The organism is Pantoea sp. Taur, assembly GCF_009830025.1.
Taxonomy (GTDB): domain Bacteria; phylum Pseudomonadota; class Gammaproteobacteria; order Enterobacterales; family Enterobacteriaceae; genus Pantoea; species Pantoea communis.
Map to the genome: position 1 here is coordinate 57672 of NZ_SZZZ01000002.1, position 57671 is coordinate 115342.

The following is a 57671-nucleotide window of genomic DNA, read 5'->3' on the forward strand; positions in this document are numbered from 1 at the left end:
CGCCATCACACGCCAGGTACGACCAAACTTGTTGAAGTCGTTGACGTAAGAAGAACCCAGATACACCTGCAAGGTGCTAAACAGATCGGTCAGCGAAACGCCTTGCGCCTTAGCTTTATCACGATCCACCTGCACATCCAGCTGCGGTACGTTGGCCTGATACGAGGAGATCGGGAACATCATGCCCGGCGTCTGCATCACCGCACCGGAAAGGGTATTAATGGCGGTTTGCAACGCACCGTAACCTAAGCCCGCACGATCCTGCACATACAGCGAATAACCCGAACCTTGCCCCAGACCCAGAATCGGCGGTGGCATAATCGAGAAACCGAAGCCCTGCTGGATTTTGGAGATTTTCGCGTTGATTTCAGCGTTAATTTCCGCAGCCGTACGGGTACGTTCATTAAACGGCTTCAGGCCGAAGAATACGGTGCCGGTATTCGGCGTATTGGTGAACTGCAAGGCATTCAGGCCAGGGAAGGCGACCGAATAGGCCACGCCTTCGGTGTTCATGCCGATTTCGCTCATCTTGCGAATCACTTCATCGGTACGCGCCAGTGATGAACCTTCTGGCATTTTCACGCCGCCAATCAGATACAGCTTATCCTGCGTCGGAATAAAGCCGCCCGGCACGGTGTGGAACATAAAGCCCGCGCCCGCCAGCAGTATGACGTAAACGCCAAATACCGCACCGCGACGACGCAGGGTTTTGCCGACCATCGACTCGTAGCCATCGGAACTGCGCTGGAAGAAGCGGTTAAACGGACGGAAAATCCAGCCGAGTAAGCGATCAATCAGACGCGTCGGCATATCTTTCGGTGCATCATGGGCTTTCAACAACTTGGCCGCCAGCGCCGGAGAGAGCGTCAATGAGTTAATGGCGGAGATCACCGTGGAGATGGCAATCGTCACCGCAAACTGCTTGTAGAACTGACCGGTTACACCAGACAGGAACGCCATCGGCACGAATACCGCACACAGCACTAACGCAATCGCGATAATGGGCCCCGACACTTCGCGCATCGCCTGATGCGCCGCCGCCGTCGGTGAGAGTCCCATCGCAATATTACGCTCAACGTTCTCCACCACCACAATGGCGTCATCCACCACGATACCTATCGCCAACACCAGCCCGAACAAACTGAGGGTGTTGAGCGAGAAGCCCAGCAGGTAAAGCACGCTGAACGTTCCCACCACCGAAACCGGCACGGCCAGCAACGGAATGATCGATGCACGCCAGGTTTGCAGGAACAGGATCACCACCAGTACCACCAGCACAATCGCTTCAAACAGCGTTTGCACCACGGCACGGATCGAGTCACGCACGAACACGGTTGGATCGTACGGTGCGGCCCACTGCACATCGTCCGGGAAACGAGTGGCCAGTTCGGCCATCTTGTCACGCACGGCGTTAGACAGATCGATAGCGTTGGCGCCCGGTGCCTGGAAGATACCGATGCCGACCGCGTCCTTGTTGTTCAGCTGAGAGCGCAGGGCGTAGCTACCGGAACCCATCTCGATGCGCGCCACGTCCCGCAGGCGCACCAGCGAGCCGTCATCGGCGGTTTTCAGGATGATATTGCCGAACTGCTCTTCGCTCTCCAGACGGCCCTGGGTGTTGATCGACAGCAGGAAGTCGCTGGCCTTTTTGGTCGGCTCTGCACCTAACTGACCGGCAGACACCTGCACGTTCTGCTCCTGCATGGCGCTCACCACATCAGAAGCGGTCATGCCACGCGCCGCAACCTTGTTGGGATCGAGCCAGACGCGCATCGCATACTCGCCCGCCCCGAAGATCTGAATCTGACCAACGCCTGGCAGGCGCGCCAGCTCATCTTTCACCTTCAGGGTGGCGTAGTTACGCAGATAAAGTGAGTCATACTTGCCCTTCGGCGAGAACATGTGCACCACCAGCGTCAGCGTCGGTGACATCTTCTGCGTGGTCAAACCGAGTTGACGCACCTCTTCCGGCAGACGCGCTTCCGCCTGCGCCACACGGTTTTGCACCTGAACCTGCGCCTGGTCTGGGTCGGTACCCGGACGGAAGGTCACGGTGGTGACCAGCACGCCATCAGAACCGGCCACCGACTTCATGTACATCATGTTTTCGACCCCGTTGATCGCCTCTTCCAGCGGCGTCGCCACCGAATCTGCAATCACTTTGGGGTTGGCACCAGGGTATTCCGCACGCACCTGCACGCTGGGTGGCACCACGTTGGGGTATTCACTGATCGGCAGTAGCGGTATGGCGATCAGACCGGTGGTAAATATCAAGATCGACAGCACCGCCGCGAAAATCGGTCGGTCGATAAAAAAGCGGGAGAAATCCATAACAGGCAGTCTCGATTATTATTGAGCGGAGCGCATTGCCACCGGCTGAGCTTTTACCGGCATGCCAGGCATGAAGACTTTCTGCAGGCCATTGACGATCACTTTGTCACCCGGCTTCAAACCGGATTGCACAATGCGCAGGCCATCAGCCAGCTCGCCAGCCTGAATATCGCGACGCTCGGCTTTACCCTGCGCATCGACCACATACACGTATTTACGATCCTGGTCGGTCAGCACCGCTTTATCGTCGATCAACAGCGCGTTAAACGCGGCACTGCCGGGCAGACGCACGCGGGCAAACAGACCGGGCGTGAATTGACGTTCATGATTATCCAGCGTGGCACGCATGCGAATGGTGCCAGTGCTGGCGGTGAGTTGGTTGTCGAGGAAGTCAACGGTGCCACGATGCGGATAACCTTGCTCGCCGGTCAGCGCGATTTCCACCGGCAGCGAACCGCGATTTTGTCCCTGACGTGCCATCGCCTGATACTGCAGATAGGTGGCTTCATCGACGTCGAAATAGACGTACATACGATCCTGCGACACCAGCGTAGTCAGCACGCTGGCACTGTCACCGGCGGTCACCAGGTTACCGGTGGTGATCATCGCGCGGCTGGCACGGCCATCAATCGGGGCAGTGACGCGGGTAAAATCGAGATTCAGCTGCGCCATATCAACGGCGGCCTGCGCGGAGAGCACATTGGCCTGCGCCTGACTCGCTGCAGAACGACGCTGTTCCCACTCTTCACGGGATACCACATTGGTGCCAATCAGTTTATCGGTGCGTGCCGACTCACTGCGCGCCAGCGATGCCTGACTGCGCGCGGTCGCGAGTTCAGCTTGTGCCTGCTCTAACGTCGCGCGATAGGTGCGGTCATCAATGGTAAATAGCACCTGACCCTTTTTCACGTCATCGCCTTCGCGATAGTTAACCTGATCGATATAGCCGGAAACGCGAGGGCGCAGTTGCACACTTTGCACCGCTTCAAAGCGACCATTGAAGCTATCCCATTGGCTGACTTTTTGTTCGACCACCTGCGCGACACTCACTTCGGGCGGCGGTGGCGGGGCGTTTTGCGCCACACCCCGATCGCAAGCGGCCAGCAGGCTTCCCAGCAACATCACTCCTGACAGGCTTACTGCCCGACGAACCCCATATGTTTGCAGATGCATTGTTGTTATTCCGCGTTGGTGTGAAAAAAGAAAGGACATGTACGAAAAATCTGCAACTTTTAAGATTGCATTAAAACGCGATGAGTGTAGGCTGCTGCAAACTGCATCTGCAAGAATATCTGATACACTTTATGTGCTGTTTTGATCAATTCGTTTCAGCGGGGGAAAGCCCCTACGGCGAGTGCGGCATTTAATGCAATAATAAAACTTGCATTAAATGTCATAGTCAGTCACCCTTAAAGTGTAATTGCAACTGATACTGATACTGTTCGTTAAGGCGACGGGAGAAAATGGGATGATGAGCGACGCATTTATTCACGATCTGATCGACTGGATTGATAACAACATTGAAGCACGTCTGGATCTGGACACCGTAGCAGGGCGCGCCGGTTATTCGAAATGGCACCTGCAGCGTATGTTCAAAGAGCACACCGGCTACCCGCTGGGTGAGTACATTCGTAATAAGAAACTGAAAAAATCGGCGGACCGTTTAACGACCACCAACGAACCGATCCTTAATGTGGCGATTTCACTGGGGTTTGATTCGCAGCAGTCGTTTAATCGCAGCTTCAAACGTCAGTATGGCGTGGCGCCAGGCGCATGGCGTCGACATGCCGTGCCAGCCGCGAGTGCGATGCAGTAACACCTCCGCCAGGGCCAGCCATGCTGGCCCGCGTTCTTCTTCACGATAATCCTGCTATTATCGGCGTCCTGCACTTCGGGATGTCACTATGTCAAAGAAACTCTGGATTGGACTTATTCTCGCGCTGGCCGCTACCTGGGCCGGGCTTAAGCCGCATTTAACCGGTAAAACCGCTGCACAGGGCACAGATATTGCCAAACTCACCGATGCCCACACGGTGGCGCAGTGGTTACAGCAAAATCATCAGTTGCCGGATCTTTATCTCACCAAAAGTGAAGCACGCCGTCAGGGCTGGAACCCCAGCAAAGGCGACTTGTGCACGGTGTTGCCGGGCCGCGCCATTGGTGGCGATCGTTTTAGCAATCGTGAACAGCGCCTGCCAATGCAAGCGGGGCGGCAATGGTATGAGGCCGATGTGAATTACGATTGCGGCCACCGCGACGCCGATCGTCTGCTTTACTCTTCAGATGGGCTGATCTTTCTGACCACCGATCACTATCGCAGCTTCAAACAGGTGAACTAACCATGTTGACGCTCTCTTTTGATTTCCAGCAATTGGCCAGCCGGCAGGCGTTCTACCGTGAGTTTGTGGCGCAAAGCGGCTGCAGCGGGGAGTTTGGCTGCAATCTGGATGCACTGTGGGATTGGCTGACGGGCGGGATTGCGCTGCCGGCTGAACTGCATTTACATCATATTGCACAGGCGAGCGAGGCGGAGTTTGCACCGGTGTTGGCGCTGATGGAAGAGGCGGCGCAGCAGCTGCGAGGCGAGCTGCGCCTGATTCATGACTGATTACGCGTGCAGCGGCAACAGTAGTATCGCCAGCATCTGACGGGCATTGGCGGGCAGATCGCTGCCGCCGGTATAGCCGTTGTTTTCCACGATCACCGAATTTAATCCCACCAGCCAGTCATAGATATAATAGGCGGTATGATTGGCGGGTGCGGCTGACAAACGTGTTAAACGTTGACCTGGCGAGAAGCTCACGCTCGGCGCAGGCGGTCGGGCGAAGATGGTTTGTCCGCGATTAACGCGACTCTCAGGCCGCTCGCTCTCCGGACGCTGCAGGAAGCCGAGCCAGGCGACAAAATCACCCAACACCGTCATCGCGCGCGAGACCTGACGATCGGTCCGCGCTTCATGCGCGCTGGCCTGCGCATCCGGTTCGTTAAGCGCGCTTTGCAGCTTACTTAATACCTTCAGGCGGAAGCTGGCGGTAATCAGCTCTTCTACCAGCAATTCCATGGTCGGCTTATCCACGTTCAGCAGCGTCAGCAAACTCCGGCTTTCCGGCAACTGTCGCAGATGTTCAAGCCACAGCGCAAACACCTGCTGCGGGAATTGCTGATCGCGCTGGCCGCTGCTGTTACGCGGTTCCGCAGGGGCCACCGGTTCATCTTTAAACAGGTCAAACTCAAAGCCAATACCAAAATAGCTCTGCTCAGCCGCAGCGGTTTTCGCGCTGTGCTGCACGACAGTGCTGCTGCTCTGGCTCAGCCACAGCTGACGCACCGCTTCGCGCGAAGGCTGCAAGCGCTCCAGCAGTTCGCCGTGCAGGCCAGTGCGATGTTGCAAGCATTTCAGCAAGGTATCGGAAATCGCCTGCTTACGTGCTGCCTGTTCTGGCGTAGCGGTAGATTCAGTCCATGGCTGCAAACGTTCTACCAGCTTCTGCTGCAAGGTGCTTAACTGCTGGGCCAGACGATCACGACGTGCTTCTGGCTGCATTTCGTCCTGCAGCCAGCTGCCCATGCGATCGACACCGGCACGATCGAGTGCCAGCATGGAACCCCAGCTTTGCCCTGGTTGTCCAATCTGACGCTGCACGGCTTCATCAACATTAATCTGCTGCTGCTGATAGCGCGCATCGTGCGGGGTAATCGCCCAAATCAGGCGTGGCTTTTCACCGCTGGCCGCTACGGTTTGATGGATATGCCATTCGCGCAGTGCGTTAACCGCAATGTCGGTATCCTGACGCTGGCTGGCGGCGGTACAGATCAGCATAAGGTCGATGCCCTGACGCGCGGCATACAGTCCCGGCAGCATTGCGCGTTTCTGCTCCAGCAGCGCCGCCCGCAGAGGATCGCGTTTGCGCAGCTGGGCTAAATCTTCTTGCTGACCCACGTCGGCAGGCTGACCGGGCGCTGGCAGCTCCAGCATATCGGCTTCGTCATACAGCGCCTGACGTGGCGTTGAATTCAGCGGAACGGTGATTTCCAGCGTCAGCAACGCCAGCAGGCCCAGCGGCACCTGCTGCGGTTTAGCGACACGATTGGCGACAATCGGGCAGACTTCAATCATTTCCTGCCAGTCGGCATCGTTGCTGATCAGTTTTTCCGCAGGCAGCGAGGCGTCATCGGTTAACAGGCTCAGCGGTGCCAGCAGGCGCGGTGCCTGGCGCAGCTGATGACGCAGGTGCATCAGATTACGCAGCTGTTCGTTGAGTGCCACCTGATTAGGCCACAGCAGCGCAAACAGCTGAATGCGGTCATCGACGTTTAACCACGGAGCAAGTTCCACCGCCTGTGGCCAGAAGTGACGATCGAGTACCTCGGCGTGACGATGCTGGCGGCGGCTCCACGCCCACAATGTAATCAACGCATCGCTGTCGAGGCCCGGCTGCGGCTCGTCCTGACGATGGCGCTGTAAACGCTGCAGCGCAGCATCGATCACTGCACTGTCTGGCTGAGCTTCAGTTTTGGCACAGGCCAGCACCAGACGAATCAGCTCCACGTCATTGAGCAGCGTCATCTCCAGTGGCCAGGCGCTGGACTGGGTTTCACGCTGGTGGCTGAAGCGGGTGGCAATGGCAAAATCGAGATTGCCGGGATTGATGTTCTGGAAATGGTTCACAATTCTATCGCCCAGACGCGCCATCAGTTGGCCCTGCGCATCGCCCACCATTTCACTCAACAGCCAGGCTTTGCCCGCCTGTGACTGGCCAAACATCGCCAGCGTCACCGGACGTGCCAGTTGACGCGCCAGCGCATGACTTTCCACGCGCGCGCGGCGCAGTTGCAGCCGCAGCGTATCCGCTTCCAGTGCCAGACGCGGTGCCTGCGCCTGATGGGTTTCAATCCAGTTCAGTGCGCCGTCCAGCGTCTCCTGCATTAGGCTCAGACGTTTGGCGGGCGTAACAGAGGTGGCTCTCTTGGCAGTTCTCATCGTTTGCAGACGCTCCCGCTGTCAATCCAATACTGCGCGTTGGCATTGCCGGTCGCAGACAGCGTATTCAGTTTCAGACTCAGTTGTTCAAGCGGCACGCGAGTGCCGTCATCCATGCGGGCATCGCTCAGCACCAGACGCTCCGGACCAAAGTTGTCCGGCCCCGGCTGTACCGCCAGCTTGATACGCAGGATGCTTTCGCCGGCGACTTTACGTGCCAGATGCGGATCGGTGATGCTCAGACTGTACAGCGGTGAAGCTGGCCAGCGGTCATTATCCAGCTGACGGAAACCGAGGCAGACGTTGCCGCGAATGCGGAAGCTGCTTTTACGATCCAGTGCAAAATCCCCTTTGTCGAGGTCGATCTCGCTGTAACACAGGTTGTCATCGCTCAGCGTGGCCGTTTCATCCAGCACGCCGAGATAGCGAATGGTGGAGTAAGGCTCGAAATCACCCGCACGGAACCAGAAGCTGCTGAGACGCAGATCGAGCGCCAGCAGGCACAGCATCGCGCCGACGGCAGCAGTGGATTTCGGGTTATCAATGCGGCCTTGTTTGTTGAACGGATACCAGTCGCTGGTGTGATAGCCTTCCAGCGACAAAATACGGCTGCCCGGCAGCGGCTGCAGATGGCGTACCAGTGCCTGAATGCCGGGGAAGCGCGAAGGACGGCCGGTTAACAGCAGTACATCGCACTGATACAGCGACACCACTTCGCACATGGCACGCAGGGCCGGGATGATCGCCATACGATGCTGCAGGAACTCACCGTGCAGCTGCGCCATGCTGACCACCAAAGGCACATCCAGCAGATCGAAGCGGTTGTCGCCGCCCAGCGTGCGCTGAATCTCACCGTTAACAAACGCCAGCACGCTGCTGGCCGGTTTTTGTGGCACCAGCTCACCGAACAGCGCATTGATTTCGCTGTGGCTGTCGAGCGGATCCCAATTTTCGTAGCGTTCCAGCACGGCCTGCGCCAGCGGGATGAACAGCTGCAGGGTGACTTGCTGACGCAGCGTGGCTTGCCCATCCATACGGCTGTCGTGACCGAACAGCTTGTTCATCAGCGGTTCGGCCAGCGTCAGTCCAGCCTTCTGCAGACTTTGTTGCAGTGCAGGCAGAATCCAAAGCTGAATCACATCCAGCAGAATATCGTCGCCTGCGACTTTAAAGCCTTCACGGAACAGCAGGCGCGGGGTGATTTTGACGTTGTTGCCCTGGCCATCGTCCAGGCGATATTGGGTGATGGCCAGATCGGTGGTGCCGCCGCCAATATCGATAGAAGCGATGCGCAGGCTTTTGCCCGGTACTTCGTCGACTTCACGTGGACGATCCGGACGCGCCATGCTGCTGAAGAAATCTTCCGCACGCCCGGCAAAGTTCACCTGGGTTTCATTGAACAGCCACACCATTTGTCCGCAGGTGGCTTCATCCCATTCCATCTGCACATCCGGCACCGGGCGCAGGCTTTTCGCCTGACTCTGCACGCTGAAATCTTCCTCAGCCGGATGCCAGCCTTCGGCTTTCCACACCAGCGCGATGGCTTCCTGCATGCGACGACGGAAAATCTCGCGTTCCGGTTTCGGCATCGCGGAAGGCAGCGTGAGGATCACATGACGCAGCTGGCGCGGAGCCTGGCTCTGCGGCATGCGCTGACGCTGTGCCACGCTGTTCATCTGCATCATCGCCTGAGCCAGCAGCTCACACAGTATAAAGGTCATCAGCGAACTGCGGCTGTAGCTGGCCGAGAACACCGGCAGGCGATCGTCTTCCGCCAGCGCGTGCAGCGGCTGGCCTTCGTCATTCAGCAACAGGGTGAAAGGCAGCGCAGTTGCCTGTGGCTCATCACTGCTGCCATGGGCGTTAAAGCGCCAGCCTGGCTGATAACGTGCTTCATCCCACAGATAGCGGCGCGGGCTGGAGAGACCGGTGCTGCCTTCTGTGCCCGCGCGCAGCAGTGCAAGACGGCTGGCTTCACGGCCAACGCGCGTCAGCGATGGCCACATAAAGGCATTTTCGCGGCCGCTTTCCAGCGAGAAGTTTGCTTTACCAAAGCGGGTTTCTGCGAATTCGAGACGGCTGTCAAACAGCTCGTTGTAGACCTGATGTGGCTCAGAAAGGTCGCGCAGTTGAAGTTCGTAAGTCTGGCGCAGACCGTTGCTTTCTTCAGCGTGGTCTTCCACCAGAATGCCGCAGGTGTGCGAGTTGCCAACGTCGAGGATGATATCGACATTCACCGCCGGGGTTTGCAGCGAGGTGGCCTGAATGTAGATCTCGGCCAGATCCAACTGCTCACCCAGCAGCTCCAGCAGGTTGAGATAGTGTGCCTGATACTCAAACTCACGCAGCGCCTGATTCAGCTCCTGCTCGCGGCGAGATTCCAGCGCGTTGACCTGCTGAGTAAAGGTTTCACGCAGCCAGCCATCCACCCAGGTGTGGTCCAGAAACTCACCCAGTTCATAGTTGTGCCAGGCAAGGGCGAAACTCACGCCGTTTTGCGCATCGGCTTTGCTCAGACCGTGCTGTTCGCCGCCGTCCTGTTCCGGCACGATACGGGTGTCAAACGCCAGCGTAATGCGATGGGTGTTACCTGCGGCATCGGGCTGTGCCAGCGGTGCCAGGTGCAGGCGTGCCCAGTTATCCGGCCCGCCGATAAAACGGCGGCCGCTGGTGCAGCGCAGTACCGGCAGCGGCAGCCATTGATGCGCCAGCAGCGTTAACGAATCTGCCAGTGCAATGTCCGACTCGGGACGTACCACCTCTGCTGCACCGCCATCTTCGGGATAGAGCAAAAATTTGCCGCTGTTACCGTCCACGTTCAGTCGCAGCAGCGGACCGTTAGCGGTTTGACGAACGAACTGGCGGCGCGCCTGCAAGGCGGGCAGACGTAAGCCAAAATCGAGAAACTGCACACCGCTATCTTCAATCAGCGTGATTTTTTGTTTGTCATCGATGAGGGGAGCCAACATGTTTACTTACTCTCACGCTTAATCGTCAACGGGAAGACCTGATCTGCGCCGTACTGCGCAGTACAACTGGCAATGCCATCACCGGCTTTACACACCAGTTCCGGCATGCGGTAGCGCGATTTGTCGCTGCAGGTCGCAGTATAGCGGCTGCGTACCACCATGGTGCCGTCCACCGTCATCGCGGCAGTGACATCGGCTTTACAACGGATGTTGTCGCCTTGCGTAATGGTGGCGATGCCTTTGCCGTTGCGCAGCTGATAGCGCAGGCTCGGTGGCTTACCGGTTGGCAGGTTAGTCTGTCGTAATATCACGCGCCAGGTGCCGTTGATAAACTTCACGGAACCAATACGCGCATCTTCGGTGGTCATCACCAGATCGTCGGCCTTGGCCGGTTCGGTGTGTTCAGCAATCACCTCAGGCGGCGCAGGGGGCGCGGCAGGCACAGGCGCAGCGGTGACCGTGGCGGTTTTTTGCGGCAGCGTGGCGGCCAGTTTCTCAGCTTTCGCGACCACTGGCGGTGGCGTGAAAACGGGAGCCGGTGCATCGGCAACCTGAGCTGGCGGTGTGGCTTCAGGCGCTGAGCTGTGCAGCCAGAACGCTACGCCAGCCGCAACCACGGCGGCAACCGGCAGCAGCAATGCCAATGGACGCAATGCGGAAGGGCGGCGAACAGGCGGCTGTTCAACTTTAGGCTCAGGCTCAGGTGCGGGTTGTGGCGCTTCGGGTTCAGGCTGGGCGATCTCAACGGGCTCTTCCACCACGGGTGCAGCCAAAACGGCAGGCACTTCAATCAAAGGCGCAATAACCGGTGCCACGATAACCGCAGCCGGTGGTTCTGGCAGCAACGGCGGTAAATCCTCCTCCAGACTGTCGCGCAGGCAGGCCAGTGCGTCATCGCGTGAGCGCGCCTGCGGATCGACAAAGCCCCAGAAGGTGATGACGGGTTTGCCGTCGACCAGATAAACGTACTGCTGATCCGGGAACTGCAGCGTCTTGCTCAGTAGGGCACCAAATAGGCGCATCGCCGGATTCTCCGCGTCACGCGCGCGTAGACTTGCAGCCAGTAAATCCTGCTGATTGAGCGTCAGGAGTTCCAGCGCTTTTTGCCGCTCATGATCGCTGGCACCGCGCCAGGATTTTACTTTGCCGTTAAAGGGCGCATACCAGTCGAGGCGGTCCCCACGTTCGTTGGCCTGGGGAATGGCGAGGCAGTTTGCCAGCGCCGTCTGGCGGCGCAAACGCAGTGTTTCACGGATTTGCAGGGCAGAAGCCCAGACCGGCTGGCCGTTTTCACCCAGTGCCAGTACCGAATCCAGATTGCCGCTGCGCAGAAAAGTTTTTGCCACTCGTAGGGCCCTTATCGGTGGTTGCCTGAAGCAAAACAGTGTGTGTATTTGGCGATGCTGGTGATCTTAAGCCAAATGCAGGGGAATCAAACGGCTGATAAAGGGGGAAAAACAGGGTGTTTTTCCCGCGTGTAACAGTGGATTGCTGAAATTTTAAGCGCGCGAGCGGTGGCTAAGCACCAGATGGGTGATCATGCCGCCGATCAATCCCCAGAAGGCTGAACCAATGCCGAGCAGGGATATGCCACTGGCGGTGATCAGAAAAGCGATGATGGCGCTGTCACGGTGATCGGGTTCAACGAGTGCGCGTTGCAGACTGCCGGAGAGGGTAGCCAGTAGCGCCAGCCCGGCCAGCGTGGCGATCAGCACCTGCGGCAAGGCACTCAACAGAATGGCAATCAGCGCGCCGGTAAAGCCGGTCAGCAGATAGAAAATGCCGGCAATGGCTGAGGCCATCCAGCGTCGTTTCGGATCGGCATCCACATCCTCTCCCATGCAAATGGCAGCCGTAATGGCCGCTATGCACACCGAAAAGCCGCCAAACGGAGACAAGACCAGCGCAATAAAGCCGGTCCAGCCAGTAAGAGCGGAAACCGGCGGTTGGTAGCCATGTGCCTGTAGGGTCGCAATGCCCGGTGCATTTTGTGAAGCCATGGTGACGAGGAAATAGGGTAAACCCACCCCAATCAGTGATGCCAGCGTAAACTGAGGCATGATAAATTCCGGCACGCTCAGCGTCAGCGCATGCGGCGGGAAGTGAATCGTCTGCTGACCCACCGCCACCAGCACGCCAGCGATCAGCGCCAGAATGATGGCATAGCGCGGCAACCAGCGTCGGCTTAATAGCCACACCAGACACATACTGCCGCACAGCGCAAAGTTGCCTTGTAAACCGGTAAAGGTGCCGATCCCGAAGCGCAGCAAAATCCCCGCCAGCATTGCCGCGGCCAAAGATTGCGGAATGTGGTTCATTAAGCGGGCAAACAGTCCGGTCACGCCACTCAGTACGATCAGCGCATTGGTCGCCACAAAAACGCCGACCACTTCATTTAAGGTCAGGCCCTGCACGCTGGTGGCCAACAGTGCCGCCCCCGGCGTCGACCAGGCGGCCAGAATGGGCATGCGTGTCCACACCGAAAGACCGAAAGAGGCGAGACCCATGCCAATGCCGAGCATCGAAAGCCATCCGCCGATCTGTTCCGGCGAGGCGCCTGCAGCCTGAGCGGCCTGAAAAATCAATGCGGCAGTGCTGCTGTATCCCACCAGCACCGCAATAAAGCCGGAAACCAGCATAGGGAAAGAGAAAGCGTTGCGCGAAGTGGCGGTGATCATCGATTTGCATCCTGCTGTGCGTTATAACGCACACTATTGCACGAGTGTGTTATAACGCACAAGTGCTACACTGCGCGCGAATTTGCCAGGAGATAGCATGGAAAATCTGCATCAACATTTGAGCCAGGCGTTAAAACAATTGCGCCAGGCGAACGGCTGGAGCCTGACACTGGCAGCGGATCGCACCGGTGTCAGCAAAGCGATGTTGGGCCAAATCGAACGCGGTGAATCCAGCCCGACGGTGGCGACATTGTGGAAAATCGCTACCGGGTTCAATGTGCCTTTCTCGTTTTTTGTTCAGGGTAGCGATCAACCGCCGGGTATCGCCGCGACTTTTAGCCAACCCAATGCGCTAATGCAGGTGAAGCCGCTGCTGCCATATGATGCCGCGTTGCGTTTTGATCTGCTGGAAGTCACGCTTGCTGGCGGTGCACAAAGCGACTCTTCCGCACACGAAAGTGGCGTGATTGAGCAGGTGGTGGTGCTGGAAGGTGAGCTGCTGCTGTGCGTGGAGGGAACCTGGCGTCGTCTGCTAAGCGGCGAAGCGCACCAGTTTGCGGCGGATGTCGCGCACAGTTACCGCAATCCCCTTAGCACACCTCTGCGTTTTCACAGTTTGATTCATTACATCAAGCGGCCCTGAGTGCCAATTACAAATTGATACGAAGGTAAACTACACAGTTTGCCTTCGTATTTATATACTCGCGCTTCATCAGTAAGGAGAAGGTGCCATGAGCGACCTGAATAGCGCGGCTGCGACTCTACGCAGCGTGAATGGCAAACTGGCGCGACGTCTGCGCGAATCGGCCCCACCGGGCGATCTCACCTGGCCACAGGTTTCTGTGTTGGGTTATCTGGTGCGCGATGGCGCGATGACGGTAACCGAACTGGCCGGGTTAGAAGGCGTGCGCAGTCAGTCGATGGGTGCAACCGTTGCCAGTTTGCAAGAGCAAAGGTTAGTGAAAGGCGAAGCCGATCCGCTGGACGGCCGTAAAACCCGCTATCTGCCGACTGAAAGCTGCCTGAGGCTGATCGCCGCGAATCGTGCACAACGTGATGACTGGCTACTCCAGAGCATGGCAACCACGCTTAATAGTGCGGAGCAGAAAATTTTAATGGCCGCTATTCCCTTACTGCAACGTATTGCCGACCAATAATCCTGAGAGGAATTCCCATGGCTTTAACAACCTTAGACGCAAAAACCGCCCTGATTGTGATTGACCTGCAGCACGGTATTGTCCGCCTTCCTGTTGCGCCTTTGTCAGCCGATGTCGTGGTTGAGCGTTGTGCACAACTGGTTGAGGCGTTTCATGGCAAAAACCTGCCGGTGGTGAAAGTGAATGTCGCTGGTGGCGCACCAGGCCGTAACGAGCAGGCGCGCCACAGTGGCGAACTGCCAGCCGACTGGGCTGTGCTGGTGCCAGAAATGGCGCTGAAAGCCGATGAGATTGCCGTAACTAAGAAGACCTGGGGTGGTTTCCACAACACGGATTTGCATGAGCAGCTGCAGCAGCGTGGCATTACTCAGGTGGTAATCTGTGGTATCGCCACCAGCATTGGCGTGGAATCCACCGCGCGTCAGGCCTACGAATTAGGTTACAACGTCACGCTAGCAACGGATGCGATGACTTGCCTGAACGCCGATACTCATCAAAACAGCGTCGAGCGCATCTTCCCGCGTCTGGGCGAAACCGGCTCAACCACCGACGTGCTGGCTCTGCTGAAGTAAAACGACTGGTCAGGCATGCTCATGCACTGCATGCGCATTGTCGAAACGGCATAAAAAAAGCCCTGCAATCCGAATAAGGTTGCAGGGCTTTTTGTCAGACACGATGTCAGTTACTGAAACGCATAACTTACCGTCAGACCAACACTGTAGTTGCGCCCTGGCGCCGGTTCGTAATAGCGACCGTTGCTTTCATTGACGATCACTGAACCCACATAGGTGCGGTCAAACAGGTTATCCACGCGACCAAACAAGTCCAGCGTCCAGTTCTGTACCAGCCACTTGTAGCCCGAGTTCAGGCCAAACACGGTATAGGACGGTGCTTTGACATCATTTTCATCGTCAGCGGCAATGTCGCTCATGTAGCGCACATCACCGCCGGCATACCAGCCTTGATCCGGCGCATAGGCTAACCCGGCATAGGCCATATTGCGTGCGATGCCTGGGATACGGTTGCCGTCACAGCTTTCAGTGCCGCAGGCGTTAGAGCGATAGCGCGCATCCAGCAGAGTCCACGCCGCTTTCAGGTGCCAGTCATAGCCAAACTCCTGATCCAGACCCAACTCCAGTCCGCGACGACGGGTTTCACCGGCATTTTTATAACTGGTGCGGCCTTCATAGCTGCTGTCAGAGACGATTTCGTTTTTGGTATCGGTCTGGAACACGGCGGCGGTAATTAAACCGTTACCGATACGCTTTTTAGTGCCCAACTCAACCGTATCGCTGGTCGCCGGCTTCAGATTGAGGTTCAGGCCAGACTGATCGGCTGAGCGATAAGACAACTCATTTAGCGTAGGCGTTTCAAAGCCACGGCCCGCAGACACATAGGCATTCCAGCTATTATCAATCGCATATTTCAGTGAGGCGGCTGGCAGCCAGCGGTGATAACGGCGATTACCGCTGTCATCGGGATCGCTGGAAGTGACGTAATAATCGTTAGAGTCGAAATTCACCGTACTTAAACGCACACCAGCATCCAGTGACCACTTATCGGTAAATTGCCACGCCGTTTGCAGATAAGGATCGAGGTTCCACATCAGATTGCGTTCATTGCGGCGCATATCGCCCTGCACGCCGTAATCTGTCACGCCATTGCTGGTAGTGAAGTTCTGATAGCCTTTACGCTTCTCGGTCATGGTTTCATAGTCGAGACCAGCGGTTAGCGTCACGGGAAGGGTGAACACGGTATCGCGATGTGTCCAGCGCGTATCAATCCCCTGATAGTGGCGTGCCAGCGAGATCACGCCGCCGGGATAGCCTGCTTTCAGCTGGGTCGCCATTGGGATCGATTGAAACTGTGTGGTTTCACGCTCACCGGCGTACATCATCACGCTGAGATCGTCATTCTCGCTCATCTGGCGCTGATAGTGCAGCCCAGCCTGCGTTTGGTCGACGGTTTTGCGCGCGTTGTAAAGCGTCACGTTACTGGCAACCTGACGCGGATTATCTTTCCATTGCGCCTCGGTCAAACCGCCGGGATCCTGCGCATCCACGTGAACGCTGTTAAACAGTAGCGTCAGGGTGCTGACATCATCAATGCGCACACCGAGTTTGGCGTTACCGAGGTTTTTCTCTGCCGAGCTGTGATCGCGATAGCCATGGGTGGTAAAGCGCGAGGCCGACACGGTGTAATTCACGTCACCGGCGTGCGTGCCATCACCGGTCGCACCGCTGGCTTTGACGCTGTTGCGCCAACTGCCGTAGCTACCGTACCAGGTGCTGGCTTCCAGCGTGGTGGGTTGCTGACCGGTTTGGGTTTCGACATTAATGACACCGCCCGACGAGTTGCCGTACAGGGCTGAGAAGGGGCCGCGCAGTACTTCAACGTGATCAATCGAACCAATGTCGATATTTGAGGTTTGTCCCTGACCATCAGGCATCGTGGCGGGAATACCGTCGACATACAGGCGGATACCGCGCAGGCCAAAGGTTGATCGCGAGCCAAATCCGCGCACGGAAATTTGTAAATCCTGCGCATAATTTTGACGGTTCTGAATCTGCATGCCCGGCACGCTGGCGAGGTTTTCCGAGAGGTTGACGCGTGGTGCTGCATGACGCATATCCTCGCCAGACACCACACTCACCGCCGCGGGCGTATCCAGCTCTGACAAACCGGTGCCCGCGGGCGCGGCACTGACCACCATGATATTGCTGGCATTATCCGCCGCCATCAATTGCAAAGGGAATAATGCAGGCAGCATCAGCAACGGTGCCTGTCGCAGTAAAGCAATTTTCATTATGAAAGACCGTATAAAAGACGTGGAATGAACCAAATGGAACATTAATCGCGCATATGTTAATAGTTTTGCCGATAAATGGTATTACATTTTCACGCATTGTATTAAATAAATGCTGTTATTAGCGTTTTATACCTCAGGCAGGGAGAGGGCTGTGACGTTTGCTGCGTAAAGGCCGTTGACTCATGGCTATTTTGTTGGCAATGGGCTGAACAGGGACAACGCAAACGACTGAGCGGCTGCCGGATGGATTCATAAGCCATAACGATAGTGAAACTGCGCTCACGTTGTCCTTATGCGTCTATCCCGCCAGTGTCATGACGATGGCCTATCACCTTAATAAGACTGAGGTTGTCGGGCAGGAGGATGCTCAGTGAGCCATCGGCGAACAGCTTCGGTCTCTGATCCTACTTCTCGCACCGCCCGGGTAAGTCTTTCCTGAGTCGTATGCAGAGTGAGCGTCCAGTAAGTGATTTGCCACTGTTCAGATAATTCAATGCGCGACAAATTTGACGGGATGCGACGCTGTATAGGGTCTTTCATTTTTATTATCCTCATGACTTAAACACATAATTAATTCTTATCTGATGAGGAGGTGATTTTGTTTTATTTCTGTGCTGGGGAAAGCAGATTATTCCCTATTACTTTGTTTTAGCCATGATTGGGATGTTTCTTATACAGAAACGAGAAGAATAAGCGTAACGGCAAGCACTGGCTCATGATGTTATCGAATACAAAAAGGATGTCGGCGACACGAAACGATGATTGCTCAAAATAGAGATATTAAAAGCAATCAAACGGATGCGCTTTTTGTTTATAAGCTAACAAGACAATAATTTCTTGAAAATATTCGAATAGTGCCTTTTAACTGATGATTCTTCAGCTTCATCCAGCTTTTTGAGCAATTCAAAACACAGTGTTTTACGACTGAGCGTTTTTCCCGCGCTTAAAATTTCGCCCACAACGCGCCCCAGGGCTTCCTCTTCTGAAATATCTTTCGGAGGTGCCACATCCTGCTCCATAGCCATTCTGTGATTCTTCGCTGCATCATTGATGCACATATCAATTCCTCTTAGGGATCACAGGCGTTCAGGAGAGCGCTATGATTAAATTTAATTAGGAAATGATTATTTCCTAATGTGGCAAATGAATTATTCCAGAACCTTCATCACCATAGTAATGGTTTTTTTCCCATTAGTCACATCCTGAACTTTACCTACCACACGCATGCCGAATGCCACGCACAGCAATAAGCCTGCCGCAGTTTCAGCATCCAGTTGAGAGGAAATAGATCCGTCTTTCTGGCCTTCAATAATAAGCGAAACGAGAAAGTTTTGATTACGTAACACGGCCTGCCTGACTAACTCTGAAAGTTCTTCATCCAGCGTTTGCAGTTCAACCGTGCTCCCAACAACCAAACAACCTCTACGCCCTTCAATCTCAACCGCAGAGTCTAAATAAAATTGCAGTAATTCCTCAATCCGCGATCTGCCATCCGGGAAATGTTGCAACCGCTGACGTAAATCGGCATTACGGAGGGCAATGTAGCGTTCAAATACCCGCAAAAAAAGGGTGCGCTTATCAGTAAACGCCTTATATATACTTCCAGCCGTTAAACTCATGGCTTCGCCCAGGTCGGCTATTGATGAAGCGTGATAACCTTTCTTTCTGAATACTATCATTGCTTTATCTAATACGTCGTCCATATCGAAGACTCGGGGTCTTCCACGTTCTCGAGTGACTTTTAAGCTTTGGTTTTCTGATGACATCGGAAATTATTTATAGAGTGTTAGTTTCCCATTTATCATATGCGAACTTTTTCCAATAATCGAATAGCGATGAATACGAATTCTTGTGTCATTGCCGCAATGATAAAATTAACCCGGTAAATCGTTATCCCATCCTCCCCGCCAGGAAGCCCCCAGTGCTGTTTAAAAGCATGCTGATTAACCCTGTGTCTTGTCGGGGTTGAGATTAAAAAATGCCTTTCGGCGCACCTCTCGCCTGGCTGCGCGCAGAAATTTCTGTCAGTCTGACTGTTTTGTCTGAATGCATAAAAGGGAATCAAGATGAGTCAGCAACCGGTTGTCGCGGTATTAGGTTTAGGCGCAATGGGGCACGCTTTTGCCGCCAACTTACTGAAAAAAGGGTTCGTGGTGCGTGGCTGGAATCGCACGCGTGCCAAAGGTGAAGACCTGCTGGATGCTGGTTTGCAGCTTAGCGACAGCGCGGCACAGGCGGTGGAAGGCGCAGATGTGGTGATCGCCATGCTGTCTGACGGCGACACCACGCGTCAGACGCTGACCGAAGCAAGCAGTGCATTGAAGCAGGGCGCGACCGTCTGCCAGATGGGGACTATTGGCGTGGAAGCGACTGATGCGCTGATTGCCGACCTGCAACACGCACGTCCGGATGTGCTCTTTATCGATGCGCCGGTTTCCGGTACCAAAGCGCCTGCCGAAAATGCGCAGATTCTGGTGATGGCCAGCGGCGATCAAAGCAAAGCGCAGGCCGCTGAGCAGGTGTTTGCTGCAATTGGAAAAGGCACACAGTGGCTGGGTGAAGCGGGTGCCAGTTCACGTATGAAACTGGTGGTGAACAGCTGGCTGATTGGGCTGATGCAAAGTCTGGCGGAGAGTACACGCCTGGCGGAGCAGTTTGGTTTCAGCACCGACGATCTGTGGAAAGTGCTGGATGGCGGCCCGCTGGCAGCCCCGTACGCCAAAATGAAGCTGGGTATGATCGCCAGTGGTGATTTCACCCCGCAGATGCATCTGGTGTGGGCCTTGAAAGATGCCAGACTGGCACTGGATGCTGCGGGTGAGACCAAACTGCCCGCGCTGGAGAACATCGTAGATGTCTGGCAGCAGGCGGTCGATGCCGGTTACGGCGAGCAGGACCTGGCGGCGGTTTACCAATACCTGAAGCGCTAAATGAGCCAGCGCCTCAACTTCGATTTTAGCCAGCGTCCGCTGGTGCCTTATGCGTACGATTATGTGCACGGTGATGCTGAGTCATGGCATCACCACGATTGTGCACAGTTGATCCATACCTTAAGCGGCGTAGTGAAAGTCGAAACCCGGCAGGGCAGCTGGATTGTGCCGCCGAGTCGTGGCGTGTGGTTACCGGCGGGCACCGGGCATGCACTGCAGATTGTGGGTGCCGTGGCGGCACGCACGCTGTTTGTCGATCCGCTGGCGCGGGCGGATTTGCCTGCCAGCTGTCAGGTGGTGCAGATTTCCCCGCTGCTGCGTGAGCTGATCGTCAGTGCTCTGGCATTGCCGGATCAATACGCTTCTGGCAGTCGTGCAGAACGCATCTACGAATTGATCCTCGATGAAATCCGCGTAATGGATGTGCTGCCCTTCGGCCTGCCGTGGCCGGAGAGTGAGAGGATGCGTGCACTGTGCCAGCAAATTCATCAGCAACCGGGCGAGAGCTGGACACTCGCGAGAGCGGCCAGCGAACTCTGTGTCGCTGAACGCACGCTGGCGCGTCATTTTAACCGCGAAACCGGCTTGCAGTTCAGCGATTGGGTGCGCCGCGCACGCCTCAGCGTGGCGCTGGCGCGGCTGGCGCAGGGCGAAACGGTGTTAACGGTGGCGCTCGAACTCGGTTATGACAGCCCGAGCGCCTTCAGTGCGATGTTCCGCCGCGTGCTCGGCGTTACGCCGGCAAACTACTTTCCTGCGGCAGAAAAGCGTGGGCTGCGTTGAGCAAAGCCTGTAACGAGGCGCGTGCTACATCATTATCGATGCCGACACCCCAGGCTCGTTCACCGCGCGCATTGAGACAGCTGATGTAAGTGACGGAGCGGCTGTCACTGCGTTTACCCAGCGTATGCTCGTGGTAATCCTCAATGCTAATCGCCAAATCATAGCGCTGACGCAGTGCCGCGACCGCCGCCGACAGCAGTCCGTTGCCTTTACCTTCCAGCGACAGCGTTTGTCCGCCATCCTGCACCCGCGCTTTAAACCGCGTTTCCCCTTTCTCATCACTGTGGCTTTCCGCTTCCAGCAAACGCCGCGCAGGCAGGGTTAAGCCGTAATGCTGACAGAACAGCTGCCATAACGCGTGATGGGTCATCTCCTGGCCGTGAGCATCTGTCTGCTGCTGCACAATGCGGCTGAAGTCTTGCTGCAACCCGCGCGGTAACTGCAGTCCATGGTTTTGCTCCAGTAGCCAGGCCGCTCCGCCTTTACCCGACTGACTGTTGACGCGAATCACCGCTTCGTAGCTGCAACCGATATCGAGCGGATCAAGTGGCAGATACGGCATTTGCCAGATCGCCTCCTGACGCTCATTGCGTTCGGCAAAGCCTTTGCGAATCGCATCCTGATGCGAACCCGAAAACGCGGTAAACACCAACTCACCAGCGTACGGATGGCGTGGATGCACCGGCAATTGGTTACAACGGGTCACCACTTCCAGCACCTGCTGGATATCGCTGAAATCGAGTTCCGGCGCTACGCCCTGAGTATATAAATTTAGAGCCAGCGTCACGATATCGACATTGCCAGTGCGCTCACCATTACCGAACAAACAGCCTTCAACGCGATCGGCTCCGGCCAGTATCGCCAGTTCGGCGCAGGCCACGCCGGTGCCGCGATCGTTATGCGGATGCACGCAAATCGCCACCTGCGATCGCTGGCTAAAGTGGCGGCAGAAATACTCAATCTGATCCGCATACACGTTCGGAGTATTCACTTCCACCGTGGCGGGCAGGTTAATAATCATCGGGCGTTCAGGCCCCGGCTGCCAGATCGCTGCGACTGCTTCACAAATCTCCAGCGCGAATTCAGGTTCGGTAAAGCAGAACGTTTCAGGTGAATACTGGAAGGTCCAGGCGGTGTCGTTTTGTGCTTCACATTGGGCGCGAATTTGCCGTGCCCCAGCGCAGGCCAGCTCAATGATCTCTGCTTTGCTCTGGCGGAATACGCGTTCGCGGAACAACGGTGCCGTGGCGTTGTACATATGAATAATCGCCTGCGGTGCGCCGCGCAGGGCTTCAAAGGTGCGATCAATCAGATCGCTGCGTGCTTGCGTCAGTACCTGAATCGCAACGCCTTGCGGAATATGATGCTGCTCAATCAGCAGGCGTACAAAGTCGAAATCAGTTTGTGAGGCGGCAGGAAACGCCACTTCAATCTCTTTGAAGCCGCAGCGCAGTAACAGCTGCCAAAACTCCAGCTTGCGGGCGCTGTCCATGGGTGTCGCCAGCGCCTGGTTGCCGTCACGCAGATCGGTGGACAGCCAGCGCGGTGCCTGGGTGAGCTGGCGCGAGGGCCACTGACGGTCAGGCAACTCAATCACCGGAAAGGGGCGGTATTTTTCAGCAGGGTGGTTCAGCATGAGGTTCTCCTTATGGGTCTGTACTCAGTCTGGACCACATCGCCGCACGCTGCTCACGCATAACTGACAAGCCACATTGCGTAACTGACATTTCGTTGCGAAGTTGCTGCAGCAGCCGGGCCCACATTCTGTGAACCCTCGCTATCCCAACCGTTCACAACAAATGTGGGATGATGAGAATCGACGGCCAAAAGCGTTGTGCTGCTTATGCGCAGGATGATTTTCCTCAGACGAAATCGGCATCTGGGCTTTTAGCACAACAGGGTAGTCTGGGGTTTTGCGCTATAAGAGAAAATAGAATGAAAAGAAAAGCTTTAGCCCTGTTAGTGATGCTTGCCAGTGGAACCGCTGCGGCGGAAACCGTCACACTGCGCATTGCCGACCAGAAGGGCAATATGCATGCCGAGATGGAAGCGGCGCAGCAGCTCAATAATCTCAATTATAAAATCGAATGGGCGGAGTTCCCGGCAGCGGCACCGCTGGCGGAGGCACTGAATGCGGGCGCCGTCGATGCGGGTATTATTGGTGATGCGCCGCTGCTGTTCTCGCTGGCGGCGGGTTCGCAGGTGAAAGCGGTGGCGGTAAGTAAATCTGTGCCTGAAGGCTTAGCGGTATTGGTTAGCCCGGATTCAAAAATTAAAACCGTGGCCGATCTGAAAGGAAAAAATATTGCCACCGGGCGTGGCTCTATCGGCCATTTTGAAGCGCTGAAAGCACTGGAAAAGGCCGGTTTGACGGATAAGGACGCCAACTTTCGTTTCCTGACACCCGCCGATGCGCGCATCGCATTAGCCAATGGATCGGTAGATGCCTGGTCAACCTGGGATCCTTATACCGCGCTGGCGGAAGTCACGCATACTGGACGTGTGCTGATCAATGGCGTTGGCCTCTCCAGCGGCAACAGCTTCCTCGCGGCGACCGATGCGGCAATCAATGACGAGGCCAAACGTGCAGCGCTGCAGGATTACGTTAATCGCCTTGCGGCGGCGGATCGCTGGGCGAACAGCCATGTTGATGCGTACTCCACCACGCTGGCGAAAATCATCGGCTTCCCGAAAGAAGCCGCGGCGAAGTCCTTTGCACGCCGCCAGTCGCATTGGCAAGCCATTGATGACGCCACCATTGCGCAGCAGCAGGACACCGCCGATTTTTATCAAAAACAGGGTCTGATTAAGCAGCATCTCGACGTCAAACCCACCTTTTATCATGGCCTAAAGGTTGCACAAAACTAACGCTTTGTGCCCCTTTGTTTGGCGAATCAACCGGGCGCGAGTAGCATAGCGCCTATATTATCTCGCTGTGTGATCCCCTATGTTATTTAAAACCTTCGATGGTCATAACGACCTGCTGCTTAATCTGTGGCTGCATCATCGTGACGATCCCGCTGGCGCCTTTTTTTCTGGCATTGAGAAAGGGCATCTGGATTTTCCACGTATGCAGCAGGGTGGTTTTGCCGGTGGGCTCTTTGCACTGTTTGTCCCGCCGCAGCGTTACATCAATGAGGTCGCGCCGCAACGTGCAAACGAGCAGTGGCAGCCGCTCGATATTCTCTGGCAACAACTCGATATCCTCAAAACGCTGGCAGCGCAGTCCGGCGGGCGCGCCCGTTTATGCCTGACGGCGGCGGATATTGCCAGCTGTCGCCAGGATGGCGTGCTGGCGATGGTCGCGCATATTGAAGGGGCGGATGGATTCGATGCCGATGGTGAAGATTTGCATGCCTTTTATCAGGCAGGCGTGCGCAGCATCGGGCCTTTCTGGAACTTACCTAACCGATTTGGTGAGGGAGTAAACGGTGCTTTCCCGCATTCGCCGGACACCGGACCGGGCCTGACCACCGCCGGTGAGCAGTTGATCCTTGCCGCCAATCACCATCGCATGATGATTGATGTGTCGCATATGAATGAGAAGGCGTTCTGGGATACCGCGCGGCTCTCAACGGCACCGCTGGTGGCCAGCCACTCTAACGCTCACGTGCTTTGCGCGCAGCCGCGCAATCTTACCGACCAGCAACTGCGTGCCATTCGCGACAGCGGCGGAGTGGTAGGGATTAATTTTGGTAACGCTTTCTTACGGCCGGATGGCAAGCGCGATAGTGATACGCCATTGATCGAAATTGTTAAACATCTGGATCATTTAGTTGAAATAATGGGGCCAGAAAACGTAGCATTTGGTTCGGATTTCGACGGCATCAGCGTGCCCGATGCGTTGAAAGATGTTTCAGGGCTACCGCATCTCTATGCGCTGCTCACGTCGCTCGGCTATGATCAAGTCATGATTGAGCAGTTTGCCTGGGGGAACTGGCTGCGCGTCCTGCAACAGATTTGGCAGGATTAGCACAATTCCCTTACCGAATCAGGGTTGATCTGCCCGCTACATTGGCGCAACATCAGCCCGCGTCGTGCCTTGCTGCCAGAAAATTCGTTTACTGGTGCAAGCATTTCCAGCAGAGCCTGCTCTGCGTTATTTGTTTTGAGGAAGAAAGTTATGTGGAAAAAACCTGAATTTGTTGACCTGCGTCTGGGCCTGGAAGTGACTCTGTACATCTCCAATCGCTAAGACTTTCTGCCCGCCATTCGTGCGGGCATTTTATTTTTCATTCTGGTCATCTCTCATGTTTATTAAAGTGCTCGGTTCAGCGGCAGGCGGCGGCTTTCCGCAGTGGAACTGTAACTGCGCCAATTGCAGCGGCCTGCGCAACGGTACGATTCAGGCTCAGGCGCGGACGCAATCCTCGATCATTGTCAGTGACAACGGTGAAGATTGGGTGCTGTGTAACGCATCGCCAGATATCAGCCAGCAGATCGCCCACACACCCGAACTGAATAAAAAAGGGGTGCTGCGCGGCACGGCGATTGGCAGCATCATTCTCACCGACAGTCAGATCGATCACACCACCGGCTTGCTCAGTCTGCGCGAAGGCTGCCCGCATCAGGTGTGGTGTACGCCCGAGGTGCATGCCGATCTCACTAGCGGTTTCCCGATTTTCACCATGTTGCAGCACTGGAATGGCGGGCTGCAGCATCATGGTCTTACGCCACTCGAACCGTTCCGCGTCGATGTCTGCCATAACCTGCAGTTCACCGCCATCCCGATTCTCAGCAACGCGCCGCCATACTCACCGTATCGCGACCGCCCGTTACCGGGCCACAACGTCGCTCTATTTATGGAGAACACCGCCAATGGCCAGACACTGCTGTATGCGCCAGGTCTGGGCGAGCCCGATGCGGTGATCATGCCGTGGCTGGAGAAAGCCGATTGCCTGTTAATTGACGGCACCGTCTGGCAAGACGATGAGTTGCTCGCCACTGGCGTCGGTAAAAACACCGGCAAAGCGATGGGGCATCTGGCCCTCGCGGAAGAGCATGGCCTGATGGCGCTGCTGGCTGCATTGCCGGCAAAACGCAAAATCTTAATTCATATTAATAACACCAATCCGATCCTCAACGAGCAGTCGCCGCAGCGTCAGTATCTGACGCAGCAGGGCATTGAAGTGAGCTGGGACGGGATGGCGATTCATCTGCAGGAGAGCGCATCGTGATCATCACCGAAGCCTTATCGCCTCAAGAGTTTGAGCAAGCACTGCGTGCCAAAGGCGCGTTTTACCACATTCATCATCCATACCATATCGCGATGCATAATGGTGAAGCGACGCGTGAACAGATTCAGGGCTGGGTCGCGAACCGCTTCTATTACCAGACCAATATTCCCCTGAAAGACGCGGCGATTATGGCGAACTGTCCGGATCCCGCAACCCGCCGTAAGTGGGTGCAGCGCATCCTCGATCATGACGGTAGCAACGGTCAGGAAGGCGGTATTGAAGCCTGGCTGCAACTCGGTGAAGCGGTGGGATTGGATCGTGAAGTCCTGCTGTCCGAAAAACTGGTGCTGCCGGGCGTGCGTTTTGCTGTGGATGCCTACGTTAACTTCGCCCGTCGCGCCAACTGGCAGGAAGCGGCTTGTAGCTCATTAACTGAGCTGTTTGCACCGCAAATCCACCAGTCGCGCCTCGACAGCTGGCCGCAGCACTATCCGTGGATCAAAGAAGAGGGTTACTTCTATTTCCGCAGCCGCCTGAGCCAGGCAAACCGCGATGTGGAGCACGGGTTGGCGCTGGCGCTGGAAGTGTTCACCACTGCTGAGCAGCAGAATCGCATGCTGGAAATTCTGCAGTTCAAACTCGATATTCTCTGGACGCTGCTGGATGCCATGACCATGGCGTATTCTTTGCAACGCCCGCCTTATCACACGGTCACCGATCAGGTGTCCTGGCACAGCACAAGACTGGTATAACATGATGAAAGATAATCTGATTCCGGCCTTCCGTCGTGGCTATCGCATGCAGTGGGAAGCGGCGCAGGATAGCCATGTGGTGCTGTATCCCGAAGGCATGGCGAAGCTGAATGAAACCGCGACGGCGATCCTTGAACTGGTCACCGGCAAACAGGATGTGGCCGCCATCATCGCCATTCTCAACAACCGTTTCCCGGAAGCGGGCGGCGTGGATGATGACGTGAAGGAATTCCTGCAATCCGCCGTAGAACAGAAATGGATCCAGTGTCGTGAACCTGAATAAAACCGCCACGCCGCCGCTGTGGCTGCTGGCTGAGCTGACTTATCGCTGCCCGCTGCAGTGCCCATACTGCTCGAATCCGCTCGACTTCTCGCAACAGGAGAAAGAGCTGACCACCGAGCAGTGGATCGAGGTGTTCCGTCAGGCGCGCGCCATGGGCAGTGTGCAGATGGGCTTCTCGGGCGGCGAACCGCTGACGCGTAAAGACCTGCCCGAGTTGATCAAGGCAGCGCGCGATCTCGGTTTCTATACCAACCTGATTACTTCCGGTATCGGTCTGACGGCGAAAAAACTCGACGCTTTCGCGGATGCGGGTCTGGATCATATTCAGATTAGCTTCCAGGCGAGTGATGAAACCCTCAATGCCGCGCTGGCCGGTTCGAAAAAAGCTTTCCAGCAGAAGCTGGAGATGGCGAAAGCGGTTAAAGCGCACGGCTATCCGATGGTGCTGAACTTCGTGCTGCATCGCCATAATATCGACCAGATCGATAAAATCATCGACCTGTGCATTGAGCTGGAAGCGGACGACGTGGAACTGGCGACCTGCCAATTCTATGGTTGGGCGCATCTTAACCGCCAGGGCTTATTGCCGACGAGGGAACAGATTGCCCATGCCGAATCGGTAGTGGCGGAGTACCGTGAGCGTATGAGCGAAACCGGCAACCTCACGAATCTGCTGTTCGTCACGCCGGATTATTACGAAGAGCGACCAAAGCCTTGTATGGGCGGTTGGGGTTCGATTTTCCTCAGTGTGACACCGGAAGGTACGGCGTTACCTTGCCACAGCGCGCGTCAGCTGCCGGTTGAGTTCCCGTCAGTGCTGGAGCATAGTCTGGAAGACATCTGGTATAACTCGTTTGGTTTTAACCGTTATCGCGGCTATGACTGGATGCCGGAGCCGTGCCGCTCCTGCGATGAGAAAGAGAAGGACTTCGGTGGTTGCCGTTGCCAGGCTTATATGCTGACCGGGAATGCGGATAACACCGATCCGGTATGCAGTAAGTCACCGCATCACGGCAAGATCCTGGAAGCGCGCCGCGAAGCTACCTGCAGCGACATCAAAATCGCCCAGCTTCAGTTCCGCAATCGTTCCAACTCTGAACTGATCTTCAAGCAGCGAGTCACCTGATGACCTCTCGCCAGCTGGTGTTAGCCAATGGCCTGCGTTGCCACCTGCATCATCAGGCCGATGCGCGCGACGCTGCAGCCCTGATTCGCGTGCAGGCTGGCAGTCTGGATGAATCCGACCGCTGGCCGGGGCTGGCGCACTTGCTGGAGCACCTGTTGTTCTGCGGCAGCGAGCGTTTTAAAGACGTTGAGCGCCTGATGCCGTGGGTGCAACAACGCGGCGGGCAGGTCAACGCCACCACGCAACTTAGCCACAGCGCCTTTTTTTTCCAGCTTCCCGCGGCCAACCTGTCTGAGGGTGTGCAGCGGTTGAGCGATATGATCGCCGCACCACTGTTAAGCCAGCAGGCTATTGAGCAGGAAGTGGCGGTGATTGATGCGGAATGTCAACTTCTGCAACAGCATGCCGACACGCTTTGTGAAACGGCGCTGGTGGAGAGGTTGGGCGGGGCATTTCAACGTTTTCGCGTCGGCAATCAGCAGGTTTTTGGTGACAATGTCACTTCATTGCAGATCGCGTTGCGCGACTTCCATCAGCGCTTTTATCACGCGAATGCCATGGAGTTGTGGTTGCAGGGACCGCAATCGTTAGAAGAGCTGGCAGAACTGGCGCTGCATTTTTCTTCGATCAGCTCGGCAAAAATCTTACCTTCAAATCTCACACTCACACTCACACAGCCTCCAGGCGACGTGATGTTGCAGCTGGCAGGTGATGAAAGCTTCTGGCTGACGTTGATGTTATCCGGTGAAGAACGTACTTTACGTGACAATGTCACCTTGCTCAGCGTGTTCTGGCAAGATGAGGCACCGGGCAGCCTGCTGAGCGCGCTCAGAGAGGCTGAATTATGCGATACGCTGCAGGGACAATGGCTGTGGCAGGATGCGCAGCACGGTTGGCTAGCACTGCGCTTCAGCGGGCCTAAAATCAGTGCGGAGCAGGCTCATCACATTGAACACTGCTTCTGGCAGCATTTAGACGCCATCAAACTTTGCTCTTCGGAGCAACAGCAGCATTATGCGCAGCTGGCGCGGCACGATTTTGTCTGCTTATCGCCACTGGAGCAGTTGCGTGGCCGGGCGCTGGGATTTGCGCCTGCCGATTATGTGCCGCAGGGTTTCAGTGCTTTTATCGCCGCATTGGCGCAGGTGCCTTGCTCACGCTTGCTCACACAGCAGCAACTGGATTCGCCAGAATTCGTCCAGACGCAAGGTTTCACGCTCTTGCGCAAAAAAGGGCTGCCGCAAAGTCCGAGCACATTCTCAACGCCTGCACTCTTTTTCTATCCCACTGCGCAACCGGCCGTATTGCCACCGTTATCACCGATAGCGATGCCGCTGCCGCGTTTTGCGCCCCGGCAACAGGTTGAAACCTTGCTGTTGCGACCCGCTTTTTATCACACGATGAGTGATGCCGAAGCGCAGGCCCGGCAAACCCGGCTGCGTCCAGTGCTGGCGGCGTTGCGGCATGCTGGAGGAAGTGGCAGTTGGCAGCAGAAGCAGGGGGTCTGGCAGTTGGTGCTGAATCTGCCTGTCTGTGAGTCACACGCTTTGCTGGCTGTGCATCATGCACTTGAGGCACTGAACCTGACGCCCCAGCCAAAACCGCAGCCGCATGTCCAAACGATTGTGATTCGGCAGCTTCTTGCCGCCTTGCCCGCTCAATTGATTGCCCCGGCCGGTGACACTCGATGGCTGGCAGCATGGTGCGGTAAGCACACGTCATTGCATCAGCGAGTATCGCATCTGCTCAGCGACTTCACGCCTGATTTAGTAAGCGGTGCACAGCCGCCGCGCTTGCAGCGGGGCATTAAGCCGGTCCCTTGTACCGGAGGCGATCAGGCGCTGCTGCTGTTTATTCCGCTGCCGCTAGCTGATGACAGGCAATTAGCCGCATTACGCGCGCTGTCGTTGTTGCTGGAACCGCGCTTTTTCCAGCGATTACGGGTCGATCAGCAAATTGGCTATGTGGTGTCGGCACGCTACCAGCGCGTGGCGGATGTCGATGGGCTAATGCTGGCACTCCAGTCGCCACAGATTCCATGGCAAACGTTACTTGGACACTGCAAACGCTTTTTACGTGAGATCGTGACAGATCTAGACGCCATCTCGCCGCAAACTTTAGTGGCCTTGCAAGCCACACTGCGCGAGCAGTGCGATAGCAGCGATAACGCGGAAGCCGCACTGCAGGGGTTACGACAACAGCAAGGATTGCCGAACCTCACACGTGATGCGGTTGCATCCCTGACGTTGCCCCTTATTCAGCAACTTCATACTCGCTTAATGCGCGAACGCCGCCGCTGGCGAATACTCGTTAATCAGAGTTGAAAAGCGATGTGCTTACCGTTAGGCAAAGTCACATCAATACTTATCTCTCCGCCCAATGCAGCCACGTAACGCTTTAATGTTGATAGGCGCGGATCATTGCCGGGATTTTCAATCTTAGCGAGCGTTGGTTGAGAGATACCAATCGTGCGGGCAAGCTCTGTTTGTGACAGGTTCAGCTCTTCACGCAGTTGGCTTAAAGCAATTTCCTGACGCAGCTTTTCAACCTTTTTTGTGATGCGCAATTGGCTTTCTGCGGATTGTTTTTCCAGTAACTCTTTGTATGTAGACATATTATCCCTCCATCTGCACTAAATGCCGGCGGTATTCTGCCTCAGCCATGCTAATCATTTTCCGGTAAAATTGTTTTTGATTCACGCCGGATTTATCTCCGGCACATAACACGATCGCGCGGCGTACAGGGTCAAAGGCGAAAAATGCTCGAATCGGCTTTCCATCGTGCTGAATTCGTAACTCTTTAAGATGCGAAAATTTGCATCCCTTAAGGGTATCAACATAAGGCCGTCCAAGCTGTGGCCCCATTTCCGCTAAAATTCCCATGATGGCCAACACGTCCTCACGTAAGGTTTCATGTTGCGCGAAGAACCACTCGTCAAACACATCCGTTGTCAGTATTTCCTACATATCGCCATCCTATAGCTTTTTTGCTATAGAATATATTATAGCCAATAGGCTATGGATGCAACCAAACACTTTCAATGCAAAATACTTTCACCTGTGTAAACCATTACCCACTGATATTTTTGAATATATTTGAAGGTCACGGGCAAATCTCTTCACTATTCCTCAGCCTCCGATTTGGAGACACTCAATAGATTCTCCCGATCTAAAAGGAACGCTGAGTGAAAAACGTTACCCGTTTAATCCTGCCAATGTTGGCAGCCGCTGCTTTGTATGCACCTGTTTCTCAGGCTGCGGCGATGCATTATGACCTCGACCCCGCGCATACCTCGGTTATTGTGACCTGGACGCACTTCGGTTTTTCCCATCCAACGGCTGACATCCCCAACAGCAAAGGTACGCTGGTGTTTGATAAGGATCATCCAGAGCAGTCGCGCGTCGACGTTACGTTGCCGGTTTCACAGATTGATACGCATGTGCCCGCGCTGACCAAAGAGTTCCTCGGTACGGAATATTTCAATACGGCTAAATATCCTTCAGCTGTGTTCCACAGCACCAAAGTGGTGGCGAAGGGTGACAATAAGTTTGATGTGGAAGGTAATCTGACGTTGAAAGGCATCACTAAGCCGGTCACGCTGCACGCGACGTTGAATCAACAGGGCATGCACCCGATGGTGAAGAAGCAGGCGATTGGTTTTGATGCTACAGGCGTGATCAAACGTTCGGACTTCAAACTGGATAAATATGTGCCAGCGGTAAGCGATGATGTGACGCTAACCCTGTCTACCGAAGCGTACGCGAAGTAATTCACACTGCATATTAACGTCGCAAAATCACGCATCCTGTCCACCAAACAGCATCAGGATGCGTGATAACTCAAGCCGCTACAGCTAAAGTCTTTTTACCCTGTAACCTTAACCCCAATACTTCTTCTTACTGGTTTTACCCACGCCAGGGTTGCAGCTATTAGTCGGATCCAACTGCTTCCAGTGATCCACATGCTCGCACGATGCCTGATAGAGATGCCCCACATTATGCTCAGCCGGATACTTTGCACCACGCTCAGCCAGATAGACTTTCACCGCCTCCTTAAACGCCGTCGCATCGACCCCTTCTTTCAACACATAATCCTGATGATTCACATAACAGAAAAAGTGTCCGCAGCAGGAATCAACCTGCACCTGTGCTGCTAAGTGATCGGGTAAGGTTAAACGCCAGTCCTCATCATTACGGCGTAGCGCCACGTCGAAGGCCACCAGCCTTTCATTCGGGTTGTAACCCAGTGCATCACAATAAGAGATGGTGCAACCGCCCACACCAAAACGCACCAGGAAGGCATCTGCGCCTTCCCGGGCATCACATTGGAAAAAGCCGCCGCTGTGCCCGGCAAAGAACTGCTGCAATAACGTCTGCAATTCAGGGGTCTGCTGGGCATCGACTTTAATCATCAGATGATGTTGATATTCATCGCGATAAGCCATAATGCGCGGGGCAATAAAGCTCGGCGTGAGCTGGTTAAAGCATTGCAGCGCCCGATCAACAAAATTACGCGGCAGGAAAGGCAGATGGCTGACACGCACGTCCCACTTCGCTTTATTGCCCATCATTTTAGGAATAGCCTGCGGGCCGAGTTTGCGGATCGCCAGATACATATGCTTGGCGTACCGCACGGTTAAGTCGAAGGCGTTGCGATGAATGTATTCTGCCTGCAGCGGCAGTTCGCTCATCTCGGTGAGGAGAAAACGACGCAGTGCCACCAATTCGCGTTCATCGTTTGTGCCAATGTAGAAGGTATCGCTACCCGCGCTGGCTTCGAATGTAGGTAATCGCACGGCAAACACCACCACTTTACCCGCGCTGCCAGAACTGTCGTGCAGATAACGCAGGTCACCATTAAAACGCGCAGGGGAGTCAGCGTTGACATCACGCAGGCGATCGGCGTAATCATCGGCCCAGATTTTGCCGTCCCAGTCTGCCTGGTCGCCAGTCTGATACTGTTGCTCAGTCAGACTCTTCAGCATTGCTTCCGGCGTTTCACCCAAATCGATACCCAGATGATTGACCATTTCTAAGCGCCCATCATCATGAATACGGGCAAACAGTGATTTCTCCGTAAAGGCGGGGCCGCGGCGAATCAGTGAACCGCCCGAGTTGTTGCAGATACCGCCCACGACAGAAGCGCCAATGCAGCTGGAACCAATCACCGAGTGCGGTTCCCGTCCCAGCGGTTGCAGCGTGTGCTCCAGTTCGGTCAGGGTAGTACCGGGGAAGGCGATGACCTGTCGCGCCTGATCGATCACCTGTACGCCCTTGAGCTGGCGGGTGCTGATGATTACCACCTCGCGGTCATAATCATTGCCATCCGGCGTTGACCCGCCGGTCACGCCGGTATTCGAGGCTTGCATCAGGATAATAGCGTCCTGTGCCACGCATATCTGTAGACTTTGCCAAAGTTGTAGCAAGTTTTGCGGCAATATCACTGCCAGTGCCTCACCGCGACCGACACGAAATCCTTTGGTGTACCAGGCTTTATCATCAGCATGGATCAATACCTGTTTGTCGCCCACTATGCCAGCGAGCTGACGCAACATCTCCTGCGAGTTGGTCATGTTTTCTCTTCTTCGTCATTTATTTGCTGCGATATTGGACAGCCAGATAAACGTGACGTCAATCATTCATCGGCACTGATCAACAAATAACGCACTGAATCATTATCCCTTTATCTTTCGTGGGGAAAAGTCGGCGTACCGATAAAAATGCGCGGGCAATCACAATTCAGATAGAAAGAAACTCAGGCAAAAAGTCATGGCAGGCTAAATGCGTTTCACACCATGAAATAAATATAACCGGATGATTTTATTGGTTTTGTTAAATAATGGGTGAAAGTTGTAATGTGATAATCATCACAAAAAACAGTGACTATTAATACTTGTCAACGTCAGAGGGAATGAAATACATGGCAAAAATGTGATCTCTGTTGCAAATAGAAAAGTCGTTCACCGGAAGAATGAATGTCAGACGCGCAGCATACGGAGTGATGACAATGAGAATTGGCATAGTGATAAGCGGTGGCGATGTTACCGGAATAAATAACTTTGTGTTTCAGATATCACGTATGACGCAGGCGGATATGGTGTTATTTAATGGCGGCATTCCCGGTTTATTAGAAAATCGCCATCAGGAAATGTCACAGCGCGATCTGGTGGACTATGCCATCACTTCCATTCCCGTGATGCAATCAGGACGAACCACGCGAAAATTAATTCGCCCTGAGTATGAGATGATCTCCAAACAACTCAAATCGCTACGCATTGATGTATTAATTATGGCCGGGGGGGATGGCTCATTACAGTTTTTACATACATTAAGTGAATTCGGCGTGAATTGCTTTGGTGTAGGCATGACCATTGATAATGATGTTTTTGGCAGTGACTACACCATTGGTTTCTCTACCGCTTGTGAGCAAGTATTAAAAGAAGTTTCGAAGTTAAGAAATACCGGCCGTGCATTAACCGGTCGCGTATTCATGGTGGAGTTGCTCGGCGGTTATTGTGGTGAATTGACGCTGCAGTCAGCGATCAAATCCAATGCTGATTTTGCGCTGATTCCGGAGTGCCAAATCCCAACACAAGAGTTGGCAGAGCGCATCACGCAACGACTTGCTGCACAAAACAGTGTGGTAATCCTCTGCTCTGAAGGCTACACCCGCGAATACTCGCCGGGCTTTCAGGGCGCGATTGATACCTTAATTAAACAGATTGAGCCGCTAATAGGGGTACGAATTCGTAAAACTATTATTGGTTACGGCTTGCGTAGTGGTGACCCGACCTGTGAAGAGATTTATCAAGGCACCATTATGGCCAGTGAAGTTGCGCGCTGTATTCAGTCGGGGATGCGCAACAAAGCGGTGATTATTAATGGCAGTAATCGACCGATACCGATTGATCTTATAAGCATGAAAAAACGCCTGGTTGATACCGAAGGGCATCATTACAAACTCGCTAAACAACTGCATATTCTGTGAGGAAAACGCCATGCTGAAAATATTATGTGTCTGTGGATGTGGTCTGGGTTCCAGTTTCGCTATCGAAATGAGTGCCAAATCCGTATTAAAGAAACTCGAAATTGAAGCGGATATTGATCACACCACGATTTCAGAAGCCAATGCTTTTAAATCCGACATGATTCTAACCCAAAAAGCCTTTGCGGATGTCCTGAATGCCGATGCCAGCCCCGAGCAAATCAAACGGGTGATTATTCTCAATAAGCTGACCGACAAGGCAGAAATTGAAGAAAAAATCGTGGCGTTTATGAAAGAACGTAATCTGAAGGTTGCTAACCATGAATAGTGTGATCAACTTCCTGGTAAAAGACTTATTAGGGCAGGCATCGATTCTGATCGCCTTTATTGCCCTGATTGGTCTGCTACTGCAGAAAAAATCCGCAGGTAAGGTGGTGGAAGGCACCTTTAAAACGCTGCTGGGCTTCTTAATTATGATGGCGGGTATCAACATTATTGTCGGTACGCTGACCTTCCTGAATACCATCTTCACCCACGGTTTTGGCATGAAGGGCTATATCACCGATGTGGCCGCCATTGCCGGATTAGCCAGCCGCGAGTTGGGATCAGAAGTGGCGCTGACATTGTTGGTGATCTTTATCGTCAACATCATCATCGCGCGTCTGACGCCGTTCAAATACATCTTCCTCACCGGCCAGGCGCTGCTGTGGATGGCAACCATCGGCGCGGTGATTGGCTACAAAGCCGGGTTGACAGGTTTACCGCTGATCCTGACGGGCGGCATCTTCGGCGGCATTATGGCGGTCGTGATGCCAGCGCTGGCTCAGCCGGTGGTGCGCCGAATCACGGATTCCGATGATGTGGCACTTGGACACTTCTGCACCATTGGCTACTTGTTGACGGCGGCAGTGGCGAAGGTGGTCGGTAAAGGCTCGCGCTCAACGGAAGATCTCAAGCTGCCAGACAACTTCAAGTTCCTGCAGGACACCTATCTGTCGATGGCAGTGGTGATGGTACCGATGTACCTGATCCCGGCAGTGGCAGCAGGCCCAGAATTTATCGGTCAGTACAGCAATGGCATGAACTACCTGATGTATGCCTTCATGCAATCGATTCAGTTTGTTGCGGGTGTATTCGTATTGTACAGCGGTGTGCGTTTACTGCTGAACGAACTGGTGCCAGCCTTCCGTGGTATCGCTATGCGCCTGGTGCCGGATGCCAAACCGGCACTCGATTGCCCGGTGATGTTCCCTTACGCACCAAATGCCGTGATCGTCGGCTTCCTGGCAACAACGCTAGGTTCCGTGGTCGGTATGCTGGTGTTCCCTATGTTCGGTCTGGCGATGATTCTGCCTGGCCTGCTCACCAACTTCTTTGCCGGTGGCACCGCTGGCGTGTTTGGTAACGCGCTGGGTGGACGTCGCGGGGCGATGATTGGCGGCTTTGTACACGGTCTGTTTATCACCTTCCTGCCGGCCATTCTGGTACCGATGCTCGAAAGCTACGGCTTCACCGGTGTGACCTTCAGTGACTCTGACGTCATCAGTACCGGACTGGTATTGGGTCATGCGTTCCAGGGCAACTGGTTGTTCGTCGCACTCTTTATTGTCTTTATCACTCTGATCGCCTGGTTTGTTAACGGAAAATCCCCTAAATCCCACGAGGAAAAGCTTCATGAAACTTTATAACTTTACCGATCTGTTACAGGTGGCTAAACAACGTGAATTTAAAGCGCTCGGTTCCTTTAATTTGCACTGCCTGGAAATGTTACCGGCCTTTTTTAAAGCAGCAGAGAAAACCAATAGTCCATTAATGATTCAGATCTCAACCGGCACGGCGAAATATCTCGGACACAAATTATTAGTCGATGCGATTCGCTCATTATCTGAAAGCCGTAATGTACCGACGTGCCTGCATTTGGATCACTGTTCAGATCTCGATGCGATTCAAACGGCACTGGACGCCGGATTCAGCTCTATTATGTACGACGGCTCGCATTTGCCGATTGAAGAGAATATTGCCAATACCCGCCGCGTGATTGATATGGCGCGCCCATTACAGGTTTCGGTTGAAGCTGAGCTGGGTGCCATCGGGGGTTCGGAAGACGGTAAAGAAGTGGAAATGAACGATGCTTCCTTTACCACCGTAGATGATGCTAAGCGTTTCGTGGATGAAACAGGCGTTGATATGCTGGCCATCTCCATCGGTACTGTACATGGACTGTATACCGGTAAAGCGCATATTCAGCATCAGCGTCTGGCCGATATTACTGAAGCGACTAAAACCCCGTTGGTGTTGCACGGCGGTACGGGCGTGAGTGATGAAGACATGCGCCTCGCCGTGCGCAGCGGTATCGAAAAAGTGAACGTCGGCACGGAAATGAATGTGCAGTGGGTGGCAAACTGCAAGCAGACGTTTGAAAAAGGTAAAGTGAATGACAGCGTGCGTAACTTCCTGGTACCCGCTAATGATGCCGTCACCAATGTGCTGGTAGAAAAGATTTCACTGTTCCGTTAAGTACGACTCACTCATGACGTAATAAACCTGAGGTGCCCTGGCGCCATTCGGGGCAGGAGACGCTATGTTTGGATTCTTGAAAAAGGGCTCAGAAAATAAGAGCCAGGATTCACAAGAAATAGATCTTCAGGCAGAAACCATCAGTGGAAAAATTAGCGAGCTGGAACAACAGCTCGCTGTTAATCCACAGGCAGTTGATACGCAGAAACAATTAATGCTGGAATATAATCGTGCATTAAATATCTTTGCGAAAAGCCGTCGTTTTCGTCAGGAAATTGATCCGCTGTTCGTTAAAATTGATGAACTGCGTAATACCATCCGCAAATCAATTTAAGGAGGCAGTATGAGTATTAAGCGACTGCTGCAAGAAGCGAATGCGATTCAGGTGGGAATCAGCGCCACGGACTGGCGCGAAGTGATCGCGCTGGCCGCACAACCGTTGGTAAGCGGTGGATATGTGAAGGATTCCTATCCGGAGGCGGTGATAGCCAATACCCTGACGCACGGCGCTTATTATGTGTTTGAGGAAGGGATAGCCATTCCGCATGCGCGTCCAGAGACCGGCGTGCTGAAAGATTGCTTCAGCATGATTGTGCTGGATGAGCCGATCTCTTTTGAAGGGAGTGACAAAGCCGATATCGTGATCATGTTCGGCGCGCGCGACAGCAATGCGCACATCGAAGAGGGCATTCGCGCAATTGTCTCGTTACTGGAAGATGAAGAGACGCTGGTGCGGTTACGCCAGGCCAGCAGTGTGGCGGAGGTGATAGAAATCCTATGACTTCTCACACTGCAGAAAAGGTGGTGGTGCTGGTCAACGGCATCCCCGCGTCGGGGAAAAGCACCCTGACACGCGCCATGGCGGAGCAGTTTGGTTTTCCAGTGCTGACGCTGGACAGCCTGAAAGAACCGTTTATGGCCAGTTTCGCGCCGGTGGACCGACTGCGTAACCGGCAGTTGGGGTGCGCGGCCTATCAGGCGATCTGGAAGGTGGTCGGACAGGCTCCCAACTGCTGCGTTTACCTGATTGACGCCTGGTTTGGTTTCCAGCCCAAAGAAGTGCTGCAGCAAGGATTGCAGCAGGCAGGCATCACCCGGGTGCTGGAGCTGTGGCTTTCCATCACACCGGACGAAGCGGTCGCGCGCTATCAGTCACGATTGACCGATCGCATGCCAGGCCATCCAGGTGCCGAGTACCTGCCGGAACTGCGAAAGCTGGCGGAAACGGCGCAGCCGATGGCGCTCGGACCGGTGCTGCAACTTGATGCGGCCGACCCGGATGAAGCGGCCGCGTGTGCCTGGTTGCAGCGTCAGCTGCGGCTGCCGGTGAGTGCTCAGCCCGCTTTATCCGTATCCGGTTGAAAGAAGTCCGCCAGCAAAGTGCTGAACTAACGATCTTCAGCAAGCTGGCGGCATATTTCTCTTGGTGAGCAGTCATTGCCGTTTTGGTAGCAATGACTGTTAATTCTCTTTGTTATTGTTTACCTTTTTCAACATAGCGCATATCTCCTACCTTACTGACGCTGAATTTCCCGTTGAGATAGGTGATTTTAGTGACGCTTGCATTATCAAGTTGTTGACGGAGTTGCTCGTCAGGTGCCCATCCTTTCAACATTGTCAGGATTGCCATTCCGTGAGAAACCACTAACACGTTGCCACCTCCACTAGCACTGACTTTTTCGGCAATTGCGCTCAGTTCTGACTTCATTCGGGTGCGTACCTGAGCGGCGGTTTCTGTTTGACCACCGGAATCAGTGGCTGCCAGGGTGTCCATCATTTGGTCAAGATTGATCTCATTTTTAGCCAATCCCTGTAACATGGGTTTAAAGCCTTCGTATCCCAGACTTTTCGCTACTGGCCCCCACGTGACTGACTCAAGTGTGCCTTCATAAGGTCCAAAACAGGTTTCGCGCAGCAACGAGGTTTCGATGACCGGTTTTACTTGCCCTGCTGCAGCTAACACTAATTTGGCCGTTTCACGGGCGCGTCCAGAATCGCTGGAATAGACTGCAGCAAATGGCACATCTTTGATCCCTTTACCCAACTGAATGGCAACCTTCACGCCCTCGGCAGTGAGGGGTGTATCAGACCAACCCTGCATGCGATGTGCGGTGTTAAACATGGTCTTGCCATGACGCGTGACATAGAAGGTCACTTCTTTTGTCTGGCTGAGATTGGGGAGGGGACTACTCTTAGTTGCCTGTTCAGCCTTTAAGGGTGAAACAAATAACGCTGTTGTTAATGCCAGTAATACCATAGCCTGCTTTTTCATCATTAATTCCTTATCAGTGAGTGCGTCAGAAAATATTAAATTTATAATCAATGCGGAATTCATATGCCATGAGGCTACTTTTCTTTATAACGCCGTTACTATTTGTAATGGGTGTGGTGCCAGTATGTTGAAAGGTGCGGCCCGGCCCAACTAAAGTAGAAATGGACAGGTTTTTAAGTGCCGGTGAAGACGGTTTCCACAATGTGTAAATATTAAACTCACCCTCACTTACTTTTTCTCCCTTGTGGCTTAACCATCCATAATGGGTGTTTATCCCCACAAGGAAGTCTGGAGTTAATTGATATCCGAGGTCGAATGAGAAAACTTTCTCCTTATCGCGCATATAGTCCAATCCCGCATACGCCATTGAATTAAACGTACCTCTCGAGTTTTTGGTCATATGTCGAGGGAATTGTCCTATTCCATCAGTCTTATGTGCCTGTGTATACGCCAAAGCCGGCTTCACCGTCCAACTGCCGTGTTTCCATGTCATGTCGATGGCATAATGGTTGGCAGTAGAGTCAAAGTCTTTTTTATTGGTACTCATGCTCCTGTAACGGTTGAGCGCATTTGTGGTGTACATCTGCACGCCATAGGATAATTTCTCATCCTGTGTCAGAGTAAGCTCTAATCCATTACGCATTAGATAATTCTGACTTTCACCATAAAGATACAATAACGACAATTCATCTGATTTAAACTGCAGGTCACCGGTGTAAATCGACGTTATTTCTTTACCTTCATTGGTGGTGAAATGCACTTTGTCAGGTGAATCACGATTAGAGGATTTGTCGACATAAGCCACACGCATCCGGTAAGCGTTCCAGCTTAAGTCACCACTTACGCCTTGATAGGTATTGGGCGCAGCTCGCATTGATGTGGTCAGCACACCGAGTTTCATAAGCTTCCAGCCGGCGTAGAGATTGCTATCAATGTTGGAGTCGGAAAATTTTACTTTGCCATAAAACTGTCCAAACTTATTGAAACCACGCGCCTCACCTTTATCATTGTAGAGGATGCCTCTTGACGAAAAATTATCCGACGCAGCTAATTTAATGACCCCATAGTACGAACCATCAATCCCAATGAGGTCATTTAAGTAACCTGATTTATAGTCGAGTGAAAAACCTTGCCCCCATGCTTCATGTACAATTCGTTTACCCGTCTCACCCTCGCTGACATATTTTAGGTTGTTATGGATGCCTAATGTTAGAGAACTATCCTTGACTAAGGTCGATTCTTTAAAATTAATGGCGGCTTCCGATGTGGAAGTGAAAATTACAAAAATCAAAGATAAAAAGCAACACCCTGGTACTTTCATATTCATACCATTTCCTTTCCTTCATCTCTAGTAAATGCAAAATGATCTTATTGATTTTAAAAATAAAAAACCCGAAATGATATTGCGCTGATTTAACAGAGCGTTCTCATTTCGGGTTTTGCCCGCCTTAACGGTAACAATCCACATGAGTGAATATACTTATTCTGTCCATGAAGGGAACGATCTTTAAGTGATTTTGACAGGCATTTTTCAGTGGTGAGATGTGAATCTCATTTTAGGAAAACAAATAGAAATAAATCTGGTAAAAGACAGGTGGCTAGAAATATTAATTTTAATGAACGAATTGAATGTATTTATGACGCTAATTTAATGTTAGAGGAATTTTCTGGATAACATTTTCTTTGTTTTTGATGGTATGAATATACCGAGCTGAGCAAGTCGTTCTGTACCCTTTCAATAGGCGAGGGACGTTTACTGGCGGCCCATAGTTTTAATACATTTCGATGGCTGGCTTAATTACTCAAGACTTCTGCGGCTGCAAGTGAGTGCTCAGCCAGCTTTATCCGCATCCGGTTGAAAGAAGTCCGCCAGTATGGCGCTGAACTGTTGATCGTGTTGGCGATCGTCAGCCAGCTGGCGGCAGATTTCCCCTAAAGCCCGATAGAGTTGATCGGTGGCCAATTCGCCCTGATTGAGCGTGGCAATCTCATCCATCTCAGCCGCCCAGCGCCAGGCTTTTGGCAGCATATCCGGGGCGGCTTTTTCCATTCGTTTCAGCAGGGCCTGCTGGCTCTCCTGCATCTCTTCACGTAACGCTTCGGCGGCACCCACGCGGCTGGCATTAATCAGCATCGCCGAGGTCAGCAGGGTAATGCCTTTGTTGATACCGGCGTACGCCATCTTCAATGCTGAAGCGGCGCCGTTTTCAGCGTTCATCACCCGTATCCGCAATCCATAATCACTTAACTGCGCCAGTTTTCCGGCATGGGGTCCTGCAAACCATAAGCGTGGTCCGGTGGGATTTTGCTCGCCCGGCGGCAAGCCAATAATCGCTGCATCAGCAAAGGGTGTGCCGGTGCTTTCGATCAACTGAGCCACCTGCTTTAGCGTCTCCGGACTGATGGCGTTGCAATCTACATACAGCGGTTTATGTGCGGCAGCTTGCAGAAGCGGGGCCATCTGCTGCGCCCAGCTGAGTGCCGATTCGGGCGGCAGGATTGAAAGGATAATATCGGCCTCGCAAATCGCCTCTGCGCTGCAGTTGGCAATATTGGCTTGTTGTGCACGCTGTTGAGATTGGGCGGAGCGTTGGCTTAGCGGGGTAATCACCTGCGCCCCGTGCTGGGCAAGCACAGCCCCGATGGCCGCGCCCATAGCGCCCGGTGCGGCGATAGCAATAGTCGTCATCACGATAACTCCTTCAGGCATCAAGTTCTCAGTATGGAACGTGTTAAAAGGATCGTGTGCAGGGAAGTGCAAGCAAATACAACCGTTAACCCGGCGAAAAGACGCGCGTGCTGAGAAAATCAATTAACGCGCGGACTTTGGGTGAAGGATGTTTACTGGCGGGCCACAGCAGATGAAACACATTGCGGTGACAGGCGTAATCGCTAAGGATTTCGACCAGTGTGCCTTGCGCGAGGGCTTCCCGCACTGAGAAATCAGGCAGCATAGCAATCCCTAAACCTCGCTTCGCAAAACAGACGCGCGTCTCGATGTTGTTGCACACCATGCTGCAGGGCAAAGCCAGCTCATGTTCATCTTCATAACCGCGGAGTACCCAACGTTCCAGCTTGCCGGTGGTGTTGAAGCGATAATGCAGGCAGGCATGATGTTGCAAATCTTCCGGCATCTGCGGCGTGCCGTGACGCGCCAGGTAATCGGGTGACGCGACGGCAAGCGAGTAGGCATAACCCAACTTGCGCGCCGAAAGACGAGAATCCGTCGGCGGGCCGCCACGCATGACCGCGTCATAGCCTTCGGCAATCACATCCACCAGGCGATCGCTAAAATCGAGATCCAGCTGAATATCAGGATAGGCCGCCATAAAATCACCCAGCGCCGGCAAAATCAGTGAGCTAACAATTGGCAGACTGAGTTTTAATCGCCCGGTCGGACGCTGTGCGGCCTGCGATAATTCGCTTTCGGCTGCTTCTATCTCGGCAAGAATACGCCTGCTACGCTCCAAAAACAGCGTGCCTTCAGCGGTGAGGGTGATGCTACGCGTACTGCGATGAAACAGCCTTACACCCAACCGGTCCTCCAGACGGGCGATACTTTTCCCGACCGCCGACGCCGTAATCCCCAGATGTCGTCCCGCCGCCACAAAACTGCGTGTTTCCGCCACCTGAACGAACACCATAAATCCATTAAGGCTGTCCATCTTGACCCCTTATTCAGGACAAAAATGTCCGGTGAGTCTTGAAATGTACCCTACTTTTTCCGTAATCGGGAAGTGGCTACCTTAATCGGACTTATGACTCAGGAGCGAGAACGATGCAAAAGATCCTTAAGCAGGTGATGCAAACGGCACTGGATGAACAGCGTCTGGTGGGGATAGAAGTCATGGTGAAGCGCGATGGCGAAACCCTGTTCCATCAGGCAGCTGGCTATGCCGATCGCGAAAGCCAACGACTGATGAGCGTGGGCGAGCGTTTTCGCCTCGCCTCCGTCAGCAAGCCAATAGTCAGTACTGCGGCGATGATGCTGGTCGCAGCGGGAAGGCTGTCACTGGATAGCGATATCACGCGCTGGCTGCCAACGTTTAAACCGCTGCAGCCTGACGGCAGCCGGGCGCTGATCACGTTGCGTCAACTGCTAAGTCACAGCGCCGGTCTTAGCTATCGCTTCCTTGAAGCCACACCCGATGGACCCTATGCGCGGGCGGGTGTCTCGGATGGTATGGATGCGACCCCATTATCCCTGCAGGAGAACCTTCAGAGACTGAGTACGGTTCCCTTGTTGTTCACTCCGGGAACAGCGTGGTGCTATTCACTGGCGATGGATGTTGTGGGGGCGATCATTGAACAGGTCCAGCAGCAGCCATTGCCTGAAGCCATACGTTCTCTGGTCACCGGGCCACTGGGGATGAAACAGACGGGCTTCTCACTGTCAGCCGATCAATCTGTTGCAACCGCTTATGTCAGCGACACGCCGCGTCCACATATCCTGAGCGAAGGAGAGGTGGTTGCACCGTTTGAAGGGACGGTGGGTATCCCGTATAGCCCTGCTCGTGTATACGATCCACAGGCGTTTCCGTCCGGCGGCGCAGGCATGGTTGGAACGGTCAGTGATCTCATGACGCTGCTGGAATTGCTGCGCAGCGGAGGCGGTACTCTACTGGCGCCAGAGTGGATTGCAGAGATGGCCCGGGATCAAGTCAGCGAGCACGTCTTGCCGGATATGCCCGGGGTCGGGTTTGGACTGGGCTTCTCGGTATTGCGCGATCCGCTGCTGGCAGACTCACCTGAATCTATTGGTACCTGGCGCTGGGGTGGCGCTTACGGTCATGCGTGGTTTGTCGATCCACAACAGGCACTGAGTGTGGTGGCCTTTACCAACACGCTTTATGAAGGCATGTCCGGACAATTTGTTAATGACCTGCGCGATGCTGTTTACCAGGCATTACAGGGGGCCCAATGAGTGCACGTTTACCGTTAGTGCCTCTGTTCACGCTCAGTCTGGCGGCGTTTGTCACCATCGTTACCGAAGCCTTGCCCGCCGGATTACTGGTACCCATGGCTCAAGATTTACAGGTATCAGTGGCTGCTGCGGGCCAGAGTGTGTCGACTTTTGCGATAGGCTCCCTCCTGGCTGCCATACCGCTGATGGCCTTGTTGCGGGGCATACCACGACGTCGTCTGCTGCTCTTCGCGCTGGCAGGATTCACCGCCGCCAACGCGGCAACCGCGCTAGTGAGCCACTATTCATTGATGCTAGTGGCTCGGATTCTGGCCGGTATGGCAGCGGGTCTGCTATGGGCGCTATTGGCGGGTTACGCCACCGCCATGGTACCGCCTGAGCAGAAGGGCAAAGCCATCGCCATGGCGATGGCCGGCACGCCCCTGGCGCTGGCGTTTGGCGTGCCGCTGGGAACCCTGGTGGGCAACGTAATTGGCTGGCGCCTGAGTTTTGCCGCACTGAGTGGTTTATCGCTGCTGCTGATGCTGATATTGCGGCTGACTGCGCCACAGCAGCCAGCAGACCCGGCGCAGCAGCGTTTGCCTTTGCGCCAGGTGTTAATACTACCCGGTGTGGCCAGAGTGCTGATGCTGGTGCTCTGTGTGGTGCTGGCGCACAACATCCTCTACACCTTTATCGTGCCATTTTTACAACCTGCCGGGCTGGCCCCCTGCGCTGACGCGATATTGCTGATGTTTGGTATCAGTTCGCTGATCAGCATTGTTATCACAGGCTGGTGGGTGGACCGCTACTTACAGCCGATGTTGTTGATCAGCATTCTGTTGTTTATGGCTGCCGCGCTGCTGCTGCAACTGTTTTCCACCTCGGCAATGGCAATCGGGTTAGCGGTCATGTTGTGGGGATTGGCGTTTGGCGGAGCGGCCACACTGTTCCAAACCGCGATGGTGGAGCATGCCGGTAATGCGGTGGATGTTGCGCAATCGATGTTGGTCACGGTTTGGAATCTGGCGATTGCCGGCGGCGGAATCCTCGGGGGTACGTTATTGCATAGCGTCGGCGTCAGCGGTTTTGCCCCGGCACTTTTATTACTGCTGACGGTGGCGCTGTGGACGATTTGGCGGGGAAGAAAACGGGCCGCAAGCGCTTATGGTCATCCCGGATCGTGATAATAACCGCATGATTTGATAAGGCATATTTCATACGCTCAACCAGGCTTGATGGATGTTCTGCATGATATTGCGCATCCATAAAGGAGATCTGTATGAAAATTGATTTGCACGGTAAAACCGCATTAGTCACTGCCTCAACGGGCGGCATTGGCTTCGCCATCGCTCAGGGATTGGCTGAGAGTGGGGCCGAAGTGGTGCTTAACGGTCGCAGTGAAGCCTCGGTAAGCCGCGCGCGTGAGAAGCTGAATGGATTGGTGGCGGGGGCCAAAATTCATACTTTTATCGCCGATCTGGGTAGCGCGCAGGGCGTGAAGCAGTTGCTTAACGGGTTACCTCCCATCGATATTCTGGTCAACAATGCGGGGATTTATGGTCCGCAGGACTTTTACGCCACCGATGATGAAACCTGGGAAGCGTACTGGCAGACCAATGTGATGTCGGGCGTACGTCTGTCTCGCGCTTTGTTGCCGGAGATGGTGAAACGCGGTTGGGGGCGTGTGGTGTTTATCTCTTCTGAATCGGCGCGCAATATCCCCGCGGATATGGTGCATTACGGTGTGACCAAAACCGCGCAACTCTCCCTGGCGCGTGGGCTGGCGAAAGTGGCGGCAGGGAGCGGCGTGACGGTAAACAGTGTGCTGCCTGGCCCTACGATCTCCGATGGCTTTGCCGCGATGATGGAAGACGAGGTAAAACGTACCGGAAAATCGTTAGAGGTGCTGGCAAAAGAGTTTGTGATGGCACAGCGGCCGAGCTCGGTGATTCAGCGCGCGGCAACGGTCGATGAAGTTGCCAATATGGTGGTATACGTCTGTTCACAACAGGCATCAGCTACCTCCGGCGCGGCGTTGCGCGTTGATGGCGGTGTGGTGGATGATATTGTTTAACCATTTGATGGTAAGCACAAAACCGTAGCGGCGTGATTTATCGCGCCTTCTGACAGCTATCAAACTGCCAGAAAGCATAAATCATTGCGTTGCTACGCTATCGACATGCAAAACACCAAGACAAAAGTTTACACAGCAAAGCTTGGTGTTTCTGCGGCATGTGCATAAAATGCCCGCACTTTACTCTGGGGCGATGGCATGACCAAATCAGCACAACGCGCAAAATGGATTCTGGCACTGCTTTGTCTGGTGCTGGCGTTCTGTCTCGCCCAGCGTAGCTTTAATCTGCCGAGTGCCCCTCAGGCGCAGATCAGCGCCTCGTCGTTCAGCGATCATGAAACGTTCGGTGGCGAAAAACTCTGCTCCATCAGCGGAAAATCACTGCACGCGGCTGCCCCGATTATCGACAGCGTCATGCCGTTTTTATTGATGGTCGTGGCTCTGCTTACCACGCTATGCCTGTCCAATGCGGTTAGCGGCTATCGTCGCGAACCCCTCTTTCCGCCGATACAGCGGCGGCATCTGACCTTCTGTGTCTTCCGGGAATAACACCACGCTGTCCATCGCGTAAACCTTGTTATTCACCGGAGAAAAATGAATGAATCTCTTTATCAGGAGCCTGTTGCTCCTGTTGGTCAGCTGCACGAGTATTGTGCACGCTGCCGACACAGGCTGGCTGCGTAATGCACAAAACAGCCATGCAGAAGTGCGCTTACGCAGCGCAAACAATGGCGCCGATGCGCAAATATTGCTGGATATCCGCCTGGAAAAGGGTTGGAAAACCTACTGGCGGTCGCCGGGCGAAGGCGGCGTGGCCCCTGAAATTCGCTGGCAAACGCCTGATGTCAATGCCACGTGGTATTGGCCAGCACCTGCTCGTTTTGACGTGAGCGGACTTACCACCCAAGGCTATAAAGGCGATATCACGCTGCCGATAACGTTGGCGAAGGTGTCAGATAAACACCTCGCCGGCACGCTCACGCTGTCGACCTGTAGCGATGTCTGCATTCTGACCGATTTCCCTTTCACGCTGGATCTCGACCAGCAGGCTGACCCCGATTTTGCCCGCGATTACGCCCAGGCGATGGGGCAGATCCCCGCTGAAAGCGGTTTGACCGATCAACTGGACGTCAGCAACGTCAATGGCGAACTCCAAATACGCGTTCAGCGTCAGGGTGGATGGACTAAACCTGAGCTGTTCTTCGACTATCCACAAGGCAGCATGCTGGCTGCACCGCAGATCACGGTGAAGGGCGACATACTCAGCGCTCGGGTCGCGGTCACCGATGAGTGGGGCGAAGCTGCACCCGATTTGCGCGGTAAAACCTTGTCGCTGGTGGTCGTTGACGCGGGTATTGCCCAGCAAAGTTCGGTGATTATCGGCGCTCAGCCCCTTGTCTCCGACAGCACATCACAAACCCTATGGTCGGTGATATTGCTGGCGCTGTTGGGCGGATTGATCCTTAACCTGATGCCATGTGTGCTGCCGGTGCTGGCCATAAAACTCAGCGGTCTGGTGCAGCAACAAGGCCAATCGCGGCGTCAGACCAGGCAGCAGTTTCTTGCCTCCAGCGCTGGGATCCTGTTTTCGTTCCTGCTGCTCGCGGCGTTGATGACCGGCCTGCGGCTAAGCGGGCAGGCGCTGGGCTGGGGCATCCAGTTCCAGAGCAGTGGTTTCCTGCTATTGATGGTACTGGTGATGTTCCTGTTCACCGCCAGTCTGTTCGATTTGCTGCATTTCCGTTTACCTTCCGGCCTTAATACTCGACTGGCAACGCAGGGCGGTAGCGGGCTGCTGGGGCATTTTGGTCAGGGGGCTTTTGCTACGTTACTGGCGACGCCATGCAGCGCGCCGTTTCTCGGAACCGCAGTGGCCTATGCGCTTACCGCACCGCTGCCGCAGCTGTGGCTGCTGTTTGCGGCACTCGGTATCGGTATGAGCTTGCCATGGCTGTTGGTGGCGGCATTGCCAGGTTTGGCGCGCTGTCTGCCGCGTCCGGGGCGCTGGATGATTCATCTGCGTACTCTGCTTGGTCTGTTAATGCTGCTCGCCACCTTCTGGCTGGTCACGCTGTTGATCCCGCATTGGGGTAGCACCGTTGCCACGGTACTGGGTGGCGTATTGCTGCTGGTGCTCTGTGGCTGGTTAATTCAGCGTCGGGCGCTGCAACAAGCCGGTGTGGTATTTATCACTCTGACGTTGGTGGGGGCGGTATTCCTCATGACGCGCATTGAGCCAGAGGAGGAAACGCTCTACTGGCAGCCGCTGACCGAAGCGGCAATCAATCAGGCGCTGGAGCAAGATAAGCGCGTGTTTGTCGATGTCACCGCCGATTGGTGCATTACCTGCAAGGTGAATAAATCCCGCGTGCTGAATCAACCTGACGTGCGCGCCGCGCTGAAAGCCGACGATGTGGTGCTGCTGCGCGGTGACTGGACCCAGCCCGATCCGGCGATCGGTGAATTCCTGCGTAAACGCGACCGTGTCGCCATCCCTTTTAACCAAATTTATGGCCCGGCACTGCCGCATGGCCACATTTTGTCACCGTTGCTGAGTCGTGAAGCGGTGATTTCTACTCTCTATGAGGCCAAAAAATGATGAAAAAATCCCTGTTACTGTCCCTGATGTTTCTGACTCTGCCTGCGCTGGCGGCGGCACCCTTTACACCTGAACAAGAGGCACGCATCAAACAGCTGATTCGAGAAACGCTGGTGCAGAATCCGGCGATTCTGGCCGAAGCAGCGGATGCCTTTGATAAAGAAGCGGCGAAACAGCAGCAGAGCGTTGTCGCGCAGATGGTGAAGAAAAACCACGATGCCTTGTTCAACGATGCGGGTTCACCACGCATCGGCGCTGAAAAACCCGCGCTGACGCTGGTGTACTTCACTGACTACAACTGCGTGTTCTGTAAGAAATTCGATGCGGATATTGAGAAGCTGCTGAAAACCTATCCACAGGTGGCGGTGGTATTAAAACCGCTGCCGTATCGTGCCGAAACCTCTTTGACATCCGCGCGTCTGGCGTTAACGGTTTGGGAACAGCAACCTAAAAACTTCCTGAAACTCCACGAGCGGTTGATGGCGAAAAAGGGCAACCACGACGAAGCGAGCATTGCCGCGGCGCTGGATAAAACCGGTATCAAGCTGAAAGAACCTAGTAAAGCCAGCCTCGACACCATCAATGAGAATCTGACGCTGGCGCAGCAGTTAGGGGTTCAGGGCACACCTGCTACGCTGGTGGGCAATGAGCTGATCAGCGGCGCGGTGCCTTATGCGCAACTGGAAGCGGCAGTGAAGGGCGCGTTGCAGGCGAAGCCATGATGCGTCTCAAGCGCTGGCTGCGTGAAGCAGCAGTGCTGGTGCTGATCGCCGCGGCGATAATTTGGGGCATGGATTGGCTGCGCGCGCCGCAGCTGCCAGCCGATCTGGCACAAAAGCCGCTAACGACGCTGCAAGGCGAAGTCAATCTGGCCACATTAAGCCAGGACAAGCCGGTGCTGGTGTATGTGTGGGCCACCTGGTGTGGGGTGTGCAAACTTACCACGCCAACGGTGGCTGCACTGAGCCAGAACGGTACGCAGGTGGTGACTGTGGCGCTGCGATCGGGTGATGACCCGCGTGTCGCGACCTGGCTGGAGAAGAAAGGTCTGCGCGGTCCGGCGGTGAACGATGAGAACGGTGCAGTGAGTCAACGCTGGGACATCAGCGTGACACCGACCTTTATCGTATTGCAGCAGGGCAAAGTGGTGAGCACCACCACCGGCTGGAGCAGCAGTTGGGGACTGAAATTGCGGCTCTGGTGGGCGGAAAAATTTAGCTAGCGCGTAAGTGAATGTCAGATCGCGCTAAACAGCGTATTGACTGACAGATAGGGTTACTGCTTAGCCAGGCTGTCACTTCTCGAAGTGGCAGCTTTTTTCGTGCTAAGGCAAACGAATGTCGTGAAGGCACCGCGTTAGCGGCGCGAGGACCGCCAGCCCCAAAGCGGCCCAAGACTGCGTTCACGCTGATCGTTTAACAGACAAGCGTCAATCCAGCAGGAACGCATGCACTATCCAGAGATGCAACTGCATGTGTATCCGCTATCTACCGCGCTCCGAGGAAATCCTCACGCTGCGGTGTAAAGGTATCCAGCAGGGTACCCGCTTCCAGACAAACGCAGCCGTGCACCACATTGGGCGCTTTGTACAACGTGTCTCCGGCGCCGACCTCCTGCGTAACCCCATCAATCGTAAAAGCAAAACGGCCCGACAGCACATAGGTTAGTTGCTCATGCGGATGATGATGCAACGGTCCAACCGCATCCTTCTCAAAGGTCACTTCGACCGCCATCATCCGTCCCCCGTGGGCCATGACTCGCCTCTTCACGCCGTTACCGAGGTCTTCCTGAGTGGTTGCGCTTTTATAAATAAACATGGGTTCTCCTCACCAGTGACTTCATTAATGTGTGAAGTAACTCACACCAAAAGGGACATTTCAGGGCTGCATTTTAGCGCACCTTGATTAAAATGAAACAGTGTTTCAATTTAATTTGAGGATGGATCATGAAAATCGCTTTGATGATGGAAAATAGCCAGGCCGCTAAGAACGCAACCGTATGGAAAGAACTGCAAAACGTCGCGCAACCGCTCGGCCATCAGGTATTTAACGTCGGCATGAGCGACGAGCAGGATCACCATCTGACTTATATTCACCTCGGCATCATGGCCAGCGTCCTGCTGAACAGCAAAGCGGTGGACTTTGTGGTCGCCGGTTGTGGCACCGGACAGGGCGCCTTGGTATCGCTCAACCTGCATCCTGGCGTGGTGTGTGGCTACTGTATCGATCCTGCTGATGCCTATCTGTTTGCCCAAATTAATAATGGCAATGCGCTTTCGCTGCCGTTCGCCAAAGGTTTTGGCTGGGGTGCCGAGCTAAATCTGCGCTTTATCTTCGAGAAAGCCTTCACCGGCGAGAAAGGCCTGGGCTATCCGCCAGAGCGCAAAGAGCCGCAGGTGCGCAATGCGGGCATTCTCAATGAAGTCAAAGCCGCGCTGATGAAAGACAATTACCTCGATTCACTGCGCGCGCTGGACCCTGAGTTGGTAAAAACCGCAGTGAGCGGGGCGCGTTTGCAGGAGTGCCTGTTCGAACACGGACAGAATCAGGATATCGTGCGATACGTGCGTGAATTGCTGTAATGCGCTGCTGTTAAGCGGATCTTGCTACTCAAATCAGGTGCGCACCTTTGCGCACCTGACCAGAACTCACCTCAGCGCCATCCCCGTTAATGGCAACCCGTACCGTTTAAGCCCGACTCGACTCCACCAACATCTGTGTATACGCCACCTGCGCGCGATTCCCCACCAATGCATCGACATCCAGCGTCTCCAGCATTTTCCCGTGCTGCATGACGGCAACCCGATGGCACAGATGCGCCACCACACCGAGATCGTGTGTCACCATTAAATAAGTAAGATTCTCCTGCTGCTGTAAATCACTCAACAGGTTCAGGATCTCCGCCTGTACCGACACATCCAGCGCCGAGGTTGGCTCATCCAGTAACAGCACGCGCGGTTCGAGGATCAACGCACGTGCAATGGCCACACGCTGGCGCTGACCGCCAGACAGTTGATGCGGATAGCGAGTTTGCCAGGCTCGGTTGAGGCCCACTTTTTCCAGCATGGTCATCACGCGTTCGGAACGTTGTCCGATACCGTGAATATGCAGCGGCTCTTCCAGAATGTCGCCAATAGTATGGCGCGGATGCAACGAGCCATAAGGATCCTGGAACACCATCTGCACCTGGCGGCAGAGGGCACGATCAATGCGATGCTCCAGTTTTCGTCCTGCAATGGCGAGATCTCCATCCCAATGGGTAAACAGCCCGGCAAGACATTTCAGCACCGTGGTTTTCCCCGATCCAGACTCGCCGACCAGACCAAAAATTTCTCCTTCACGCACCGACAAATTGACGTCATATAGCACCTGATTGCGCTGCTCGTCCTCGCCAAAGCTGAGGTTAAGGTGACTCACACGGATCATCTCGTTCATGCTCACTCCTTAAGGTTGTAACCAGCTGGCCTGGCGCTGTAGCACTGGCAACCGAGAACGGCGCGCATCCATATCCGGCAGCGCGGCCAGTAATCCCTGGGTATAAGGATGCTGGGCGTGGTCGAGTTGATCGGCAGACAGCGATTCGACCACGCGACCGGCATACATCACCAATACGCGATCGCAAAAGCGCCGCACCAGATTGAGGTCGTGACTGATAAAGATCAGGCCCAGTCCGCGCTGTTGCACCAGTTCATCCAGCAGCGTCAATACCTGCAAGCGAACGGAAACATCCAGCGCCGAGGTCGGTTCATCGGCGATCAGCAGTTCCGGGTCGGTAATCAGCATCATGGCGATCATCACACGCTGACCTTGTCCGCCGGAGATCTCATGTGGGTAGCACTGATAGACGCGCTGAGGATCGCGGATCTGCACCACCTCCAGCATCTCCAGCGCCCGCTGGCGTGCCACCTCACGCTGCCCCGGATGGTGACTGCGCCAGGCTTCGGCAATTTGTTCACCCACGCGTACCACGGGATTCAGTGAGTATTTCGGGTCCTGCATGATCATCGCAATACGTTTGCCGCGCACGGCACGCATTTGTGCAGGAGAAGCCCGCAGCAGATCGACATCAGCAAACTGCATGCGCTGGGCGGTGACTTGCGCGCTGCGCGGATGCAGTTGCAACAGCGCGCGGCCCACCGTGGATTTACCTGAGCCTGATTCGCCAACGATGGCCAGTTTCTCTTTGCCTAACTGAAAAGAGATGCCGCGCACTGCTGGGGTAATCTGGCGTCCGTTAACGAAGTTAACCTGAAGATCCTGCACGTCGAGCAGGGGAGCAGCGCTATTCGCTGCGGGGATCGAGGATGTCACGTAAGCCATCTCCTAAAAAGTTAAACGCCAGACTGTTGATCAGAATCGCTAACCCAGGCACGGTGACCACCCACCAGCACTCCAGCATATACGTGCGGCCACTGGCGATCATCGCACCCCATTCCGGGTCGGGTGGCTGCGCGCCTAAACCGAGGAAACCCAGACCTGCCGCGGTCAAAATGATGCCCGCCATATTCATGGTGATGCGGATGATCACCGAAGGCAGACACAGCGGCACAATATGCTTCCACAAAATACGCAGAGACGAGGCACCTTGCAGGCGCACGGCAGAGACAAAGTCTGCCTGCCGCAGCGACAACGCTTCCGCGCGTGCCAGTCGAGCAATCGGCGGCCAGGCGGTGAGGGTAATCGCCATCACCACATGTTCCAGGCCGGGGCCAAGCGCCGCGACAAACGCCAGCGCCAGCACCAGGCTCGGGAATGAGATGAAGATATCGGTGACGCGCATTAATACGCTGTCCACTTTGCCGCCAAAGTAGCCGGCGGTGACGCCCAACAGCAGGCCTAATGGCCCGACGGTGATCGACACCAGCATGACGATATACAAGGTAATGCGCGCGCCCCACACTAAGCGGCTGAAGATGTCGCGTCCAAACTCATCGGTGCCAAACCAGTGCTGCGCGTTCGGCGGCGTGAGTGCGTTATTCAAATCCTGAATCAAGGGGTGGTAGGGGGCGATCCACGGCGCAAACAGCGCCACGATCAGCAACAGTAAAATGATGCCGCCGCCGATGGCCGTGAGAGGGTTACAAGCCATTTGCCACAGGAAATGGCCGATTCGCGAAAGCGTACGACGATAGCGCGCCACACGTTCGCGCGTGCTGCTGGCATGAAGCAGATCGAGAGAGGCAGTCATACTTTGGTCCTCGGATCGAATACCTGATAAAGCAGGTCAGAGAGCAGGTTAAGCAGCACGAAAATCAGGCCGACCACCAATACGCAGCCCATCACCGCATTCATATCGCCGAGCATCAAACTGCCGGTGAGGTAAGAGCCAAAGCCAGGCCAGGAGAACACGGTTTCAATCAGCACCGCGCCTTCGAGCAGGGATCCGTACGCCAGTGCTACCACCGTCAGCAACTGCACCAGAATGTTGCGGAATGCGTGTTGCCAGATCACCTGCCACTCGGTCAGGCCTTTCACTCGCGCAGTCAAAATGAACTCCTGCGACAGCTGCGCCAGCATAAAGCTGCGCGTCATGCGACTGATGTAGGCCAGTGAGTGGAAACCCAACAGCGAAGCGGGCAGGATCAGATGATTAAGTGCGTTGTTAAACACCGTGATATTGCCCGCCAGCAGCGCATCCACTAGCAGCAGGCCAGTGCGACGCGGCACAATGCCATCCAGACTGAAATCGACCCGACCGGCACCGCCGACCCAACCCAAATGCGCGTAGAACAGCAGTAAACCGATCATGCCGACCCAGAAGATTGGCGTGGAGTAACCGGCCAGACTGATAATGCGCACCAGATAATCCACCAGACTGTTGCGGCGTGCCGCAGCCCAGACGCCCAGCGGTACGCCGAGTCCGGTGCCAAGTACAATCGCCAGCGTGGCGAGTTCAAGGGTGGCCGGGAACACGCGCAGGATATCGTTAATCACCGGCTGTCCGGTGAGCAGCGCCAGCCCAAGATTGCCGTGCAGCAAGCCTTGCAGGTAAATCCAGAACTGCATCCACAGCGGTTTATCAAAGCCTAACTGGTGATAAACCTGCTGGTAAGTGGCGTGGTCGGCATCCGGTCCAACAATCGCCAGTACCGGATCGAGCGGCATCACGCGGCCAATAAAAAAGGTCAGCAGCAACAGGCCGAACAGCGTGATGGCGACCTGCAATGCGCGGCTACGCACTCGACGCCAGTGGCGTTTGGTTAAGGTCATTGGACACCTCCGGCCAGGCTGTCTGGCGTTTTCCACACATCACGCAGAAAGGTGGTGGCAGAAGGATGCGGCACATAATCCTGCACGCGATTATTCACCACCACTGAATCCGTCATCTGCGAAATCGGCATCAGCGCCGGGATCAACTGGTCGTAACGCTGCTGAATCGCAAAATAATCCTGCTGCTGTTTGGTGCTATCTCGTTCCAGCAGCGCCTGATCGATCATCTGATTAAGCTGAGCATCGTAGAAGCCGGTGCGCCAGCCCTGGAAGTTGGTAAGTCGGGCGCTGTCGGCGTTATTCGGGTTGTACACCAGCGATCGCAAACTGGAGTGCGGATGCGGTTCAACACCACTGCCGCCACGCCCCACCAGTAAATTGAACTGACGTTCGCGCATTGCGCCATAAATCTGGTTGCCAGTGCCGGTGATGATTTTGGCGCGAATGCCTGCCTGCATCAGCGTGGATTGAATGGCGATAGCGATGTTCAGGAACGGTTGATCGGCCAGCACACGCAAGGTGGTGTCGAAGCCATTGGGGTAGCCCGCTGCGGCCAGCAACGCTTTGGCTCGCGGCACATCAAGACGATAGCCGGGATCGGGCAGTGTTTCAGGCATACCAGACTGGATCGGACGCTGATGCAGGGTGCCATAACCGGCCATCAGCGTTTTATTGATGCCTTGATAATCGACTAAGTAGCGCACGGCTTCGCGCACCTGCGGATTGGCGAAGTGGCCATCCTTCATGCTCATCGCCAGGTAATAAAGGGTGCCTTTCTGCACCGCATCAATGGTGAGATCCGGATCGTGGCGCAGCGCCTGCACATCAGGAATGGCCATGTTACTGGCAATGTCGATATCGCCTTTCTCCATCATCAAGCGCAAGGTTTGTGACTCCTGCAAATGCCGAAACACCACGCGGGTTAACCTGGGAGCGCCACGCCAGTAATTTTCATCCCTGCTCATGCGCAATACATCTTTGGCCTGCCAGACATCAAGACGGAACGGGCCGGAACCGGCTTCGTGCGTGGTCAACCAGCGGTTGCCCCAGTCATCGTTCACCGCGTTGGCCTGTACAGTTTTACTGTCCAGCACCACCATGCTGCCGAGTGCTGCCAGGGAGTAGATCACCAGTTGCGGATCGTTAGGCTTAGGCAGCTGGATTACCACCGTGCGGGCATCGGGGGCAGTGATCATCTGATCCACGTTGTCTTTACTGAAGCCATAGGATTTCCACACTGACGCCTGGGCCAGATTGAGATGCAACACCCTGCGCATCGACCAAATCACGTCTTCGCTGGTGAGCGGGTTACCGGAATGGAAATGCACGCCTTCGCGCAGATGGAAAGTGAGTTGGCGATGATCGGCGCTGATCTCCCAACGTTCCGCCAGAGCAGGGCGCACGTGGGTGAGCTGGCGCGGATCCAACTCGACGAGCCCATCATAAAGATTGACCACAATTCCCACCACTTCATTGCCGGTCATGGCAGCGGGATCGAGCGTCAATAGGTTGTTCATGTTCATGCCCACGATCAGCTGGTCGTCTGGCGTGGCGGCCAGCAGCGACGGGCTACCCGTGAGCAGCAGCAGCGTGGCACACCACGCTCTGCAATAACGAGAAAAGTTCATAAGCAAAGTCCAGCAGGTCAGAGGTTTATAGTTGTTTGCCGTACTGCTTGTGTTCGAGGCTTACCAGCGATTAACCGTATGCGTTTCAATCCAGCTGAAATTGATGTCCTCCCCAAGTCCAGGCCGGGTAGGCAGGTGAACAAAGCCCTGATCGTCCATCGGATCGACCAGGCTATTGAGGTAGGCCGGCGGCTGTTCATAATCGAGGAAAGGGTGCAACAACCCCCGTTCGTACCAACGGCAGTTACGAATGGCACCCACCACCGCGATGCTGGCCGCGCCGTTGCCGTGCACTTCACAATCCATGCCGAAGGCTTCTGCCAGGCTGGCCACTTTCAGGGTGGCAGAGATGCCACCGACGCCGTTGGCTCCGGCACGCAGGATGTCACAGGCACCTGCACGTACCCAGTCGGCACGACTGTGGTGTTTGCCGCCGAGGCTTTCCGGCCCAAGCACGTCAATGCTGAGATTTTCCGCCAGCCAGGCGTAAGAGGCCATACTCTCCT

The 57671-nt window shown here is 54.7% G+C and carries 57 protein-coding genes (2 of these 57 cut by a window edge); 32 read left to right on the plus strand and 25 right to left on the minus strand.

Annotation, left to right across the window (positions count from 1 at the left end):
• Positions 1–2331, minus strand: partial view of a multidrug efflux RND transporter permease subunit OqxB gene (oqxB, locus tag FD744_RS02690; RefSeq protein ID WP_160867225.1) — the 5' portion only. 822 nt of this gene lie to the left of the window's left edge; only the first 2331 of its 3153 coding nucleotides appear in the window; it begins with the start codon at positions 2329–2331; its stop codon lies beyond the left edge, outside the window.
• 18 nt (positions 2332–2349) lie between these two features.
• Positions 2350–3504 carry an efflux RND transporter periplasmic adaptor subunit gene (locus FD744_RS02695; RefSeq protein ID WP_058960001.1) on the minus strand — a complete coding sequence of 385 codons (1155 nt, stop codon included), beginning with the start codon at positions 3502–3504 and terminating at the stop codon, positions 2350–2352.
• A gap of 295 nt (positions 3505–3799) precedes the next feature.
• Here FD744_RS02695 and FD744_RS02700 point away from each other — a divergent pair, with 295 nt between their 5' ends.
• The 3 genes from FD744_RS02700 to FD744_RS02710 all read left to right on the plus strand — a co-directional run bounded on the left by FD744_RS02700 (position 3800) and on the right by FD744_RS02710 (position 4939).
• Positions 3800–4147, plus strand: a complete 348-nt coding sequence (locus FD744_RS02700) for a helix-turn-helix domain-containing protein (protein WP_034827340.1) — start codon at positions 3800–3802, stop codon at positions 4145–4147.
• A gap of 88 nt (positions 4148–4235) precedes the next feature.
• Entirely contained in the window at positions 4236–4670 is a 435-nt protein-coding gene (locus FD744_RS02705) for a ribonuclease domain-containing protein (RefSeq protein ID WP_160867226.1), read from the plus strand.
• Between the two features lie 2 nt (positions 4671–4672).
• Positions 4673–4939, plus strand: a complete 267-nt coding sequence (locus tag FD744_RS02710; protein ID WP_038647177.1) for a barstar family protein — start codon at positions 4673–4675, stop codon at positions 4937–4939.
• Here FD744_RS02710 and FD744_RS02715 read toward each other — a convergent pair whose 3' ends face one another.
• From FD744_RS02715 to FD744_RS02730, 4 genes are all read right to left on the minus strand, one after another.
• Complete coding sequence (locus FD744_RS02715) at positions 4940–7312, minus strand: virulence factor SrfC family protein (protein ID WP_160867227.1); 2373 nt, start codon at positions 7310–7312, stop codon at positions 4940–4942.
• Positions 7309–10281 carry a virulence factor SrfB gene (locus FD744_RS02720; RefSeq protein ID WP_160867228.1) on the minus strand — a complete coding sequence of 991 codons (2973 nt, stop codon included), beginning with the start codon at positions 10279–10281 and terminating at the stop codon, positions 7309–7311. The genes FD744_RS02715 and FD744_RS02720 overlap by 4 nt, the downstream gene beginning before the upstream one ends.
• A gap of 2 nt (positions 10282–10283) precedes the next feature.
• On the minus strand, positions 10284–11627 hold the full coding sequence (locus FD744_RS02725) for an SrfA family protein (RefSeq protein ID WP_160867229.1): 1344 nt from the start codon (positions 11625–11627) through the stop codon (positions 10284–10286).
• 153 nt (positions 11628–11780) lie between these two features.
• Positions 11781–12959 carry a benzoate/H(+) symporter BenE family transporter gene (locus FD744_RS02730; RefSeq protein ID WP_160867230.1) on the minus strand — a complete coding sequence of 393 codons (1179 nt, stop codon included), beginning with the start codon at positions 12957–12959 and terminating at the stop codon, positions 11781–11783.
• A 97-nt stretch (positions 12960–13056) separates the two neighbouring features.
• On the opposite strand from FD744_RS02730, the gene FD744_RS02735 reads away from it, so the two are divergent.
• From FD744_RS02735 to FD744_RS02745, 3 genes are all read left to right on the plus strand, one after another.
• Positions 13057–13602 (plus strand): helix-turn-helix domain-containing protein, encoded by a 546-nt coding sequence (locus FD744_RS02735; RefSeq protein ID WP_160867231.1) that lies wholly within the window; start codon positions 13057–13059, stop codon positions 13600–13602.
• Positions 13603–13690: 88 nt separating this feature from the next.
• On the plus strand, positions 13691–14116 hold the full coding sequence (locus FD744_RS02740; protein ID WP_160867232.1) for a MarR family winged helix-turn-helix transcriptional regulator: 426 nt from the start codon (positions 13691–13693) through the stop codon (positions 14114–14116).
• A gap of 17 nt (positions 14117–14133) precedes the next feature.
• Complete coding sequence (locus FD744_RS02745) at positions 14134–14688, plus strand: isochorismatase family protein (protein ID WP_160867233.1); 555 nt, start codon at positions 14134–14136, stop codon at positions 14686–14688.
• Positions 14689–14798: 110 nt separating this feature from the next.
• On the opposite strand, the gene pqqU is transcribed toward FD744_RS02745, so the two are convergent.
• The 4 genes from pqqU to FD744_RS02765 form a co-directional block, all read right to left on the minus strand.
• Positions 14799–16922, minus strand: coding sequence for a TonB-dependent receptor PqqU (pqqU, locus tag FD744_RS02750; RefSeq protein ID WP_202403381.1), 2124 nt, complete (start codon positions 16920–16922; stop codon positions 14799–14801).
• 336 nt (positions 16923–17258) lie between these two features.
• Positions 17259–17480, minus strand: a complete 222-nt coding sequence (locus FD744_RS02755; RefSeq protein WP_306439518.1) for a DUF3606 domain-containing protein — start codon at positions 17478–17480, stop codon at positions 17259–17261.
• Positions 17481–17743: 263 nt separating this feature from the next.
• Entirely contained in the window at positions 17744–17983 is a 240-nt protein-coding gene (locus FD744_RS02760) for a hypothetical protein (protein WP_052127499.1), read from the minus strand.
• 90 nt (positions 17984–18073) lie between these two features.
• Complete coding sequence (locus tag FD744_RS02765; protein WP_034827323.1) at positions 18074–18691, minus strand: TetR/AcrR family transcriptional regulator; 618 nt, start codon at positions 18689–18691, stop codon at positions 18074–18076.
• 300 nt (positions 18692–18991) lie between these two features.
• On the opposite strand from FD744_RS02765, the gene FD744_RS02770 reads away from it, so the two are divergent.
• Positions 18992–19855 (plus strand): NAD(P)-dependent oxidoreductase, encoded by an 864-nt coding sequence (locus FD744_RS02770; protein WP_160867234.1) that lies wholly within the window; start codon positions 18992–18994, stop codon positions 19853–19855.
• A complete protein-coding gene (locus FD744_RS02775) occupies positions 19856–20638 on the plus strand; it encodes a helix-turn-helix transcriptional regulator (RefSeq protein WP_160867235.1) in 783 nt (260 codons plus the stop codon).
• Here FD744_RS02775 and leuA read toward each other — a convergent pair.
• Positions 20589–22274 (minus strand): 2-isopropylmalate synthase, encoded by a 1686-nt coding sequence (leuA, locus tag FD744_RS02780; RefSeq protein WP_160867236.1) that lies wholly within the window; start codon positions 22272–22274, stop codon positions 20589–20591. The genes FD744_RS02775 and leuA overlap by 50 nt on opposite strands.
• Before the next feature lie 299 nt (positions 22275–22573).
• Between leuA and FD744_RS02785 the strand changes: the two genes are divergently transcribed.
• From FD744_RS02785 to pqqF, 8 genes are all read left to right on the plus strand, one after another.
• Positions 22574–23506, plus strand: a complete 933-nt coding sequence (locus tag FD744_RS02785; RefSeq protein ID WP_160832872.1) for an ABC transporter substrate-binding protein — start codon at positions 22574–22576, stop codon at positions 23504–23506.
• 79 nt (positions 23507–23585) lie between these two features.
• Positions 23586–24611: a dipeptidase gene (locus tag FD744_RS02790; protein ID WP_160867237.1), complete on the plus strand. Its 1026-nt coding sequence runs from the start codon at positions 23586–23588 to the stop codon at positions 24609–24611.
• 150 nt (positions 24612–24761) lie between these two features.
• Entirely contained in the window at positions 24762–24833 is a 72-nt protein-coding gene (pqqA, locus tag FD744_RS02795; RefSeq protein ID WP_010617686.1) for a pyrroloquinoline quinone precursor peptide PqqA, read from the plus strand.
• A 55-nt stretch (positions 24834–24888) separates the two neighbouring features.
• Positions 24889–25815: a pyrroloquinoline quinone biosynthesis protein PqqB gene (gene pqqB, locus FD744_RS02800; protein ID WP_160867238.1), complete on the plus strand. Its 927-nt coding sequence runs from the start codon at positions 24889–24891 to the stop codon at positions 25813–25815.
• Positions 25812–26567, plus strand: coding sequence for a pyrroloquinoline-quinone synthase PqqC (gene pqqC, locus FD744_RS02805; protein ID WP_038647148.1), 756 nt, complete (start codon positions 25812–25814; stop codon positions 26565–26567). The genes pqqB and pqqC overlap by 4 nt, the downstream gene beginning before the upstream one ends.
• A gap of 4 nt (positions 26568–26571) precedes the next feature.
• Positions 26572–26850, plus strand: coding sequence for a pyrroloquinoline quinone biosynthesis peptide chaperone PqqD (gene pqqD, locus FD744_RS02810; protein ID WP_160867450.1), 279 nt, complete (start codon positions 26572–26574; stop codon positions 26848–26850).
• Complete coding sequence (pqqE, locus tag FD744_RS02815; protein WP_160867239.1) at positions 26837–27976, plus strand: pyrroloquinoline quinone biosynthesis protein PqqE; 1140 nt, start codon at positions 26837–26839, stop codon at positions 27974–27976. The genes pqqD and pqqE overlap by 14 nt, the downstream gene beginning before the upstream one ends.
• A complete protein-coding gene (gene pqqF / locus FD744_RS02820; RefSeq protein WP_160867240.1) occupies positions 27976–30300 on the plus strand; it encodes a pyrroloquinoline quinone biosynthesis protein PqqF in 2325 nt (774 codons plus the stop codon). The genes pqqE and pqqF overlap by 1 nt, the downstream gene beginning before the upstream one ends.
• On the opposite strand, the gene FD744_RS02825 is transcribed toward pqqF, so the two are convergent.
• Together FD744_RS02825 and FD744_RS02830 are read right to left on the minus strand one after the other, a co-directional pair.
• Positions 30291–30590: a helix-turn-helix domain-containing protein gene (locus FD744_RS02825; RefSeq protein ID WP_160867241.1), complete on the minus strand. Its 300-nt coding sequence runs from the start codon at positions 30588–30590 to the stop codon at positions 30291–30293. The two genes, pqqF and FD744_RS02825, sit on opposite strands and share 10 nt — an antisense overlap.
• Before the next feature lies 1 nt (position 30591).
• Positions 30592–30918: a type II toxin-antitoxin system RelE/ParE family toxin gene (locus FD744_RS02830; protein WP_373424351.1), complete on the minus strand. Its 327-nt coding sequence runs from the start codon at positions 30916–30918 to the stop codon at positions 30592–30594.
• A gap of 272 nt (positions 30919–31190) precedes the next feature.
• Between FD744_RS02830 and FD744_RS02835 the strand changes: the two genes are divergently transcribed.
• Complete coding sequence (locus tag FD744_RS02835) at positions 31191–31745, plus strand: YceI family protein (protein WP_202403396.1); 555 nt, start codon at positions 31191–31193, stop codon at positions 31743–31745.
• A gap of 108 nt (positions 31746–31853) precedes the next feature.
• Here FD744_RS02835 and dld read toward each other — a convergent pair whose 3' ends face one another.
• On the minus strand, positions 31854–33548 hold the full coding sequence (dld, locus tag FD744_RS02840) for a D-lactate dehydrogenase (RefSeq protein ID WP_160867242.1): 1695 nt from the start codon (positions 33546–33548) through the stop codon (positions 31854–31856).
• Positions 33549–33982: 434 nt separating this feature from the next.
• Here dld and FD744_RS02845 point away from each other — a divergent pair, with 434 nt between their 5' ends.
• The 7 genes from FD744_RS02845 (at position 33983) to FD744_RS02875 (ending at position 38839) form a co-directional block, all read left to right on the plus strand.
• Positions 33983–34963 (plus strand): 6-phosphofructokinase, encoded by a 981-nt coding sequence (locus FD744_RS02845; protein ID WP_160867243.1) that lies wholly within the window; start codon positions 33983–33985, stop codon positions 34961–34963.
• A 10-nt stretch (positions 34964–34973) separates the two neighbouring features.
• A complete protein-coding gene (locus FD744_RS02850) occupies positions 34974–35288 on the plus strand; it encodes a PTS sugar transporter subunit IIB (RefSeq protein WP_034827292.1) in 315 nt (104 codons plus the stop codon).
• The gene (locus FD744_RS02855) at positions 35281–36648 is read left to right on the plus strand and encodes a PTS sugar transporter subunit IIC (protein WP_034827290.1); all 1368 of its coding nucleotides are present in this window, start codon (positions 35281–35283) and stop codon (positions 36646–36648) included. Before FD744_RS02850 ends, FD744_RS02855 begins: the two co-directional genes overlap by 8 nt.
• Entirely contained in the window at positions 36635–37477 is an 843-nt protein-coding gene (locus FD744_RS02860; RefSeq protein WP_034827288.1) for a class II fructose-bisphosphate aldolase, read from the plus strand. The genes FD744_RS02855 and FD744_RS02860 overlap by 14 nt, the downstream gene beginning before the upstream one ends.
• A gap of 64 nt (positions 37478–37541) precedes the next feature.
• Positions 37542–37811: a hypothetical protein gene (locus FD744_RS02865; protein ID WP_034827286.1), complete on the plus strand. Its 270-nt coding sequence runs from the start codon at positions 37542–37544 to the stop codon at positions 37809–37811.
• 9 nt (positions 37812–37820) lie between these two features.
• Positions 37821–38258 (plus strand): PTS sugar transporter subunit IIA, encoded by a 438-nt coding sequence (locus FD744_RS02870; protein WP_038647128.1) that lies wholly within the window; start codon positions 37821–37823, stop codon positions 38256–38258.
• Positions 38255–38839 carry an ATP-binding protein gene (locus tag FD744_RS02875; protein WP_160867244.1) on the plus strand — a complete coding sequence of 195 codons (585 nt, stop codon included), beginning with the start codon at positions 38255–38257 and terminating at the stop codon, positions 38837–38839. The genes FD744_RS02870 and FD744_RS02875 overlap by 4 nt, the downstream gene beginning before the upstream one ends.
• A 112-nt stretch (positions 38840–38951) precedes the next feature.
• Here FD744_RS02875 and FD744_RS02880 read toward each other — a convergent pair whose 3' ends face one another.
• The 4 genes from FD744_RS02880 to FD744_RS02895 all read right to left on the minus strand — a co-directional run bounded on the left by FD744_RS02880 (position 38952) and on the right by FD744_RS02895 (position 43414).
• On the minus strand, positions 38952–39749 hold the full coding sequence (locus FD744_RS02880) for a histidine phosphatase family protein (RefSeq protein ID WP_052127498.1): 798 nt from the start codon (positions 39747–39749) through the stop codon (positions 38952–38954).
• 25 nt (positions 39750–39774) lie between these two features.
• Positions 39775–41076, minus strand: a complete 1302-nt coding sequence (locus FD744_RS02885) for an OprD family outer membrane porin (protein WP_052127497.1) — start codon at positions 41074–41076, stop codon at positions 39775–39777.
• Positions 41077–41580: 504 nt separating this feature from the next.
• Entirely contained in the window at positions 41581–42438 is an 858-nt protein-coding gene (locus FD744_RS02890) for an NAD(P)-dependent oxidoreductase (protein ID WP_160867451.1), read from the minus strand.
• 85 nt (positions 42439–42523) lie between these two features.
• Positions 42524–43414 (minus strand): LysR family transcriptional regulator, encoded by an 891-nt coding sequence (locus tag FD744_RS02895; protein WP_160867245.1) that lies wholly within the window; start codon positions 43412–43414, stop codon positions 42524–42526.
• Between the two features lie 113 nt (positions 43415–43527).
• Here FD744_RS02895 and FD744_RS02900 point away from each other — a divergent pair, with 113 nt between their 5' ends.
• The 7 genes from FD744_RS02900 to FD744_RS02930 all read left to right on the plus strand — a co-directional run bounded on the left by FD744_RS02900 (position 43528) and on the right by FD744_RS02930 (position 50550).
• Positions 43528–44673 (plus strand): serine hydrolase, encoded by a 1146-nt coding sequence (locus FD744_RS02900; protein ID WP_160867246.1) that lies wholly within the window; start codon positions 43528–43530, stop codon positions 44671–44673.
• Positions 44670–45839, plus strand: coding sequence for an MFS transporter (locus tag FD744_RS02905; protein ID WP_160867247.1), 1170 nt, complete (start codon positions 44670–44672; stop codon positions 45837–45839). Before FD744_RS02900 ends, FD744_RS02905 begins: the two co-directional genes overlap by 4 nt.
• A 95-nt stretch (positions 45840–45934) precedes the next feature.
• Positions 45935–46729: an SDR family NAD(P)-dependent oxidoreductase gene (locus tag FD744_RS02910; RefSeq protein WP_034827267.1), complete on the plus strand. Its 795-nt coding sequence runs from the start codon at positions 45935–45937 to the stop codon at positions 46727–46729.
• Positions 46730–46927: 198 nt separating this feature from the next.
• Entirely contained in the window at positions 46928–47278 is a 351-nt protein-coding gene (locus FD744_RS02915; protein WP_160867248.1) for a hypothetical protein, read from the plus strand.
• Positions 47279–47327: 49 nt separating this feature from the next.
• On the plus strand, positions 47328–49328 hold the full coding sequence (locus FD744_RS02920) for a protein-disulfide reductase DsbD (protein WP_160867249.1): 2001 nt from the start codon (positions 47328–47330) through the stop codon (positions 49326–49328).
• Complete coding sequence (locus tag FD744_RS02925) at positions 49328–50050, plus strand: DsbA family protein (RefSeq protein ID WP_045814387.1); 723 nt, start codon at positions 49328–49330, stop codon at positions 50048–50050. The genes FD744_RS02920 and FD744_RS02925 overlap by 1 nt, the downstream gene beginning before the upstream one ends.
• Positions 50047–50550 carry a protein disulfide oxidoreductase gene (locus tag FD744_RS02930; protein ID WP_058959969.1) on the plus strand — a complete coding sequence of 168 codons (504 nt, stop codon included), beginning with the start codon at positions 50047–50049 and terminating at the stop codon, positions 50548–50550. The genes FD744_RS02925 and FD744_RS02930 overlap by 4 nt, the downstream gene beginning before the upstream one ends.
• A gap of 265 nt (positions 50551–50815) precedes the next feature.
• Here FD744_RS02930 and FD744_RS02935 read toward each other — a convergent pair whose 3' ends face one another.
• Complete coding sequence (locus tag FD744_RS02935) at positions 50816–51145, minus strand: cupin domain-containing protein (RefSeq protein WP_160867250.1); 330 nt, start codon at positions 51143–51145, stop codon at positions 50816–50818.
• 128 nt (positions 51146–51273) lie between these two features.
• Between FD744_RS02935 and FD744_RS02940 the strand changes: the two genes are divergently transcribed.
• On the plus strand, positions 51274–51909 hold the full coding sequence (locus FD744_RS02940) for an RpiB/LacA/LacB family sugar-phosphate isomerase (protein ID WP_058959968.1): 636 nt from the start codon (positions 51274–51276) through the stop codon (positions 51907–51909).
• 106 nt (positions 51910–52015) lie between these two features.
• Here FD744_RS02940 and FD744_RS02945 read toward each other — a convergent pair whose 3' ends face one another.
• From FD744_RS02945 to FD744_RS02970, 6 genes are all read right to left on the minus strand, one after another.
• On the minus strand, positions 52016–52753 hold the full coding sequence (locus tag FD744_RS02945; RefSeq protein ID WP_034827432.1) for an ABC transporter ATP-binding protein: 738 nt from the start codon (positions 52751–52753) through the stop codon (positions 52016–52018).
• 18 nt (positions 52754–52771) lie between these two features.
• Positions 52772–53638: an ABC transporter ATP-binding protein gene (locus FD744_RS02950; RefSeq protein WP_160867251.1), complete on the minus strand. Its 867-nt coding sequence runs from the start codon at positions 53636–53638 to the stop codon at positions 52772–52774.
• Complete coding sequence (locus FD744_RS02955; protein WP_058959967.1) at positions 53610–54515, minus strand: ABC transporter permease; 906 nt, start codon at positions 54513–54515, stop codon at positions 53610–53612. The genes FD744_RS02950 and FD744_RS02955 overlap by 29 nt, the downstream gene beginning before the upstream one ends.
• Positions 54512–55537 (minus strand): ABC transporter permease, encoded by a 1026-nt coding sequence (locus FD744_RS02960; RefSeq protein ID WP_034827253.1) that lies wholly within the window; start codon positions 55535–55537, stop codon positions 54512–54514. The genes FD744_RS02955 and FD744_RS02960 overlap by 4 nt, the downstream gene beginning before the upstream one ends.
• Complete coding sequence (locus FD744_RS02965; RefSeq protein ID WP_373424354.1) at positions 55534–57060, minus strand: ABC transporter substrate-binding protein; 1527 nt, start codon at positions 57058–57060, stop codon at positions 55534–55536. Before FD744_RS02965 ends, FD744_RS02960 begins: the two co-directional genes overlap by 4 nt.
• A 165-nt stretch (positions 57061–57225) precedes the next feature.
• Positions 57226–57671 carry the final stretch of a mandelate racemase family protein gene (locus FD744_RS02970; RefSeq protein ID WP_202403383.1) on the minus strand. 736 nt of this gene lie beyond the right edge of the window, so only the last 446 of its 1182 coding nucleotides appear in the window; its start codon lies beyond the right edge, outside the window; it ends in the stop codon at positions 57226–57228.

Bases quoted from the DNA above. Each gene is read 5' to 3' on its own strand.
- FD744_RS02695 (WP_058960001.1), bottom strand. From the start codon at position 3,504: ATGCATCTGCAAACATATGGGGTTCGTCGGGCAGTAAGCCTGTCAGGA.
- FD744_RS02700 (WP_034827340.1), top strand. From the start codon at position 3,800: ATGATGAGCGACGCATTTATTCACGATCTGATCGACTGGATTGATAAC.
- FD744_RS02705 (WP_160867226.1), top strand. From the start codon at position 4,236: ATGTCAAAGAAACTCTGGATTGGACTTATTCTCGCGCTGGCCGCTACC.
- FD744_RS02710 (WP_038647177.1), top strand. From the start codon at position 4,673: ATGTTGACGCTCTCTTTTGATTTCCAGCAATTGGCCAGCCGGCAGGCG.
- FD744_RS02715 (WP_160867227.1), bottom strand. From the start codon at position 7,312: ATGAGAACTGCCAAGAGAGCCACCTCTGTTACGCCCGCCAAACGTCTG.
- FD744_RS02720 (WP_160867228.1), bottom strand. From the start codon at position 10,281: ATGTTGGCTCCCCTCATCGATGACAAACAAAAAATCACGCTGATTGAA.
- FD744_RS02730 (WP_160867230.1), bottom strand. From the start codon at position 12,959: ATGATCACCGCCACTTCGCGCAACGCTTTCTCTTTCCCTATGCTGGTT.
- FD744_RS02735 (WP_160867231.1), top strand. From the start codon at position 13,057: ATGGAAAATCTGCATCAACATTTGAGCCAGGCGTTAAAACAATTGCGC.
- FD744_RS02740 (WP_160867232.1), top strand. From the start codon at position 13,691: ATGAGCGACCTGAATAGCGCGGCTGCGACTCTACGCAGCGTGAATGGC.
- FD744_RS02745 (WP_160867233.1), top strand. From the start codon at position 14,134: ATGGCTTTAACAACCTTAGACGCAAAAACCGCCCTGATTGTGATTGAC.
- pqqU (WP_202403381.1), bottom strand. From the start codon at position 16,922: ATGAAAATTGCTTTACTGCGACAGGCACCGTTGCTGATGCTGCCTGCA.
- FD744_RS02755 (WP_306439518.1), bottom strand. From the start codon at position 17,480: ATGAGGATAATAAAAATGAAAGACCCTATACAGCGTCGCATCCCGTCA.
- FD744_RS02760 (WP_052127499.1), bottom strand. From the start codon at position 17,983: ATGTGCATCAATGATGCAGCGAAGAATCACAGAATGGCTATGGAGCAG.
- FD744_RS02765 (WP_034827323.1), bottom strand. From the start codon at position 18,691: ATGTCATCAGAAAACCAAAGCTTAAAAGTCACTCGAGAACGTGGAAGA.
- FD744_RS02770 (WP_160867234.1), top strand. From the start codon at position 18,992: ATGAGTCAGCAACCGGTTGTCGCGGTATTAGGTTTAGGCGCAATGGGG.
- FD744_RS02775 (WP_160867235.1), top strand. From the start codon at position 19,856: ATGAGCCAGCGCCTCAACTTCGATTTTAGCCAGCGTCCGCTGGTGCCT.
- leuA (WP_160867236.1), bottom strand. From the start codon at position 22,274: ATGCTGAACCACCCTGCTGAAAAATACCGCCCCTTTCCGGTGATTGAG.
- FD744_RS02785 (WP_160832872.1), top strand. From the start codon at position 22,574: ATGAAAAGAAAAGCTTTAGCCCTGTTAGTGATGCTTGCCAGTGGAACC.
- FD744_RS02790 (WP_160867237.1), top strand. From the start codon at position 23,586: ATGTTATTTAAAACCTTCGATGGTCATAACGACCTGCTGCTTAATCTG.
- pqqB (WP_160867238.1), top strand. From the start codon at position 24,889: ATGTTTATTAAAGTGCTCGGTTCAGCGGCAGGCGGCGGCTTTCCGCAG.
- pqqD (WP_160867450.1), top strand. From the start codon at position 26,572: ATGAAAGATAATCTGATTCCGGCCTTCCGTCGTGGCTATCGCATGCAG.
- pqqF (WP_160867240.1), top strand. From the start codon at position 27,976: ATGACCTCTCGCCAGCTGGTGTTAGCCAATGGCCTGCGTTGCCACCTG.
- FD744_RS02825 (WP_160867241.1), bottom strand. From the start codon at position 30,590: ATGTCTACATACAAAGAGTTACTGGAAAAACAATCCGCAGAAAGCCAA.
- FD744_RS02835 (WP_202403396.1), top strand. From the start codon at position 31,191: ATGTTGGCAGCCGCTGCTTTGTATGCACCTGTTTCTCAGGCTGCGGCG.
- dld (WP_160867242.1), bottom strand. From the start codon at position 33,548: ATGACCAACTCGCAGGAGATGTTGCGTCAGCTCGCTGGCATAGTGGGC.
- FD744_RS02845 (WP_160867243.1), top strand. From the start codon at position 33,983: ATGAGAATTGGCATAGTGATAAGCGGTGGCGATGTTACCGGAATAAAT.
- FD744_RS02850 (WP_034827292.1), top strand. From the start codon at position 34,974: ATGCTGAAAATATTATGTGTCTGTGGATGTGGTCTGGGTTCCAGTTTC.
- FD744_RS02855 (WP_034827290.1), top strand. From the start codon at position 35,281: ATGAATAGTGTGATCAACTTCCTGGTAAAAGACTTATTAGGGCAGGCA.
- FD744_RS02860 (WP_034827288.1), top strand. From the start codon at position 36,635: ATGAAACTTTATAACTTTACCGATCTGTTACAGGTGGCTAAACAACGT.
- FD744_RS02865 (WP_034827286.1), top strand. From the start codon at position 37,542: ATGTTTGGATTCTTGAAAAAGGGCTCAGAAAATAAGAGCCAGGATTCA.
- FD744_RS02870 (WP_038647128.1), top strand. From the start codon at position 37,821: ATGAGTATTAAGCGACTGCTGCAAGAAGCGAATGCGATTCAGGTGGGA.
- FD744_RS02875 (WP_160867244.1), top strand. From the start codon at position 38,255: ATGACTTCTCACACTGCAGAAAAGGTGGTGGTGCTGGTCAACGGCATC.
- FD744_RS02880 (WP_052127498.1), bottom strand. From the start codon at position 39,749: ATGAAAAAGCAGGCTATGGTATTACTGGCATTAACAACAGCGTTATTT.
- FD744_RS02885 (WP_052127497.1), bottom strand. From the start codon at position 41,076: ATGAATATGAAAGTACCAGGGTGTTGCTTTTTATCTTTGATTTTTGTA.
- FD744_RS02890 (WP_160867451.1), bottom strand. From the start codon at position 42,438: ATGACGACTATTGCTATCGCCGCACCGGGCGCTATGGGCGCGGCCATC.
- FD744_RS02895 (WP_160867245.1), bottom strand. From the start codon at position 43,414: ATGGACAGCCTTAATGGATTTATGGTGTTCGTTCAGGTGGCGGAAACA.
- FD744_RS02900 (WP_160867246.1), top strand. From the start codon at position 43,528: ATGCAAAAGATCCTTAAGCAGGTGATGCAAACGGCACTGGATGAACAG.
- FD744_RS02905 (WP_160867247.1), top strand. From the start codon at position 44,670: ATGAGTGCACGTTTACCGTTAGTGCCTCTGTTCACGCTCAGTCTGGCG.
- FD744_RS02910 (WP_034827267.1), top strand. From the start codon at position 45,935: ATGAAAATTGATTTGCACGGTAAAACCGCATTAGTCACTGCCTCAACG.
- FD744_RS02915 (WP_160867248.1), top strand. From the start codon at position 46,928: ATGACCAAATCAGCACAACGCGCAAAATGGATTCTGGCACTGCTTTGT.
- FD744_RS02920 (WP_160867249.1), top strand. From the start codon at position 47,328: ATGAATCTCTTTATCAGGAGCCTGTTGCTCCTGTTGGTCAGCTGCACG.
- FD744_RS02925 (WP_045814387.1), top strand. From the start codon at position 49,328: ATGAAAAAATCCCTGTTACTGTCCCTGATGTTTCTGACTCTGCCTGCG.
- FD744_RS02930 (WP_058959969.1), top strand. From the start codon at position 50,047: ATGATGCGTCTCAAGCGCTGGCTGCGTGAAGCAGCAGTGCTGGTGCTG.
- FD744_RS02935 (WP_160867250.1), bottom strand. From the start codon at position 51,145: ATGTTTATTTATAAAAGCGCAACCACTCAGGAAGACCTCGGTAACGGC.
- FD744_RS02940 (WP_058959968.1), top strand. From the start codon at position 51,274: ATGAAAATCGCTTTGATGATGGAAAATAGCCAGGCCGCTAAGAACGCA.
- FD744_RS02945 (WP_034827432.1), bottom strand. From the start codon at position 52,753: ATGATCCGTGTGAGTCACCTTAACCTCAGCTTTGGCGAGGACGAGCAG.
- FD744_RS02955 (WP_058959967.1), bottom strand. From the start codon at position 54,515: ATGACTGCCTCTCTCGATCTGCTTCATGCCAGCAGCACGCGCGAACGT.
- FD744_RS02960 (WP_034827253.1), bottom strand. From the start codon at position 55,537: ATGACCTTAACCAAACGCCACTGGCGTCGAGTGCGTAGCCGCGCATTG.
- FD744_RS02965 (WP_373424354.1), bottom strand. From the start codon at position 57,060: ATGAACATGAACAACCTATTGACGCTCGATCCCGCTGCCATGACCGGC.